This window comes from Streptomyces sp. NPDC002588, from assembly GCF_040295925.1.
Lineage (GTDB): Bacteria > Actinomycetota > Actinomycetes > Streptomycetales > Streptomycetaceae > Streptomyces.
In genome coordinates this window covers 114,086-171,756 of the sequence record NZ_JBEOWF010000002.1, presented here as the reverse complement: position 1 = coordinate 171,756, position 57,671 = coordinate 114,086, and the positions used below count along the sequence as shown (strand labels likewise).

The window sequence follows — 57,671 nt, the reverse complement described above, 5'->3', positions numbered from 1 at the left end:
GCCGCGCTCGCCACCGCGGGGACCGTCAAGGACGTCGGCCAGGCGGTGGTGGCCGCCCTGCGGGGGCCGCTGCGGGCCGACCGGATCGCGCTGGCCGAACTGGAGAACGACCGGCTCGTGGTGACCGTGCTCGACCCGCCCGAACCGGAGGCCTGGCCCGACCTGTGGCAGGCGGAGTGGCGCACCGAATGGCCCGACGCGTCCGTACGCGCCATGCCCACCCTCGCCACCGCGCTGCGCGAGGGCCGCGCCCGGATCTGGCCGGCCGGCGCCGGCGAACTGGAACCCGCCCTCGCCGAGGTCGGCCCCGGCGGCCTCGCCGTGCTCCCACTGCCCGCCGCCGGCCGGATGGCGGGCGCCTGTCTCATCGGCTGGGACAGCCCGCACGACTTCGGCCCCGACGAACGCGCCCTGCTCACCGCCTCCGCCGGCCTCGCCGGCCAGGCCCTGCTGCGCGCCCACGCCTTCGACGCCGAGCACGAACTCGTCGCCATGCTCCAGCGCCAGCTTCTCCCGCGCCGGCTGCCCGACCTGCCCGGCGGGGTAGCCGTCGCCCGCTATCTGCCGGCCACCGCGGGACTGGAGGTCGGCGGCGACTGGTACGACGTGATCCCGCTGCCCGATCACCATGTGGCCCTCGTGATCGGCGACGTCCAGGGTCACAGCGCGGCCGCCGCCACCCTGATGGGCCAGATGCGCACCGCGCTGCGCGCCTACGCCGCCGAGGGCCATCCACCGGACGTGGTCGTCGCCCACGCGAACCGGCTCCTGCTGGAACTCGAGACCGACCTCTTCGCCACCTGCTGCTACGTCGACCTCGACATGGAGTCCGGCACCGCCTGGTGCGTCCGCGCCGGACACCCGCCGCCCGTGCTGCGCCACCCCGACGGCGAGGCCGAGGTCGCCGAGGCCGACGGCGGCCCACCGCTCGGCGTGCTGGAGCGGACCGAGTTCCCGGTGATCCCGCTCAGGCTGGTCCCGGGCACGGTGATCGCGCTGACCACGGACGGGCTGGTGGAGTCCGCCGAACTGGACATCGACACCGGTCTGGACCGCCTTGCCCACGCACTGTCCCGCTCCGACCCCGCCCACCTCGGTCCGGCCGCCGACACACTCCTCGCGGGCGCGCACCGCGCCGACGACGTGGCGCTGCTCCTGATGCGCTACGACGGCATGGCCGTCATCCCGCTGCGCGAGGGCTGGACGGTCTGGCGGGTGCCCGAGGCCGCCCGGCAGGCCCGCCGCTTCACCCGCCGCAGCCTGCGCTCCTGGGGCGTGCCCCAGGACGCCATGGACACCGCCCTGCTCGTCGTGTCCGAGCTCGTCACCAACGCGCTGGTGCACACCGACGGCCCGGTCCGTCTCGACCTCACCCTGATCGCCGAACGGCTCCGCGTCGCCGTCACCGACGCCTCGCCCCGCACCCCCGTCAAACCCGCCCACCTGGGCTGGGAGTCGACCGGCGGGCGCGGCATCCTCCTCGTGGAGGCGATGTCCGACGCCTGGGGCACGCTGCCCGTCAGCGGCGGCAAACAGGTGTGGTGCGAGGTGCTGCTGCCCGCCTGAGCAGCGCGTGTGCCGACCGAGCAGAAGGGGTACCCGCGGTCCTTGGAACCCCGGGACCGGATCCGGGGCGCCATGAGAAAGGTGTTGAACCGTCGTGACCTCGCAGACCGAGGAGACCCCCCAGACCGAGGACGAACCCGCCGTCCGCCGTGCCGAGACCGGCTGGGCCCGCGCCCGCCGGATGCGCCGCGACGGGTGGGCCCGGCGAACCTGCCTGCCCGCCGTCGTTGCCCCCGGCGGCCCACCCGGGATGCGCTCCGGCCCCGACTGGAACATCGTCAGGGGTGAGGACTGAGACAGCGCGGGGGGCTTCGAGACCGGGAGTCCGTCTGTGAAACGCCACGAGTTCCTGCGCGAACTGCACAAGGTCGTCGGCAACCGCAACTACCTGGAGATCGGCGTCAACGACGGCCGCAGTCTGCGGCTGGCGCGGGTGCCCAGCATCGCCGTCGACCCCGCGTTCAAGGTGACCTCGGAGATCCGCTGCGACGTGCAGCTGGTGAAGGCCACCAGCGACGAGTTCTTCGCCCGCCCGGACCCGCTGGCGCACCTCAGAGGCGGCCGCAACCCCTGGCACAACCTGCGCCGCGGCCGCCACCCCCTGGGCCGCTGGCACCGCACCACCCTCGACCTGTCCTTCATCGACGGCATGCACCTGTTCGAGTACGCCCTGCGTGACTTCGTCAACGTGGAGCGGCACTCCGACTGGGCGAGCGTCGTCGTGTTCGACGACATGCTGCCGCGCAGCGTCGACGAGGCCGCCCGCGACCGTCATACGACCGCCTGGACCGGCGATGTCTACAAGCTGATCGAGATCCTCGACCGGCACCGGCCCGACCTCGTGACGGTCCTCGTCGACACCCGGCCCACCGGTCAGCTCCTCGTCTTCGGCGCCGACCCGCGCAACGAGGTGCTCCGCGAGAGCTACGACGACGTCGTCGCCGAGTTCCTGGTGCCCGACCCGCAGAAGGTCCCCGAGGCCGTTCTCGACCGGGTGCGCGCGGTGCCGCCGGAGGCGCTGCTCGAGGCGGGCTTCTGGCGCCCCCTGGCCCACGCCCGCAACCGTGGCCTGCCCCGCTCCCGGGGCTGGGCCCCGCTGCGCGACGCGCTGAGGCGGCTGACGGCAGGCTGCTGAGCGGCGGGCCCGGCCTCTCGGCCGGGCCCGTCCCTCACTCACCGCGGGGCCGGTCCCTCCCCAGCAGCCGGTGCAGTGCCCGTCGCATCCGGCGGGCGAGGCGGCGCATCCGGCGGGCCGCCCTCCGCAGTCCGCCGGGCCGGGGTGCCGCCACCGGGCGCACGCCGTCCACACCGACCCGCAGGGACACGGGCAGGGGGTGGAAGCGGGGCTCCCGTGCCTCCGGCGCGAGGCACAGCGCCGTACGCCAGGTCCGCCCCGTGAGCTCCTTCGTGGGCAGGACCGCCTCCAGGCGCCCGCCCGCCAGGAGCACGGCGGGCACGTCGTGAGTGCCCGTCCCGGTCAGCCGCAGCAGCACCTCCGTGCGCACGGGCACGTACAGGGGCAGGTCCGCGCCGATCCGGGGCCCGTCGACCGACACGTCCCCCGGCGTGAGCCGGCCGAGGCCCAGTCGGCTGCCCGCCCGGCCGACGTCCAGCGCGAGACTCGCGTGCCGGTCGGTCCAGTACGGCAGCACCACCCGGCCCGCGACGACCCCGGCGGGCGGGGCGGGCCGCTCGTGGCGGGGGGCCGGGCCGAGACACAGTTCCTTGGTCCAGCCACCGAGGCCCACCCGCACGTACGCGTCCCACAGACCGTCGCCCGGCAGCACCTCCCGCGCGGACGGGTCGACGGTCGCCGCCCCGCGCAGCACCAGCCGCACCCGGCTGCCGTCCCCGGCCGGAACCGTCTCGCGCACCACCTCCACCGGCTGGAAGTACTGCGCCGAGCTGGCCCGGTCGCGCAGCAGCAGATCCGGCCTGGCCCGGCCGAACCGGCCGACGGTGTCCTCGCCCAGCCAGCGCACGGCCTCGCCGACGTCGGCCGGCGGCCACCGCGGGGAGCCGCCGGCGGCCGGGAACGTCATGGGTCCGCCCTCGTGGGTGAGCTCGGCGGCGAAGGCGATCCGCAGCAGGCCGTCCCGCCATTCGACGCCCTCGGGGTCGACGGTGAGCGCGACGCCCGACTCCCACTCGGCGAACGCGACGACATCGTCGTAGCGCCCGTCGGTGACGAGCGCGGCGACCACCCGCTGGGTGGGCTGCAGCGGCGCCGCGACACCGGGCCCGAACCGCTCCACGACCACCCCGTGGATCTCGTCGAACAGCTGCCGGCGGTAGTCCTCCGGCTGGGTGAGGAAGCGCCGGCCGCGCAGCCGCTCGACCATCTCCACGCGCAGCCATCGCCGGAAGAGCCGGTCGCGCAGCGGGCCGGGCTCGGTGTACCGCTCGACGACGTCCAGGGCCTCCCGGAGGTTCTTGAAGTAGCCCACGGGGTCGAGGCGCTGGAAGCCGGCGTTCGAGGAGTCGCGGCGGCGGACGTGGTAGTAGCAGACGTAGTCGCTGAGCACCGACACGTTGTCGGCGCGGAGATAGGCCTCGGTGACGAAGACGTGGTCCTCCAGGCGCCGCCGCCCCTCGGGGAAGCGCAGCCCGGTGCGGTCCAGGAACTCCTTGCGGACCATCTTGTGCGGGGTGAGGCTGTCGATCAGCGGCGCGTTCTCGACGCTCGCCTTCGGCCGGTTGCGCCGGAACAGCTCCATCGGCACCCCGCGGCCCCTGCCCACCATCTTCCCGACGACGACGTCGGCGCCGTGGGCCACCCCGTACGCGTACATCCGTTCCAGGGCCTCGTCGCCGAGATGGTCGTCGTTGTCGACGAACATCACGTACTCGCCCCGGGCGAGGTCGATGCCGACGTTGCGGGGCCGGCCGGACCAGCCGGAGTTCTCCTGGTGGACGACCCGTACCCGGGGGTCCTCGGCCGCGAGGGCGTCGAGGCGTGCCGGAGTGGCATCGGTGGAGCCGTCGTCCACGAAGATCACTTCGTACTCGTCGGGCGGCAGCGACTGCCCGAGCAGCGAGGCGACGCAGTCCTCGATGTAGGGGCCGGGGTTGTAGACGGGGACGATGACGCTGACCTTGACCGGCATCGGGCTCCTGGCTCCCTCTGGTCCTGCCTGATCCCGCCGTCGGGCGGATGCGCGTGGCCCGATGCTAACTCCGCCGGCGGCAGGCCACCTGTCCTGTTCCCCAGCGTTCATCAGCCGTTGCCCGCCGTTCCGGGGGACTGAGGCGAGTCGTACCGCTTTCGGCCGAACGGGGGAGCGGCCCGCCGGACCGCCCCGGGACGGAACACGCCCTAGCCTGGTGGGGTGCGCCTGCTCCTCATGTCCGACACCCACCTGCCCAAGCGCGCCAAGACCCTCCCCGCGCCGCTGCTCGACGAGATCCCGCGCGCCGATGTGGTGATCCACGCGGGGGACTGGGTCGACACCGCCACCCTCGACCTGCTGGCGGACCGCAGCCGCCGGCTCATCGGTGTGTACGGCAACAACGACGGCCCCGACCTGCGCGCCCGGCTGCCCGAGGTGGCGTACGCCGACCTGGGCGGCCTGCGGTTCGGCGTCGTCCACGAGACCGGCCCGGCGCAGGGCCGCGAGGCCCGTTGCGCCGCCCGCTTCCCCGATCTCGACGTGCTCGTCTTCGGGCACAGCCACATCCCCTGGGACACCACGGCAGCGGGCGGACCGCGCCTGCTGAACCCCGGCTCACCGACCGATCGCCGGCGTCAGCCGCACTGCACCTATCTGACCGCCGCCGTCGAGGCCGGCCGCCTCACGGACGTCGTCCTGCACCGGCTGCCGGGCCGGGGCACCCCGTGAGAACCGGGCCGCGCCCGGCCTGAAGGTCGGAGGCGGCCCGGCGCTTGCGAGTGCGCGTATGTTCCACGGACCTCCTTCCCGCACGGGGATACGAGGGCCCTCACGGATGTGAGGGCATTGGACATGCATGCCTGCCCAATGGGGGGCGCGTACCCCGCCCCACTCCTCCCACACACCTATTCCGGCTGATTCCGTGCGGTGCGTCCGTGGATCGCGCCCGTCGTCACGGTGAGGGGTGCCCCGCTGCCGCCCCAGCGCAGCGCGACGATCTCGGCGGCCACCGACACGGCCACCTCCCCGGGCGTACGGGCGCCGAGGTCGAGGCCGACCGGTGAGCGCAGCCGCGCCAGCTCGGGCCCGGTCAGTCCGGCCTCGACGAGCCGCCGGCGCCGCTCGTCGTGGGTACGGCGGCTGCCCATCGCCCCGATGTACGCGGCGGGCCGGCGCAGGGCCTCCTGGAGGAGCGGAACGTCGAACTTGGGGTCGTGGGTGAGGACGCAGATCACCGTGCGCCCGTCGGTGTCCGTGCCGCGCAGATAACGGTGCGGCCAGTCCACGACGACCTCGACGCCCGGCGGGAACCGGCCGGCCGTCGCGAACACCGGCCGCGCGTCGCACACCGTCACCCGGTAGCCCAGGAAGTCGCCGACGCGGGCCACGGCGGCCGCGTAGTCGATCGCACCGAACACCAGCATGCGCGGCGGTGGAGCGAAGGAGTGCAGGAACACCGCCACCGCGTCCTCGCGGCGCTGCCCGCGCGGCCCGTAGTGCCGTACGCCCGAGGCGCCGAGGGCGAGTCCGCCGCGCGCGTCGGCCGTCACCGCCGCGTCCAGGCCGGGTGTGCCCAGGGTTCCTGCGACCCGGTCCGGCCGGACCGCGAGGGTGGCTCCGCGCGGTGCCGGGCCGTCGGTCACCGTGGCCGCGGTCACCGGCTCGCCCGCGGCGACCGAGGCGGCGACCTCGCCGAAGGCCGGGTCCAGTGCGGGCGTCACCGGCCGCACCAGCACGGTGATCTCGCCGCCGCAGGTCAGCCCGGCGGCGAAGGCGACGTCGTCGCTGTACCCGTAGGTCTCGAGCCGGGCCTCGCCGCTCGCCACGGCCTCCCGGGCGAGTTCGAACACCGCGCCCTCCACGCAGCCCCCGGACACGCTGCCCACGACCTCGTCGTCCGGCCCCACCGCCATCGCCGCCCCCGGCTCGCGCGGCGCGCTGCGGCTGACCGCGACCACGGTCGCGAGGCCGAACGGCACACCCGCGGCGTACCACGCGCCGAGCACCGGCAGAATCTCGCGCACCCTTGAACGTTAATCCGTTGCCGCGTCCCCCGCCGTTCTGCTGCACTGCGCGGGTACCACTTCCCACCAGAGCCAGGAGCAGAGATGCGCACACCGTTCATGTCCACCCCGAAGGAAGGAATGACCCCCGTTTCGAAGGACATGACGCTTCGTGCACCTGCTCAACCTCGGAATCCTCGCCCACGTCGACGCCGGTAAGACCAGCCTCACCGAGCGGCTGCTGCACGCCGCCGGGATCATCGACGAGATCGGCAGCGTCGACGCCGGCAGTACGCAGACCGACACTCTCGCGCTGGAGCGGCAGCGCGGCATCACCATCAAGTCCGCCGTCGTCTCCTTCCCGGTCGACGACGTCACCGTCAACCTCATCGACACCCCCGGCCACCCCGACTTCATCGCCGAGGTCGAGCGGGTGCTCGGCGTGCTCGACGGGGCCGTCCTCGTCGTGTCGGCCGTCGAGGGCGTCCAGGCGCAGACCAGGATCCTCCTGCGCACCCTGCGCCGGCTGGGCATCCCCACGCTCGTGTTCGTCAACAAGACCGACCGGCGCGGCGCCCGTGACACCGGCCTGCTGAGCGAGCTGGCCGAGCGGCTGTCGGCGCCGGTCGTCCCGATGGGCACGGTCACGGGCCTGGGCACCCGCGCGGCCGCCTTCCACGAAGGCACGGTCACGGCGGACGTCCTCGCCGAGCACGACGACGACCTGCTCGCCGCGTACGTCGAGGGCACCCTCACCCCCGGCCGGGTACGGGCCGCCCTGCGTGCCCTGACCGGGCGCGCCCTGGTCCACCCGGTGTACTTCGGTTCCGCCGCCACCGGCGCGGGCGTGCCCGAACTCGTCTCCGGGATCAAGGAGTTGCTGCCCGCCGCCGAGGGCGATCCCGAGGGCCCGCTGTCCGCGGCCGTCTTCAAGGTGGAACGCGGCCCGGCGGGCGAGAAGATCGCCTACGCCCGCGTGTTCTCCGGCACCCTGCGCACCCGCGACCGGGTGCCCCACGGAGACCGCGAGGGCAGGGTCACCGCGATCGGCGTCTTCGACCACGGCACCGACGTACGGCACGAGTCGGTGCCCGCCGGCCGTATCGCCCGCCTGTGGGGCCTCACCGACGTCCGCGTCGGCGACAGCCTCGGCGTCCCCCGCAAGGAGTACGGCCGCTTCTTCGCGCCGCCGACCCTGGAGACGGTCGTCGTGCCGGGCCCGGCCACCGACCGGCGCTCCCTCCACCTGGCCCTCACCCGGCTGGCCGAACAGGACCCGCTGATCGGCCTGCGCCACGACGAGGTCCGCCAGGAGACGTCGGTGTCGCTCTACGGCGAGGTGCAGAAGGAGGTCGTCCAGGCGACCCTCGCGGACGAGTACGGCCTCCAGGTCACGTTCCGCGAGACGACCCCTCTGTGCGTGGAGCGCCCGGCCGGCACCGGAGCGGCCGCCGAGTTCGTCAAGAAGGACGCCAATCCCTTCCTCGCCACCGTCGGCCTGCGCGTGGAGGCGAGGCCGCCCGGCACCGGAGTGACCTTCGGGCTGGGGGTGGAGCTCGGCGCGATGCCGTACGCGTTCTTCAAGGCGGTCGAGGACACCGTCCGCCGGACCCTCCGCCAGGGACTGCACGGCTGGGAGGTCACCGACTGCGCGGTCACCATGACCCACTGCGGCTACTGCCCCCGCCAGAGCCATGCCCACCAGGGCTTCGACAAGAGCATGTCCAGCACCGGTCACGACTTCCGCGGTCTGACGCCGCTGGTCCTGGTCGAGGCGTTGCGCCGGGCGGGCAGCCGGGTGCACGAGCCGATGCACCGCTTCCGCCTCGAGGCCCCGGCGGACACCCTGGGCGGGCTGCTGCCGGTACTGGCGGCCCGGCGCGCCGTTCCGCAGACGACGCAGACGCGGGGCGGGCGGTGTGTGCTGGAGGGAGTGGTGCCGGCCGCGCAGGTGCACGGTCTCGAACAGCGGATTCCCGGGCTGACCCGGGGCGAGGGGGAGTGGGAGAGCGCCTTCGACCACTACGCGCCCGTCGTCCACGGAGCGGTCCCGGAGCGGCCGCGGACGGACCACAACCCGCTCGACAGGAAGGTGTACCTGCTGAACGTGACGGGCCGGACGGGCGCCTGAGGCTGATCCGGACGCGAGAGGTGAACAATCCTCAACCTTACTGGTGAGTCAGAAGTATTGACGGTGTCCGGAAATCACCCGACTGTAGTGGACATGCCGAATATCCGGGCACGTCTGCTCGCTGTTCTGGTTGTCCTCATCGGACTCTGCGGCTTTCTGACGGCGGCGGGCACCTCGTCCGCCGCCGAGGCCACCGTCCCCGACTCCCTCTCCTTCGACGGCACGGCGCTCACCGTCTCGAACGGCCGCTTCATCGACGCGAACGGCCGTGAGGTCGTCCTGCGCGGCTACAACGTCTCCGGCGAGACCAAGCTCGACGAGAACCACGGCCTGCCCTTCGCCTCGGTCGCCGACGCCAAGAAGTCGGCGACGGCCCTGCGCGCCCTCGGCGGCGGCAACTCCGTGCGCTTCCTGCTCTCCTGGGCCTACGCCGAACCGGTCAAGGGCCAGGCCGACACCGCCTACCTCGCCGCCGCCACCGCGCAGATGCGCGCCTTCCTCGACGCCGGCATCCGCGTCTACCCCGACTTCCACCAGGACCTCTACTCCCGCCACCTGTTCAACTCGGGCAGCTGGTACACCGGCGACGGCGCCCCCGCGTGGGCGGTGGCACTGGGCGGCTACCCCGCGGAGTCCTGCGGCATCTGCCTCCTCTGGGGCCAGAACATCACCCAGAACGGCGCGGTGAAGGCCGCCCAGTACGACTTCTGGCACAACAACTACGGCCTCCAGGACTACTTCCTGGCCACCGCCCAGAAGACCATGGCGTACATCAAGACGAACCTCACCACCGAGGAGTTCACCGGCGTCCTGGGCTTCGACCCCTACAACGAGCCCTACGCCGGCACCTACGACTCCGGCCAGGCCAGCCGCACCTGGGAACGCGACCTGCTGTGGCCCTTCTATGTGAAGTTCCGGGCCCGGATGGACGCGGCCGGCTGGACCGACAAGCCCGCCTTCGTCGAGCCGAACCTCTTCTGGAACGGCAACGTCAGCAAGGAGGAGGGCGGCCTCCTCGACGCGGGCACGCTCGGCTCCCGCTACGTCTTCAACACCCACTTCTACGACCAGAAGGCCATCTCCGGCATCCTGATGTGGGGCAACGCCGAGGACGGCCAGTACGTGACCGACTTCGGCACCGTCCGGGACCGTGCGTCGGCGGCCGGGACGACGGCGATCGTCAGCGAGTTCGGCCATCCCCTGAACGGCAGCACCGCAGGCAAGGCGCCGACCGTGGTGAAGGCGATGTACCAGGCCCTGGACTCCCGGGTGAAGGGCGCCAACTGGTGGACCACCCCGTCCACTTCGGGCCCGGTCCTGTCCGGTTCGCAGTGGCAGTGGGACATCTACAACGGCCGCCACCACGAGCTGATGAACGGCAACGCCGACAAGGTGCTCACCACCGGTGACGCCTGGAACGACGAGGACCTCTCCGCCGTACGGCTCGACGACAGCGGTGTGGTGACGCTCCGTCAGGACGCCCGGCTCCTGGACCGCGTCTACCCGAGCGCCACCGCCGGCTCCACCGTCGCCTTCACCTACGAGGACCGCTCCCGCGACGGCTCCACCACCCTCACCTGGAACCCGGTGCCCAGCAGCCTGCCGAACGTGTCCTCGCTGGTCGGCTCCGGCCAGTACGGCGTGCTGGTGTGGCGCTCGGGCGGCGGCACGGCTCCGACCGAGCTGCATCTGCCCGCGTCCTTCCCGACCGCGTCCACCACGGTCGTCTCCGACCTGGGCACGGTGTACGGGCCGCCGGCGTACACGTCCTCGACGAAGATCGGCGCGGCCGTGGAACCGGGCGGGACGGGCAGCCGCCGTCTGCTGCTCAGCGCCCCGGACTCCGGCGTACTGCACTACGCACTGGTCACCAACGGCGCCACCTCGCCGTCCGCGACGCTGCTGGCCGCGGCCCGCAGCGAGCTGGCGGCATGGGTGGCCTCGAAGATCGGCTAGCGCCGGCCGCACGGGAAGGGGGCGGGTGCCCGGCACCCGCCCCCTTGTGTGCACCCGGCCTGGTCAGCTGCCGGTGCCGGTCCAGTCCGGGGCCACGTGGCCCAGCCGCACCCGCTGCGGGTGGTCGCCGACCGGGACCGAGAGGACCTTCTGGCCGGTGGCGAAGTCGATCACCGTGACCTGGTCGGCACCGCTCTCGGAGATCACGCAGTCCTTGCCGTCACCGCTGACCGTGGCCCAGTACGGCTTGGACGCGGTGACCAGCGGGCCCTCCTGGAGGGTGGCGCGGTCGACGACGGTCGCGTAGTCGTCCATCGTGCCCGCCACGCACAGCTTGGTGCCGTCCGGCTTCATCGAGAGGCCGTGATGGCGCGAGTCGTTGACGAACGTGGTGCGGTCGTCGCTGGTCGCCGAGTTCTTCGGCAGGGTCTTGGTGCGGGTGATGCGGTCGGTGGCGAGGTCGTACTCGAAGAAGCCGTTGAAGAACGACACCTGGAAGTACAGCTTGGACTCGTCCGGCGAGAAGACCGCCGGGCGCACGGCGTCCGAGTAGTCGGTGAGACCGATCGCGTCCAGCTTGTCCCGCATGTCGATGGTCTTGACCTGCTTGTACGTGGTCGCGTCGACGACGGTGATGTGCCGGTCGCCCTTCGTCCAGTCCAGCCACGGCGCGTCCAGATCGGTGTTCACGTCGCCGATCGCCATGTTGTAGATGTACTTGCCGTCCTTGGTGAAGATGTTCTCGTGCGGCTTGTCGCCGGTGGCGAACGAGCCGACCTGCTTGCCGGTGTCGATGTCGAGGACGTGCACGGTGTTCGCGGTCGACGCGGAGACCGCGACCCGGGTGCCGTCGGGGGAGACCGCCATGTGGTCGGATCGGTAACCCGACACGGGGAAACGCCAGTTGATGGCCCCGGTGGACAGGTTGATGGAGACCACGTCGGCGAAGCTGGGGCGGGAGACGACCACGGAGGAGCCGTCCGGCGTGGAGTACATGTCGTCCACGAACTGGTCGTGGCCCTCGCCGACGCCGTTGCGGATGGCCTGGAAGTAGATCCACTTGATCGGGTCGGCGTTGATCTCCGCCATCCGGGCGTCCTTGTCGGGGATCACGTTGATCCGGCCGACCTTGGCGAAGTCACCGGTGGACTTGATGACGTCTGCGGTGCCCTCCCAGTTGTTGCCGACGAACAGCACCTCGCGCAGCGAGGCGCCGGACGCCGCGGTGGCCGCGGTCGCGGGGGCGGTGACGGTCAGGACGAGGGCGGCGGCTACGGCGCAGAGGTGCCTGGTTCTGAAGGCAGCCATGAGAGCTCACTCCTCCGGAGTGGGGAACGGGTGCGGGGCAGGGCGGGCAGGGCAGGGCTGAGCGGCTCGACGGAGTCCCGAATCTGAACACGGTCACGTTCAGAATTGACTTACTGGAAAGTAAGGAAGGGATGCCCTTCGCCACAAGGGTCCGTGCACGACAAAATTGACGGCGGGGGAGCAGGGAGCGACGAGGGAGGGTGCAGTGACGGGCAGGCTCAGGGCGCCGACCGGGCGTTACGGCGGCAGGACCGCGGCCGAGCGGCAGGCGGAGCGGCGCGGACGGTTCCTGGACGCGGCACTCCGGCTGTTCGGCGGCACGCCCGGCTACCGCTGCACCACGGTCGCCGCGCTCAGCGAGGCCGCCGGCCTGTCGACCCGCCAGTTCTACGAGGAGTTCCACACCCTCGAGGACCTTCTCGCGGCGCTGCACCTCCAGGTCAACGACTGGGCGGAGGAAGCGGTCCTGGCCGCCTTCGAGGCAGCCCAGGGCCTGCCGCTGGCCGAACGGGTCACCGCGATCTTCCGCGCCTACGCCGGGAGCGTCACCGCCGATCCGCGCCGCATCCGCATCACCTTCGTCGAGATCGTGGGGGTCAGCCCCCGCCTGGAGGAACAGCGCCTGGCCCGCCGCGCCCGCTGGGTCGAACTGATCTGTGCCGAGGCGACGTCCGCCGCCGCCCGCGGTGAGGCGGCGCAGCGCGACTACCGCCTCGCGTCGACGGCCTTCATCGGCAGTGTCAACGGCCTCCTGCACGACTGGAGCGCGGGCTGGGTGGACGCCACGCTGGACGAGGTGGTCGACGAACTGGTCCGGCAGCTGCTGGGGATACTGCGGCCGCCGGGGTGGGAACCGGCCGGGAGGTAGCCGGCGCCGAGAAGCGACCGGTGTCCGTCAGCCGGCGGTCGCGGGCCCGAGCCCGTCCGGGAGATGAGCGGCGACGAGCGCGACCGCCTCCTCGGCCGTGTCGGTGTGTCCGATCGGCGCTGCGACGCGCAGCCGGTGGACCCGGAACCGGCCGTCGGACATGGGTGTGACGGCAGGCGCACGCACGTCGTACGGATACCGGGTCCGGCTGCCGAGGCACAGCGTGAAATGGCTGGTGAACGGGTAGAGCCGACGCGTCAGCGGGTGCGCGGCGGCCGCCTCGAGCAAGGGGACCACGCCCGGGTACGGTGCACCGGGCCTGAGGATCTCCTGCCGGTCACGGTGCCACTGCCAGACCAGCAGCAGCTGCCGCCACCGCACGTCGACCGCCTCGGCGGGCCCGCGGAGGTGCGCCGCGGCAAGATCCGGCAACTCCGGCTTGGGCGGCAGGGACCGGTGCCGCGCGGGGGTGGAGTTCTCGGTGTTCACCGTGCCAGTGTGCCGCGGGCCGGGCGGAAACGCTCACCCGAGCCGTCCGACCGTCTCCACCACCCGCCCCGTCCCGTCCTCCGACCGCACCCGAGCCCCCAACTCCCTTGCTCTCTTGCTGTATCGGGGATCGCGGATGGCCCCGACGAGGACCCCCGCCAGCCCTTCGGCGGTCAGCCGGCGCAGCGGCACCGTCCGGGGCGCCACCCCCAGGCGCACCAGGCGGTCCGCCCAGAAGCCCTCGTCGAACTGGATCGGCACCGGTACGGCCGGCACCCCCGCCCGTACGCCCGCCGCCGTGGTGCCCGCGCCGCAGTGGTGGACCACCGCCGCCGTCTCGGGGAAGAGCAGCGAGTGCGGGACCTCGTCGACGGTCAGCATGTCGTCGCCGTCGGCCGCGAGACCCGCCCAGCCGCGCTGGATCACCCCGCGCAGCCCGGCCAGTCGGAGCGCCCGTACGACCTCGGCGCTCAGCCGCCCGGGATCGGGCACCGTCGCGCTGCCCAGACCGACGTAGACCGGCGGCGGACCGGCGTCCAGGAAGTCCCGTAGCGCGGAGGGGAGCCGGGCCGTGCCGTCGTACGGCCACCAGTAGCCGGTGACGTCCAGACCGGCCCGCCAGTCCCGGGGGCGGGGCACCACCAGCGGGCTGAAGCCGTGCAGGACCGGACGCGGCGGGCGGTGGCCGCGGGCGGGCGGCAGGCCCAGCCGGGCGCGGAGTTCCGGCAGCGCCGGGGCGAAGACGCGGTCCACGGCCCACTCCACGCCGTGCCCGGCGAGACGGTTGCCGAGCGCGCCGAAGGTGCCGCCGCCCAGCATCGGCGGCGCGAACTCCCGGGTGGGGGCGATCGGCTGGAGCGGCAGGTCGAGCGCGGGCAGGCCGAGCCCCTCGGCGACGGTGTGGCCGAGCGGCGCCATGGACGCGGACAGCAGCAGCGCGTCGCTGGTCCGGGCCGCCGCCACCACGTCGTCGGTCATCCGTCCGACCAGCGCCCGCGCCATCCGCACCACCCGTGCCAGCTTCCCCGCCCCGGTCGCGCTGCGGTGCAGCCCGCGCCCGCGCGCCGACTCCAGCTCGGTCCTGGGATCGACCGGGAGGGGATGGAAGCCCACGCCCGACCCCGCCGCCAGGGGCGCGAACCGCTCGTGGGTGACCAGGGTGACCTCATGGCCCGCGCGCACCAGGGCGTGCCCCAGACCGGTGAAGGGGGCGACATCGCCCCGGGAGCCCGCCGTCATGATCGCCACTCGCACGACGGACAGTATGGCGGCGTCCAGGCCGGTGAGCGCGAAGGACGTTGCGAAAGCGGCCAGTTCACTCATGGGACCGGTCACACCACTTCCGTCACATCCGTTGACTTCACCGTGCCGCGGCTCTACTTTCAGCGCGCCAATACGTTCGGTTCGCCGACATCGGTTCGATATTTCGAATTCTGGAGCCGCTGCATGCTTCCCCCACCGCGCTCGAGCCTCCTGAGGCGCTGCAGATCCGCCGCCGTACGCCTGCTCGCCCTGGCGCTGACCGCGAGCGCCGCCCTGCTGTTCGCCACCGTCGCCCCCGCGCAGGCCGCGACGAGCCGTCAGATCTCGGTGTCCACCGCCCCGATGGGCTGGGCGTCCTGGAACAGCTTCGCCGCGAAGATCGACTACAGCGTCATCAAGAAGCAGGTCGACGCGTTCGTCGCGGCGGGCCTGCCGGCCGCCGGCTACCAGTACGTCAACATCGACGAGGGCTGGTGGCAGGGCACCCGGGACAGCGCGGGCAACATCACCGTCGACGAGTCCGAGTGGCCCGGCGGCATGAGCGCCATCGCCGACTACATCCACAGCAAGGGACTCAAGGCCGGCATCTACACCGACGCCGGCAAGGACGGCTGCGGCTACTACTACCCGACCGGCCGCCCCGCCGCCCCGGGCAGCGGCAGCGAGGGCCACTACGAGCAGGACATGACCCAGTTCTCCAAGTGGGGCTTCGACTTCGTGAAGGTCGACTGGTGCGGCGGTGACGCCGAGGGACTCGACGCGGCGACCACGTACACCGCGATCAGCGACGCGGTGGCGAAGGCGACGGCCACCACCGGCCGCCCGCTGACCCTGTCCATCTGCAACTGGGGCTACCAGAACACCTGGAACTGGGCGCCGGGTCTCGCCCCCATGTACCGGACCAGCACCGACATCATCTACTACGGCAACTCGCCCTCGATGACGAACCTGCTGTCCAACTTCGACCAGGGCCTGCACCCCACCGCCCAGCACACCGGCTACTACAACGACCCGGACATGCTGATGGTCGGCATGGACGGCTTCACCGCCGCCCAGAACCGCACCCACATGAACCTCTGGGCCATCTCCGGCGCCCCGCTGCTCGCCGGCAACGACCTCTCCACGATGACCACGGAGACCGCGAACATCCTCAAGAACCCCGAGGTCGTCGCCGTCGACCAGGACCCGCGCGGCCTCCAGGGCGTCAAGGTCGCCGAGGACACCAGCGGGCTGCAGGTCTACGGCAAGGTCCTGTCCGGCACCGGCAAGCGCGCCGTGGTGCTGCTCAACCGCACCTCGGCCGCCGCGAACATCACCGTCCGCTGGGCCGACCTGGGCCTGACGAACGCCTCCGCGACGGTCCGTGACCTGTGGTCCCGGTCCGACATCGGCTCGTACAGCACGAGCTACACCGCGAGCGTCCCGGCGGGCGGCTCGGTCATGCTGACCGTGACCGGCGGCACCGAGGCCTCGGGCAGCACCTACACCGGCACGTCGAGCTTCTCCGGCGTGGTCGCCGGCGCCACCGGCCTGAAGGTCGTCGACGTCGCCTACACCAACACGTCCTCGACGGCCCGGACCGCCACCCTCAAGGTCAACGGCCAGACCACGACCACGGTCTCCTTCCCGCCGACCGGCTCCAGCCAGGGCACGATCAGTCTGCTGGCGGGCCTGTCCAAGGGCTCGTCCAACACCCTGACCTTCACGAACGCCCCCACACTCGCCGACATCACGGTCAAACCGCTGCCGGGCGCGAACGGCAACCAGGTCGTCGGCACCCAGTCCGGCCGCTGCCTCGACATGTACAACAGCACCATCACCAACGGCACCCAGGCCGAGATCTGGGACTGCAACGGCGGCCAGAACCAGGCCTGGACGTACACCTCCCGCAAGGAACTCGTGGTCTACGGCAACAAGTGCCTGGACGCCTACAACCTCGGCACCACCAACGGCACCAAGGTCGTCATCTGGGACTGCAACGGCCAGAACAACCAGAAGTGGAACGTGAACAGCAACGGCACCATCACCAACGTCAACGCGGGGCTCTGCCTCGACGCGAACGGGGCGGGCACGGCCAACCGCACCCCGATGGTGCTGTGGTCGTGCAGCGGCGCCGACAACCAGAAGTGGACGCTGAACTGAGCTCGGGCTGATCAGAGCGCCCCGAGTCGCCGGGCGGCCCCCGCCACCGTCTGCTCCAGCGGTACGGAGGGGGCCGGGTCCAGGTCAGCCGGGAGGCGACCTGGACCCCGGCGAACCGGCCGGCCGCCTGCTACTCGTCCCATGCCTGGATGATCGTCTGCTCCGCGATCTTGCCGTTGCGCAGCGTGATCATCGAGTCGGCCAGGACCCGCACCCCGTCCGCGTACTCGCAGGACTCGCTGAAGGCGGCCCGGTCGCCCTGGACGATGCACATCTCCAGCTTGTGGCTCATGTCCCGGCTGTAGACGTCGTCGAGGAGTTCGGCGATCTCGTTCCTGCCGTGCAGGACCCGGGGATTGCTGGGCTGGGTGTTGTGGTCGACGACGCGCAGTTCAGCGTCGTCGGTGTAGAGCGACAGCAGTGTCGTCGGGGTCTTGTCCTCTATCCCCCTGCGCAGGGTGTCGCTGTCGAAGGCGGAGCGTGCCGCGGTGCCCATGGTGACCTCCTTGGGGGGCCGCGGACCGAGGGGCCGGTCCGCCGGGCCCTCACCTTCGAGCGTCCTCTCCCGCACGGGCCTCGGCAAACGCAGCGGGGTGTCGTCCTGACGGGTGAGCACGGACCCGCCCCCGTGTCCGCCGGGGCACCGCCGCCGTTGCGGAGTACATGATCTCCACTCGACGCATTGCCGCCGCAGCAGCTCTCGCCGCGGGGGTCGCCGGTTTCGCCGCCCCGCTCGCGCACGCGGCCGAGGCCGTGGACACCGGCAGGTTCAACCCGGTCACCACTCTGGACACGCTCACCACGAGCGGGATCCCGGCCGAACACCGCGCCGCCCTCCCGCCGGTGTCCGGGCAACTGGCCGAGCTGAACAAGGTGAGCGAGCTCAACAAACTGAACGAGCTGCACCAGCTCACCGATCTCGTCGCCCCCGTCACCGGGCTGCTGCCCGCCGTCCGGGCCTGACCGTCCGGCGGATCACTCCGCCGTCGCGAGGAACTGCGTCGCCGCCAGCTCGGCGTAGAGCGGATCGCCCGCCACCAGCTCCCGGTGCGTCCCCACGGCCCTGACCCGGCCCGCGTCCATGACCACGATCCGGTCCGCCGTCGTGACCGTCGACAGCCGGTGGGCGACGACCAGGACGGTGGTCGTACGGGCCACGTCCGCGACGGTGTCGCGCAGCGCCGCCTCGTTGACCGCGTCCAGCTGCGAGGTCGCCTCGTCGAGCAGCAGCAGCCGGGGATGCCGCAGCAGAGCACGGGCGATCGCCACCCGCTGCCGCTCCCCGCCGGACAGCTTGGTCCCGCGATGCCCGACCAGTGCGTCCAGCCCCCGCGGCAGCCGGGTGAGGAGATCCTCGAGGCGGGTCGTCTTCAGCACCCGCCGCACGGTGTCGTCGTCCGCCCCCGGATTGCCCAGCAACAGGTTGGCGCGGAGCGAACCGGACAGCACCGGCGCGTCCTGCTCGACGTATCCGATGGCGGACCGCAGCAGCGACAGGTCCCAGTCGGCGAGATCCCGGCCGTCGAGGGTGATCGTGCCCGACTCGGGGTCGTAGAACCGCTCGATCAGCGAGAACACCGTCGTCTTGCCCGCGCCGGACGGTCCGACGAACGCCGTCATGCCCCGCGCCGGCACGGCGAACGTCACCCCGTGGTGGACGTACGGCAGGTCGTCGGCGTACCGGAAGCGGACGTCGGCGAAGGCGAGCGCGGCCGGTTCGGCGGCGGGGGAGGGCAGCGGCGCCGCAGAGGCGGCCGGCTCGGCGGGCAGCCGCAGCGCCTCCTGGATCCGGCTCAGGGCGGCCGACCCCGTCTGGTACTGGGTGATCGCACCGACGATCTGCTGGATCGGCGCCATCAGATAGAAGACGTACAGCAGGAACGCCACCAGCGTGCCCACGCCGATCGCGCCCGTCGCGACCCGCGCGCCGCCCACGGCGAGCACGGTGATGAACGCGGTCTGCATCGCGAGGCCCGCCGTGTTCCCGGCCGCCGCCGACCACTTGGCGGCCCGCACACTCTGCCGCCAGGACTCCTCGGCGGCCGCGTGCAGCGTCTCCTCCTCACGGTGCTCGGCGCCCGACGCCTTCACCGTGCGCAGCGCTCCGAGGACCCGCTCCAGCGAGGCCCCCATCACGCCGACCGCGTCCTGTGCCCGGCGGCTCGCCCGGTTGATGCGCGGCACGATCACCCCGAGCACCGTGCCCGCGCCCAGGATCACGGCCAGCGTCACCCCCAGCAGCACCGGATCCACCAGGCCCATCATCACCACCGTCGCGACGAGCGTGAGCCCGCCGGTGCCCAGGCCGACCAGCGAGTCGGTGGTGACCTCGCGCAGCAGGGTCGTGTCGGAGGTGATCCGGGCCATCAGATCGCCCGGCTCGCTGCGGTCCACGGCCGCGATCCGCAGCCGCAGCAGATACGAGGACAGGGCCCGCCGCGCTCCGAGCACCACCGACTCCGCCGTACGCCTCAGCACATACGAACCCAGCGCGCCCACCGCCGAGTTGGCCAGAACCAGCCCCGTCAGGGCCAGTAACGCGCCGGTTATCGCGCGCTCGTGGGACAGGTCGTCGATCAACTTCCGTGCCACCAGCGGGAGCAGGAGGCCCGTCGCCCCGGTGACGAGCGACAGCACCGCCCCGGCCAGCAGGGCCCGGCGGTGCGGCCGTACATAGTCGAGCAGCAGCCGCCACGGGGGCCGGACACCGGCTGTCTCTGGGTCGCTCACGGGGCTCCTAGAAGGTCGGGCGGAGCCTTCAGGCTACGGCGCCCGACACCGGGCGCGGCGGGAAGGACGAGTTCCGGCAAAGCTCCCTCGTGCCCTTACCGATCAGTCACGCGTAGGGTCGGACCTGGGACGGATGACCACCGAAGAAAGGGGCAGCACCATGCCGCAGGAAGTACGCGGAGTGATCGCACCGGGGAAGGACGAGCCGGTACGGGTGGAGACGATCGTGATCCCCGACCCCGGTCCCGGGGAAGCCGTGGTGAAGATCCAGGCCTGCGGGGTCTGTCACACCGACCTGCACTACAAGCAGGGCGGCATCAACGACGAGTTCCCGTTCCTGCTCGGTCACGAGGCGGCGGGTGTCGTGGAGGCCGTGGGGGAGGGGGTCACGGACGTGGCGCCCGGTGACTTCGTGATCCTGAACTGGCGAGCGGTGTGCGGCCAGTGCCGGGCCTGTCTGCGGGGCCGCCCCTGGTACTGCTTCGACACGCACAACGCCAGGCAGAAGATGACCCTGACCGACGGCACCGAGCTCTCCCCGGCCCTCGGGATCGGCGCCTTCGCCGAGAAGACGCTGGTCGCGGCCGGTCAGTGCACCAAGGTCGACCCGTCGGTGTCGGCGGAGGTGGCCGGACTGCTGGGCTGTGGCGTGATGGCGGGCATCGGCGCCGCGATCAACACCGGCAACGTCGGACGCGGTGACTCGGTCGCCGTCATCGGCTGCGGCGGGGTCGGCGACGCGGCGATCGCGGGCGCAAGCCTGGCCGGCGCCGCGAAGATCATCGCCGTCGACATCGACGACCGCAAGCTGGAGACCGCCCGGAAGATGGGCGCCACGCACACCGTGAACTCCAAGGAGACGGATCCGATCGACGCGATCCGCGAGCTGACCGGCGGCTTCGGCGCCGACGTCGTCATCGAGGCGGTCGGCCGTCCGGAGACGTACAAGCAGGCCTTCTACGCCCGCGACCTCGCCGGCACGGTCGTCCTCGTCGGTGTCCCCACCCCCGAGATGAAGCTCGAACTCCCCCTCCTCGACGTCTTCGGGCGTGGCGGCGCGCTGAAGTCCTCCTGGTACGGAGACTGCCTGCCCTCCCGTGACTTCCCGATGCTGATCGACCTGCATCTCCAGGGCCGCCTGGATCTGGGCGCGTTCGTGACCGAGACCATCCAACTCGACGAGGTGGAGAAGGCGTTCGAGCGGATGCACCACGGCGACGTCCTGCGTTCGGTGGTGGTGCTGTGATGGCCGCGCGCATCGAACGCCTCGTCACCTCCGGTCAGTTCACCCTCGACGGCGGCACCTGGGACGTCGACAACAACGTCTGGATCGTCGGCGACGACCATGAGGCCATCGTCATCGACGCCGCCCACGACGCCCAGGCCATCGCCGCCGCCGTCGGCGACCGCAGACTGACCGCGATCGTGTGCACCCACGCCCACAACGACCACGTGAACGCGGCACCCGCCCTCGCCGAGCTGACGGGCGCGACCATCTGGCTGCACCCCGACGACCTGCCGCTGTGGAAGCTCACCCACCCGGGACGCGAGCCCGACGCCCACCTGGCCGACGGACAGGTCATCGAGGCCGCGGGCGCCGACCTGACCGTCCTGCACACCCCCGGGCACGCGCCCGGCGCGGTCTGCCTGTACGACCCCGGGCTCGGCGTGCTCTTCACCGGCGACACCCTGTTCCAGGGCGGCCCCGGAGCCACCGGCCGCTCCTACTCCCACTTTCCGACGATCATCACCTCGATCCGCGAGAAGCTGCTCTCCCTCCCGCCGGGGACGAAGGTGCTCACCGGCCACGGCGACGCCACGACGATCGGCGCGGAGGCACCGCACCTGGACGAGTGGATCGCACGCGGACACTGACGAAAGGCGACAGAAGATGTCCGGTTTCCCCGGCATCCTCGTGGTGACATCACTCGCGCAGTGATCCACTCGTCGGGGAAAATGGGAGGCCGGACATGCCGCGTCCGCTGGAAGGCAAGGTCGCGCTCGTCGCCGGAGCGACCCGAGGGGCCGGGCGGGGCATCGCCGTGGAACTCGGCGCGGCCGGCGCCACCGTCTACGTGACGGGACGCACCACCCGCGCCCACCGCTCCGAGTACGACCGGCCCGAGACCATCGAGGACACCGCCGTCCTGGTCACCGCGGCCGGCGGCCGGGGCATCGCCGTCCCCACCGACCACCTCGACCCCGCCCAGGTCCGCACCCTCGTCGACCGCGTCGACGCCGAGGAGGGCCGGCTCGACGTCCTCGTCAACGACATCTGGGGCGGCGACAAACTCTTCGAGTGGGACACCCCCGTCTGGGAGCACGACCTCGACAACGGGCTGCGGCTGCTCCGCCTCGCGGTCGAGTCCCACGCGATCACCAGCCACCACGCGCTCCCGCTCCTCCTGCGCCGGCCCGGCGGGCTGGTCGTCGAGATGACCGACGGCACCGCCGAGTACAACCGCGACACCTACCGCGTGAACTTCTTCTACGACCTCGCCAAGGCGTCCGTGCTGCGCATGGCCTTCGCGCTCGGCCACGAACTCGGCCCGCGCAGCGCCACCGCACTCGCGCTCACCCCCGGCTGGCTGCGCTCGGAGCTCATGCTCGACACCTTCGGCGTCACCGAGGACACCTGGCGCGAGGCCCTCGACCGCGTCCCCCACTTCGCCATCTCCGAGACACCCCGCTACGTCGGCCGGGCCGTCGCCGCCCTCGCCGCCGACCCCGACGTGGCCCGCTTCAACGGGCGGTCCCTCTCCAGCGGCGGCCTCGCCCCGGTGTACGGCTTCACGGACCTGGACGGCAGCCGCCCGGACGCCTGGCGCTACCTGGTCGAGGTCCAGGACGCCGGGAGGCCGGCCGACACGACGGGCTACCGCTGAGCCTCACGCGTCGGGGACCGGCCGGGTCGGCCAGCGCGCCGGGTGTCCCGGCGGCAGCGCGAGATCCTCGCGCACCGCGGTGTAGTACCCCTCGCGGCCGGCCCGCTGCCGCTCCAGGAGCGCCTGCCAGGCGACCGGATCGACCGTCCCGGCGCGCATGAAGCGTTCCATGTCCATCACCGCGGTCACCCACTCCCGCGCCCGGTCCACCACCTCCCGGCTGCCCAGCATGATCAGCGCCTCCCCGGCCGGGTCGCGGCCGTCGGTCGCCTCCGCGAGGAGCGGTTCCGCCTCCGCCGGGGACAGGGGGTGCGGGTGCGGGTCGTTGCCGAGATGGGAGGCGACACGGTAGGCCAGGTTCACCGATTTCTTCAGCGCCCGCGCGTAGTCGCCGTACACCGACAGCCGCCGCTCCTCCCACCGCGCCGCCTGTTCCCGCCGGAACCTGGCCCCGTCGCTGCGCACGACCGCGAGATACGAGCCGAGCGCACCGATCACGACACCGATGAGAGCGGGGAGTTGCTGCAGGAACGCGGACATGCCCGCACGATAACCGCCCCGATGTCCGCCGGGTTGTTTCACTGTTTGGTCACAGCATGAGCCGTACCACAACCGCTGTCCCCGCCCGCTGGTCTACGTTGTCGAAATCGCCGCAACCGCGTCAGGAAGAGGGCAACTCATGGGGGACATGCGCAGACGAGGGGCCGTCGCGCTCGGCGTCACGGGCCTGGTGGCGCCGCTGACGCTCGTACTGGGCGCCGCGCCGGCCCAGGCCGCGAGCTGTACCACGCAGGCCGGGCCGTACCAGAAGCAGGTGGAGAAGTTCCTCGGCCGGCCCGTCGACGGCAGGCAGTCCAGCGCCGACTGCAAGGCGATCCGGGCCTTCCAGACCAAGCACGGCATCACGCCCAACATCGGCTACGCGGGATCCGTCACCTGGGGCGTGATGGACCTCATGAACAAGCAGAAGGCGGTGGGCAACAACCCCAACCGGGATCACAAGTGCCCGACCAACAGGGGCCGGATAGCCTGTGTCAACCTCACCCTCCAGCTCAGCTGGATCCAGGACGGCAGCAGGCTCGTCTACGGCCCCGTCCCGGTCCGCACCGGCCGCAACGGGTACGAGACCCGGACCGGTCTGAAGAAGATCTACTGGCGTGACATCGACCACGTCTCGACGATCTACAACGTGTCCATGCCGTACAGCCAGTTCTTCGACGGCGGCCAGGCCTTCCACTCGGTGGGCCTCAGCATGTGGAACCCGCCGGGCTCCCACGGCTGCGTCAACATGACCACGGCCACCGCCAAGAAGTACTGGTCGCTGCTGAAGAACGGCGACGACGTCTTCGTGTACGGCCGTAAGCCGGGCACCTGACAGGTACCGGCCGGGCTGACGCGAGGGTGAAGTGCCCCGGTGCGGTCGACAGACGGACGTGATCAGCAACACGGCGTCTTATGTCTCGATTATCAGGAATTACTCACGCGGCCTTCACTTCGGGAGCCGTATGCTTCACGCCATGTCCACCACTGTTGAAACCGTTTCCGATCGCTCGGCTGACGAGGTCAACGAGGCGATCCGGGCCCTGTGGCTGCGGTCGGGCGGGACACTGAGCGTCGAGCAGCGTGAGGAGTACCAGCGGCTCGTCCTGGAGTGGGCCGCCGCGGCCCCGCATCCGCTGGACGCGGACTGACACTCGTCCGAGACCGAGGCAGGACCGAAGCGGGCACCCTGACCGGGTGCCCTTTTCGTTTGCCCTGCCGCCCCCCCGCCGGCCTCAGCCCCAGGTCGCCGAGTAGTACTCGCGATACGCCTTGCGGTCCTGTTCGGCGCGGAAGTAGCGGGTGGCGACGAGGGCGACCAGACTGCCGCCGATCACCAGCAGACCGGGACCGATGTTGTTCGGGTCGGTGAGACGGGAGGCGAGGGTCGCGCCGCCGCCCCCCAGGCCGGTCACCGGAGTGGTCGAGCCGGGCGAGGTCGTCCCCGGGGCGATCGCCGCCTGAGTGGGCGACCCGGACGGCTGGGGAGCACCGGACGCGGCGTCGGACGGCGCGGACACGATGAGCGTCACACCCAGCTGGGCCAGCGCCCGCGTCACCGGCTGGAAGAAGGTCGTGCCGCCCGTCGTGCAGTCGCCGCTGCCGCCCGAGGTGATGCCGAGCGCGACGCCCTCCGAGAACATCGGGCCGCCGCTGTCGCCGGGTTCGGCGCACACGTTCGTCTCGATGAGCCCGCTGACCGTGCCCTCCGGGTAGTTGACGGTCGCGTCGAGCCCGGTGACCTGTCCGTCCTTCAGTCCGGTGGTGCTGCCGCTGCGGAACACCCGCTCCCCGACGGCCGCGTCACCGGTGCCCGTGATGCGCACCCCGTTGCCGTCACCGATGGCCACGATGTCGGCGCCGCTGCCCGCCTTGCCGCTCGCGTACTGCACCAGCGAGAAGTCGTTGACGGGGAAGCTCTGGTTGACCGTCTGGCCCACCTGCTGCTTGGCCGTGCTGTCGGCGAACCAGGTCGACCCGTTCGGGCCGCAGTGCCCGGCGGTCAGGATGAAGTCGTTGGTCCCGTTCGTCACGTTGAATCCCGCCGAACAGCGCCCGGTGGTCGACAGGATCGGCTGGGCGCCGTTGAGCCGGGTGGTGAACTTGCCGGCGGTTCGCTCCATGTGCACGAAGCTGCCGATGCCGGTCGCCGTCTTCGTCAACTGCGCCCAGTCGGAGGCCGAAACGGTGCTGTCGGCCTGTACGACGACCTGGTTCGTCCGGTAGTCCATCACCCAGGCCGTGCCGGGCACCTTGGGCGCCGCCCGCAGCGTCGAGGTGGCCGCCTTGAGCTCGTTCATGCTGTGACCCACGAGCTTCGCCTCGGCGCCCGCCTCACGCACCGCCGTGGCCGTGTTCTCGTCGGTGACCGCGACGACCGGACGTCCGTCGGTACCGATCCAGGTGCCCGCCGTGCGCGCCGTGCCGAACTTCTTGACCAGGGCCGCCCCGGGGTTGGTGACGACGGACTCCGGTTCGGCGCGTGGTGCCGCCGAGGTGCCGGGCGTCTCACTCGCCATGGCCGCCTGGGTGACCATGGCTCCTCCCAGGAGAAGTCCGCCGACGGCCGCCAGCCGTGTCGCTCGCCGGACGATCCGTCGTCGTACGTGCCTCATCCTTGGCTCCCGAAACCGAACGCGCGGCGTCAACACCGCGGGGCCCTCCGGTCGTCGAGTGCCCTCATCCCCATACGTGCCGCACCCCGGCCGCGTTCACCCCGAGAGTGATCACATCGGCATCGAAAGAGCGGATCAGCGCTTTCGCGCCACTCCGCCGAACATCGCCACCTCCGGCGGCTCCGTCATGCCGATCTGTCCCACCGACGGACGCCAGCGCGAACAGGACACGACGCCCGGCTCCAGCAGTTCCAGGCCGTCGAAGAAGCGGGCCACGTCCTCGGGGGAGCGCTGGGTCAGTTTCGGCGTGCCGTGCTCGTTCCAGAACCTCACGGCCTCGTCCACGTCCGGCATCGCCGGGCTGGTGATGGTGTGCGACAACACCAGATGGCTGCCCGACGGCAGCCGGTCGAGCAGACGCCGTACCAGCCCGTAGGGGTCCTCGTCGGGGCCGATGAAGATGACCACGCCCAGCAGCATCAATGCCACCGGCTGGTCGAGGTCCAGCGTCTTCGCGGCGTGTTCGAGGATCGAGTCGGTGTTGCGCAGGTCCTCGTCGAGATAGTCGGTGCGGCCCTCGGGTGTGCTGGTGAGCAGGGCCCGGGCGTGCGCCAGGACCAGCGGGTCGTTGTCGACGTAGACGATCCGGGCGTCCGGGGCGAGGTGCTGGGCCACCTCGTGGGTGTTGTCCGCGGTCGGCAGCCCGGTGCCGATGTCCAGGAACTGCCGGATGCCCGCCTCGGTCACCAGGTGCCGCACGGCACGGCCCAGGAACAGCCGGTCGGCACGGGCGTACTCGCCGATGTCCGGGTGCAACTCCCGGATCCGGTCACCGGCCGTCCGGTCGACCTCGTAGTTGTCCTTGCCGCCCAGCCAGTAGTTCCAGATGCGGGCGGTGTGCGGCTGGGTGATGTCGATACGGCGGTGCGGCGGCGCTGCGGCCGGGTCGACGGTCGGCGCGTTCTCGGTCACGGATTCAACTCCTGGGCCGGAAAGGAGAGCAGGATGAAGGCGGCATAGTCCGAAAGTAAATGTAGACCCCCGCGGACTCGGTCAACGAGCAATCCGGACAGCCGAGTTGACCTCGCCCGGGGATCCCTCCGCACTCCCTTCCCCTGAGTCCCCCTCACCTCCCGGCTCACGAGCGCGGCCGGACCACTCGGCCGTGGAGGTCGCCTGCCCGGACGCCCAAGGGCGGCGGCACGGCCGCGTCCTTTCGACCTGGGTACGCGGGGCCGGGACGACACCGGCTGCATACGGCGGTTGCGGCCCGACCACGAGCTGAGGCTCCCGAGGTGGTGAGGCGTGACGGTGCCTAGACTGCACCCATGGACGACAACGCGCTCGACCGGCTGGCTGCGGGCAAGTACCTGCTGATCACCAGCTATCGCAAGAACGGCACCGGCGTCGCCACTCCGGTCTGGGTGGTGCGCGACGGCGAGACGCTCGGGGTCTGGTCGGCCGCCGACGCCTGGAAGGTGAAGCGCATCCGGGCCCGCGGCGACGTCCTCGTCGGCCCCTGCGACGTGCGCGGCAACCCGACCGGCGAGCAGATCCCGGCCACCGCGGAGATCTGCGACGCGGCTGCCACCGCCCGCTACCGCACCCTGCTCGCCCGCAAGTACGGCATCGCCGGCCGGCTCGTCCTCCTCGGCAGCCGACTGCGGCGAGGCGCGGACGGGACCGTGGGGATCCGCGTCACGCTGTGAGAACGGAGGGGGGCACGGACCGCCGCACGGTCCATGCCCCCCGGCGTGGGCGTCGTGCTACGGCGCGTCCACGACCGTGCCGACCACCGGCGGGACGTCCGGCAGCGGGTTGCCCCAGTCGTCGGTCACGGCCAGACGCACCGACTCCTCAGGCTCGGCCACCTGGTCCTTCACCGTCGGGATGCCGAACTCGGCACCGGTGGACCCGGCCGGAACATCCGGCCCGGTGTACACGGCCAGCTGCGACAGCGGGAGCTCCGGGTCCGGCGACGCACCCGAGATCTCGGACAGCCACTGCGGGTCCACGTCCTTGGTGGACAGCTCGGCCCCCTCGGTGACCGGAATGATCTGGACCGGGAACCACATGCTCTCCTCGGCGGGCGCCGACAGCGAGATCCGCCAGGTCAGCGTCCCGCCCTCGGTCACCCGGTCGGTGACCGGCGTCAGGGTCGCCTCCGGCGCGGGGTCGTCGTTCTGCTCCGTGACGCCGCCCCGGTAGGCGCCGACGACCGCGCCGCGCACGGCCTTCACGAGGAGGTCGTCGCTCTTGTCGTAGCCGTAGAGCTTGTCGCCCTTCACCTCGACCGGCACGTCGATCGGGGTGGCGCCGGGACGGACGCTCACGACCTTCTCCCTGGCCGTGCCGGTCTCCGGGTCGACGACGTAGAAACGGACCTTGCCGCTGCCGTGCCCGGACACCTTGACCGGGATGTGGTAGGTGCGGGTGCCGGAGTCGCCCTCCTTGACCGTCATCCGGCCGATGTCGACGCGCGGCAGCGCCGCCGCCTTCACCGCCGGCAGGCCGGGAGCCCAGCCCCAGGCGTCCATGAACCAGGCATGTCCGGATCCCGAACGCGGCGTCAGCTCGAGGGACTTGACGTGCCTGAGGTCAAGTCCGGCGCGGGTGGCCGCGGTCAGCGGGAGCCTCAGCTCCCGGGCCCAGTAGGAGGAGGTGCGCGCGGAACCCGGCAGACCGTCGATCTTGGCCTGGCCGAGCTTCGCGCGGCGGCCGGCGGAGTCGGTGACGGTCACGTCCAGCTTGGTGCCGGTGGTGTTCGGCGGCACGAACACCCGCAGCGCCAGGTTCTTCGCGCCGGAGAGGGAGACGGAACCCGGGTAGGTGAACTTCGTCGGTGTGCCCGGCGCGGACCACTTCATCGCGACCGCGCGCTTGCCGGTGTCCCGCTCCAGGTCCCACCACTGGAAGTGCGGGGACATCCCGAGGGTGGTGGCGTCGTCCAGACACGCCTTCGCCGGGTCGGGGTCCGACCAGCACACCCGGCCGCCGGTCACCTTCACCCCGTCGTCGAGCAGGAACCCGCCGGTGCGGCGGCCCCCGACGGCGTGCGTCAGGACGCGGGCCGGGTCGGCGGAGGGGGCGCGGGTGCCGGAACCGTCGAGGAGCGGGCGCACCCGGTCGTCACCGGCGACGAACAGCCGTGCCGCGGCGGCGATGTAGGTCGAGCCGACCTTGTGCTGCTGGTCGGCGGTCAGACGGGTCGGGGCGCCGACGGAGCAGACCGGGTCCGGATTGTCCGAGTCTTCCCAGAAGTCGTCGGAGGAGGGAGCAACGGCCTTGCCCGGCGTCCACTCCGTGTTGAAGAAGTTGTGGTTCGCGCCGACCACGTAGACCGCGCTGTGCAGGGCGGCGCCCTTGCTCACCCCGCGCGTCCCGTCGACGAAGGTCTCGCCCTCGAGGTCCGCGACGTCGCCGTCGCAGCCGGGCAGGAGGGACACGGACGGCACGTCGGCGACCGGATTCTGGCCGAAGATCGTCGGTCCGATGTCGACCGTGCCGGCGATCTTCCAGCGGACCGGGCCGCGGTAGCCGTCCTGATCGGCCGGCGCCGGGTACAGGCTGTCCATCGCGGCCCGGTTGACGCCCTCGCCGCCGCGTGAGTGGCCGACGAGCAGGACCTTGGAGAGGTCCGCCTTGGGCGCGCTGCGCACCGCGGCCGGGGCGGTGCCCGGGTGGGCGGCCCAGTTCGCCCACTCGGCGAGATGCCGGCGCACCAGCGAGGAGCGGGCCTGCGCGCCGCCGTCGTCGACGTCCCCGTCCTGGGCGTTGATGCCGTTGGCGGAGATGGAGACGGTGACGTAGCCCTGCGAGGCGAGGAGCTTCTGGTCCTGCAGATAGCCGTTGTAGCTGGGGATGGGCTTCAGGCCCGCCGGGCACGGCCAGTTGCCGGTCGCCTCGTCGGTGCTGCCCGGCTTGTAGCAGGTGTAGTGACGGCCGTGCAGGAACAGTGCGAGCGGCCGCTTGCCGGTGGCGCCCTTGGGCGCGACGACGACGGCCTGCATCTCGATCTTCTCCGGATACCCGGGCAGCTTCACGGAGTCGAGGCGGTACTCACCGCTGACCGTGCGGTACGAGCCCGGCTTGCCGGGGTCCACGGAGTTCGCCGCCGGCGCGGCCGGGGGCCGGGCCGCGGTCAGCGGACTCCGGTCCCTGTCACCGGAGTTGCCGGCGGCAGCGTCCAGCCGGCGCCCGCCCGCCAGGACCTGGAGGTCCTCGAGGGAGGTGGCCCGGTCCAGGGCGAGCCGGAAGGTACGGCCGTCCGAGGACTCCTCGGGTACGCCGAGCAGTCTGCCGTCGGCGTGGAACTCGACCCGGGCGTCCCCCATGGGCACCGTCCGCTCCGACCGCCAGACCAGCTGACGGCCGGCACCCGCCCCGGTGACCTGCCAGCCGGGTGGCAGCCCGCCGCCGGAAGCCTCCGTCGTCGCCCCGGGCGGCTGCTGAGCCTGCGCCAGTCCAGGCGATGCCGCCAGTGCCGCGAGCACGGCCACGGCGGTGACACCTATTCGCCGGGCATGGATCAAGGGGCCCCTCCTCACACTTCGAACGCGGGCGCCCCGTCCGTACCGGGAGCACCTCACGTCACGAAGGAAGCGATGCGGGGCCTGTGGGTTGCCTGTGATGGAGGAATCCGCCCGCGGAGGGCAGAAATCCGGTCACCCGGCGGACTTCAGCGGTGCCAGCCCCGGTACGGCTCGTCGACCAACTGGAAGACGGGCTCGCCCCGTACCGGGTCCTTGACCGTGGAGAGGCGGACACGGTCGCCGCTGTGGATGGCGATGAGCGGGCCCATGACCCGGCCGCGTACGACGAAACCCTCCGCCATCTCGACCAGCGACACATTGCGCGCGGAGGGCGTGTTGCGGTTGACCACCGTGGAGTGCCGCACCGTTCCCGTGCCCTCGCTGCGTTCCGTACGGAGGTCGCTGCCCTGGCACACGGGACACAGCAGCCGGTGGTACATGGCGGTGCCGCACCAGGTGCAGCGCTGGAAGAGGATCGCCTCGCCGTCGGTCCGCGTGCGGTCGAGCAGACCCGCCGAGGGGCCGGCCGCCTGCTGAACGGCGCTTCCTGAGTAGTGGTACACGCTGGTCAACTCCCTGCCCCAGGCCCGGACTTCTGCCGTGCGCGGGACGCGCACGGACGTGCGCGGTTCACCGTGCCACCGTGCACGGCCCCAGCGTATGGCACTCAGTGCCAGGCGTAAAGGTACTGCGTACCCCCAATATGGAACGACTTCAGTGCCGCCCGAGGGCCGTCTCGATCTCCTGCACCACCCGCCACAGGGGCGCCCCGCGCCGCGAGACCACCACGACGACGTCCTCGGCGTCCTCGGCGTCCTCGGAATCCTCGGCGCCCACCGGCTGCCCGGCGGCGGCCGGGGCCGGTGAGGACGGCGGGGCCGGCGCGCCGAAGGCCGCCTGTACGTACCGCAGCGCGTGGTCGACCGTCGCGCTCGCGTCGCCCTGGCCGTCCGAACGCAGCCAGGACCGCAGGGCGTTGTTGTGTGCGGCGACCACGGCCGAGGCGATCACGTCGGCCCGCAGGCTGCCGTCGGAGCGGCCGGCGAAACGGCCCCGCAGATACGCGGCGAGGGCGCGTTCGTAGCGCCACACCACCGACAGCTCGTACGCGCGCAGCCCCGGCACCTTCTTGGTGAGCCGGTAGCGCTGCACGGAGAAGGAGGGGTTCTCGGCGTACATCGACAGCACCAGCCGGGCGGCGTCGCACACCCGGGCCACCGGCTCGGCGTCCGCCTCGCTGTCCGCGAGGAAGGCGGTCATGTCGGCCAGGCACCGCTCGTGGTCGGGGAAGACCACGTCCTCCTTGGAGGGGAAGTAGCGGAAGAAGGACCGCCGGCCGACGCCCGCGAGGTTCACGATGTCGTCGACGGTGGTCTGTTCGTAGCCCCGTTCCAGGAACAGCTGGAAGGCCGCCGCCACCAGGGCGTCCCGCATGGGCGGCTTGGCCTCCGCCTTGTCAGTGGCGCTCATGGACGGGAACGTAACACCTGAGTGCCCCTTGTGGCACTCAGTTCCCTCCAGTCAGGGAACCGAGTGCCTTGCACGGCGTGTCGAGGTCAGAGCCGCTCGGCGGCCTCGACCACGTTGGTCAGGAGCATCGCCCGGGTCATCGGGCCGACCCCGCCGATCGGCGGGGCGAACGAGCCCGCGACGTCGCCGACGTCCGGGTGGACGTCACCGAGCACGCCCTCGACCGTGCGGGTCAGTCCCACGGACAGGACCGTCGCGCCGGGCTTGATCCACTCGGGCCGCACCAGGTGCGCCACGCCGGCCGCGGCCACCACCACGTCCGCCTCGCGCGCGTGCGCGGCCGCGTCCTGTGTCGCCTCGTGGCACAGGGTCACCGTGGCGTGCTCGGTGGAGCGGGTCAGCATCAGGCCCAGCGGGCGGCCCACGGTCACCCCGCAGCCGATGACGCAGAACTGCTGCCCGGTGATCTCCACGTGGTTGCGGCGCAGCAGGTCGATGATGCCGCGCGGGGTGCAGGGCAGCGGGCCCGGGATGCCCAGCACCAGCCGGCCCAGGTTCGTCGGGTGCAGGCCGTCGGCGTCCTTGACCGGGTCGATCAGTTCCAGCACGGCGTGCGTGTCGATGTGGGCGGGCAGCGGCAGCTGCACGATGAAGCCCGTGCACGCCGGGTCGGCGTTCAGCCGCAGCACCGCGGCCTCCACGTCGGTCTGCGAGGCGTCGGCGGGCAGCTCCACCCGGATCGACGCGATGCCGACCTGCGCGCAGTCCCGGTGCTTGCCGCCCACGTAGGACCGGCTGCCCGCGTCGTCGCCGACGAGGACCGTGCCGAGCCCGGGGGTGATGCCGCGCTCCTTCAACGCCTGGACACGGAGGGCGAGTTCGCTCTTGATGTCGGCCGCGGCGGCCTTGCCGTCGAGAAGTGTTGCGGTGGTCACGGGAGTCGTCGAGCCCTTCGGGAGAAAAACGCGGGAGACAGCGGGAGGGAAACGCGGGAGAAAAACGACGGTCCTGTCATCCTACGACCCCTCCGTCCCCCTCCCCGCAGGAGTACCGCCCACCCCGACGTAACCTTTCAGCGCCGCAGCCCCCCGAGGAGTCCCAGGAGACCCCGTGCCGTCCGCCCGCCCCCGCCTCCTCTACGTCACGGACCTGGCCTACCCGGCGCGGGGCCGGCGCTACGGCGACGAGGACGTCCTCCTCGCCTCCCGGCTGCGCGCCGACTTCGACCTGGCCCTGTGCCATCCGCTGGACGCGGCGGCCCTGATGGACGCCTTCGACGCCGTCGTCGTCCGCAACAGCGGGCCCGTCCTCGGCTACCGGCGCGAGTACGACGCCTTCCGCGACCGCGCCCTGCGCGACGGCGTGCGCGTCTACAACCCGCTCACCGGCCGCGGCGACATGGCGGGCAAGCAGTACCTCCTCGACCTGAGCGCCGAGGGCTTCCCGGTCATCCCCACCGTCGACCGTCCGGCGGACCTGCACCGCCTTCCCCGGGCCGACCGGTACGTCGTCAAGCCCAAGGCGGGCGCCGACTCCATAGGACTGCGGATCGCCGGCCCAGGCGAGCTGCCCGCCCTGGCCGACGGCACGGTCCTCGTCCAGCCGTGCGTCGACTTCGCCTACGAGGTCTCCTTCTACTTCGTCGACGACGACTTCCAGTACGCCCTGTACGCCCCGGACCCCGAGCGCCGCTGGCGGCTGGAGCCGTACGGACCCACCGCGGCGGACCTGGAGTTCGCCCGCCGCTTCGTCGACTGGAACGGCCTGGCGTACGGCATCCAGCGCGTCGACGCCTGCCGGGCCCCCGACGGCGCACTGCTGCTGGTGGAGCTGGAGGACCTCAACCCGTACCTCTCCCTGGACGCCCTCGACGACGCCGGACGGGATGCCTTCGTGGCCGCGACCAGGCGTTCCCTGCGCCGCTTCCTCGCCGGCTGAACCCGGCCGCCCCCGCGCCCGTATCTCTCCCGGGGGACACGGAACGGAGGGAGACCACGGTGCCGACACCGGCCGAACCCGAGGAGTCGCAGGAACGGCGGGTCGTCGAACCCATCCGGGTCCTGCGGCCTCGCAACACCGACGCGCTGGCGGAACTGTTCCGCGAGATGACCGAGCTGACCGGGGAGCCCGTCGGCTACGAGGCGATCTCCCTGCCGGCCGGGGGCGGCGAGGCGGAGACGGAGCAGCTGCCGCCGGTGGGCCCCGACGCCGTCCGGGACGAGGAACGGACGGCCGAGCACCACGGCGGGCCGGCCTCGGCGGCCGACTGGGACTGGGACCGGGACCGGGCGGGTGAGCCGGACGGGTCGGGTGCCGGGACCTCGGCGGGAACCGGCGAGCACGCGGCTGCGGGGGAGCCGGGCGGCGACGAGCAGGACAGGTTCGGTACCGGCACCGGCAGGGCCGGCGGTGGTGTCGGTCGGCCCGCAGGGGTGCGGGGGCAGGCTTCCCCGGCGTTCCGTCCCGCGCGCGGCCGGCGGACGCACGGGGCGTCTTCGGAGCAGGGGCAGGGGCAGGGCTCGCGGGACTGGGCCGGTGCCGCGGTGCCTGGCCGTGCCGAGCGGACGAGGCGGTCCGCGGACGGGACCCGTTCCGGTGCCGGGCTGCGGCGGGCCGCCGTCACGGTCGGTGTGTGTGCCGCCGCCCTGGTCGGTTTCGCCGGCGCGCTCCTGCTGCCGGGCCGGGGCGAGGAGGCGGCCGCGCAGACGTCCCCGCCGAGCCCCACCCCGACGGCCACCATCTCGCCGTCCGCGGCCGGCTCCGCCGACCCCGACGGCGCCGGCACCCTCCGCGAGGGCGACAGCGGCCCCGAGGTGACCGACCTCCAGAAGCGTCTGCTGCGCATCCCGGACGTGTACAAGGACGGCGCCACGGACGGCCGCTACACCACTGTCCTCACCGAGGCCGTCGCCCGCTTCCAGCTCTGGTACGGCATCCGCGGTGACGAGGACGGCGTCTACGGCGACGACACCCGCCAGGCGCTGGAGTCGCGCACCGGGTGAGACCGGCGCGGACATGCCTCACAAAGGAGCGGACCGGGCGAATGCAGAAGGGCCCTGGCTCTCGTCGTCCGGGACGCGGATGTCCAGCACGCACACGTCGTCCCGGCCCTCCGGCTCCAACAGCGTGCTGAGCAGGCGCTCCAGGGGGGCCGGGCCGTCCGGGCCGGGCAGTGCGGCGGCCCGGGCGAGCCGCTCCAGACCCCGGTCGATGCGCTCCGTGGGCCGCTCGACCAGCCCGTCCGTGTACAGCAGCAGCCGGTCACCCGGTGCGAGACGGCACTCGGCCTCCTCGTAGCGCGGGGTTTCGCTGGCGCCGAGCAGCATCCCGTGGGGCCGCTCGAGATAGCGTGCCTCGCCCTCGCGCACCAGCAGCGGCGGCAGATGGCCGGCCTGGGCCCACACGATCCGCCGCTCGCCCGGGTGGTAGCGGGCCAGGGCCATGGTCGCCGTGCCGTGCGGGTCGCGGGAGTGCAGCAGCAGCGCGTTGAGCCGGACGAGCGCCCCGGTCAGCGAGGAGCCGGTGATGATCATGCCTTTGGCGGTGAACCGCAGCAGCGCCATCGAGGCGACCGCGTCCATGCCGTGCCCGGCGACGTCACCCACCACGAACAGGGCGTCCCCGTCGGGCAGTTCGATGGCGCTGAACCAGTCTCCGCCCACGTTGAGCCCCGACTGCGCGGGCAGATAGGCGATGTCGACGCGCAGTCCGGCCAGCCGCGTCGGCTGTTTGGGCAGCGGCAGCAGCGCGTCCTGGAGCCGGGCGGCCATCGTCCGCTCGGCCTGCAGCACGCCGTGCTGGGTGAGCATCGCCCGCTCGCTGGCGACCAGGGCCAGTTCGGCGCTGCGCTGCGCGGTGACGTCCTGGACGAAGCCGTGCACCTCCACGGGGTGGCCCTCGGCGTCCGCCACGGTCTCGGCGACCGCCCGCAGATGGCGGATGCCGTCCCGGGCCGCGATCCGGAACGGCACGTCGCAGGGCAGTCCGTCCCGTACCAGCTCCCCGATGGCGCGGGCCAGCGCCGGCACGTCCTCGGGCAGGGCGAGCCGTGGCATGCCGTTCAGCGGGACGGGGCCGTCCGCGGGATCGCGGTCGAGGAGGGCGAAGACCTGGGAGGACCAGTTGCCCTCGCCGGTGGTCAGACGCCAGGTGGCCCAGCCCAGCCTGCCCAGCCGCTGCACCTCGGCCAGCCGCTGTTCCTGCCGGTCCGAGGGGTCGTGCAGGACCCAGCTGACGACGAGCCCGTCGCCCAGCCGCGCCGCCCGCGCCGAGTACGTGGACAGTTCGCCGACCCCGCAGACCAGCCGCTGCCGGGCGAAGGGCTCGCTCTCGTACGGCTCGTCGTCCGCCAGTGCCCGCAGGCACCCCTGCCACAGCGGCTCGTTCGCCACCCCGGGCCAGCACTCGAGGAAGCGGAGCCCGACCAGTTCGCGGCCGGAGCGGCCGAACGCGTCGGACGTCCCGGCGGTCGCGGCGTCGATCCGGAAGTCCTCGACGACCCCCGAAGGGCCGGTGGCCACCGGGGTGAGCAGGACCGCGGACACCGGGAGCCGGTCGAACACCGTCTGCACGGCGTTCGCGGCGGCGTCCACGGTGGGTTCGCGCCGCAGGCCGAACATGCGCAACGGGCCCGTGCTGAGACGCGCCACCGCCAGCAGATGCTCCCGGACCGGGGGTGTGAAGATCTCCTCGCGGCGGCGCAGGACGCCGAGCGCGACCTCGGCCGACTCGCCGGTGACGACGGGCAGCCAGGCGCGCGAGCGCCACTGCTCGGGCGGGTCCCCGATCAGCAGGTACCGCTTCCGGTCCGCCTCGAGGTCCTCCAGCCAGCGCGGCGACCCGGTGGCGAGGGCGTCCAGCGCGGCGACGCCGGCCAGTGGCGGCACCCGGCTCCACTGCCGGGCCACCGCATCGTCGACCCCGGCGTGCCCGATCAGTTCGAGGCCGCCGCCGGACAGGCGTGCGTAGATCATCACCGCGTCGGCGCCCACGTCCGCGGAGAGCCGGTCCAGCAGACAGCGGGCCAGGTCCTGCGGGGTGCCGACGCGGACGAGCGCCTGGGCCAAGCGGCTCAGGGCGGCCGGGCCGAGCTCGTCCGTGGCCGGTGGCGGTGTGCCGGGGAGGGCGGTGTCGGCCGGGGGCGGCGGCTGGGGGGCCGTCGGCGGAGCGAGCGAGCCGAGGGTGATCCAGCACTCCTCCAGGAGCGTGTGCCGGGCCGACCGCGCCCGCTCCTGCAACTCCTCCTGCGCGGTGTCCGGGGAGCAGCCGAGCCGCGCCATCACCGCGCCCTTGGCCCGCTCCAGCACGGCCGAGGTGGCCGCGAGGTCCTGAAGCCGGTCCAGTTCCGCGCGCTGGCGTGCCACGACCCGGGTCAGGGCGGCCAGGTCGGGTACCTCACCGGACCCCATGGGCGGCGCGGGTTCGCTCGTCACGCTTTGAGCATCGCACAGGGAGGTGGAATCGAACGTGGTCTTGCGGCAACGCCCCCGGCAGGGGTGATCCCGAAGCGGACCGTGCCGTTCAGCGGCCGGAGTTGCTGTCCACCAGGGCCTGGCTGACCGCGCGGACGCTGCGGGCGATGTGCTGCAGCTGCATGAGTTCGGCCGCGTACAGCTTGATGGTGTGCTCGATGACCGATTCCGGCAGACCCAGCCGGGGCAGGTCGGCGCGGGCGGTCTGCAGGGCGGTGCGGGCCACCCGGATCTCCTGCTGGACCTGGATCGACGCGTGGCGGGCGAGCAGCACCGGGTGCCGGAGCAGGACCGGGTAGCTCGCGTAGCGCGCGGGCACCAGTTCGCGCAGCCACTTCGCGGCCGAGCGTTCCCAGTCGTAGCTGCCGGGGTTCTTGACCTGGCACGGCCAGTCCGGGCTGATGCGCGTCGTCGTCGTCAGAGTCATGGTCATCGCTTCCGGGTGTATGGCGTCGGGCGGGTGGTCCGACGTTTTGTGGGGCGGCCCCGGTCTAGGGGATGACCGGGGCCGCCACGGGCACTCGCGCGTGCGATGCCCCGAGCACCCTCGGCGCCGACGTGGGTAGGGGACGACGGCTTCGGGTGCCCGTACAGGAGCCCTTCGCGGGCGGGTGCGACCGTGAGCAGTATTTATATATGCCGTCCGCTTTGCAAGGAGCATGAAAACATTCATGCGTGATTTGCCCGGAAGGATCCCTCTGCGTATTTCCGGGGAGGGGGGTGTCGTCCAATCCGGTGCGCGGGCCGGTCGTTCAGGTGTCATTCACGCAGGAAGAACTGGTGCTGCTCGGCGATCTGCTCGTACTCCTCCAGCCTGGCCTGGGTGCGCTCGGGGCCCGCGTCGGTCATGGCCTGGAGCAGCGCGGCGGCCATCACGCCGGGTGCGGCGTAGGAGTCGAACACCAGCCGGGAGCCGGTGCCGGTGGCGAAGGTGACGTCGGCCCCGTCCGCCACGGGGCCCAGCGCCAGGTCGGTGATCAGCGCCACCTTCAGACCGGCGCTGCGCGCGACCCGTACGGCGGTCAGGGTCTCGTGCGCGTGCCGGGGCATCGAGAACGCCAGCACCCAGGTGCCGCCCGCCTCACGGGACTGCAGCAGCGCGTCGTAGGCGACGCTGCCGCCCCGGGTCACCAGCCGTACGTCGGGGTGGACGCGGCGGGCGGCATAGGCGAAGTACTCGGCGAGCGAGGCGGAGATCCTGAGGCCCAGGATGGTCAGCGGTGTCGACTGGGACAGCTGCCGGCCGACGTCGATGACCCGGTCGGGGTCGGCGAAGTCGCGCCGCAGGTTCTCCAGGTTCTCGATCTCCGCCTCGACCGCGGCCTGCAGTTCGTTGCTCCGGTGCACCTCGGCCGGAACCGGGCCGGGCGACAGTGTGCCGAGCGCGATCGACTGCAGTCTCTCGCGCAGGGCGGGGTAGCCGCTGAAGCCGACGGCGGCGGCGAACCGGGTCACGGAGGGCTGGCTGACCCCGACCCGGTCGGCGAGGTCGGTGATCGACAGGAACGCCGCCTCGGTGATGTGTTCGATCAGATACTGGGCGATGCGCCGTTGCCCCGGGGAAAGATGCGGTCCGTCGAAGAGAGCCCGCAGCCGGGAGGTCGGGGACACCTCCGCCTCCGGATCCGTCTTTCCCGAGGTGATCGCGGATGCCTGTGCGCGTGCCTGCTGAGGCGATGGCACCGGTGCGCCTCCTTTGTCTCCCACGCAGCTCAACATAGCTCACGGAATGTGCGGCACACGGTGCCCGAAGACCCGCCCACCGCACACCCTCCGTGAGTTACCGTCGGTAAATCGTGATCGAGTGCCCGACCTCGCCGACCTCGCGAGCGGAGTCGATCAGCTGGGCCAGCCGCCCGCTCGCCTTGGCGACGGCGGAGTCCGACACCACGAGCACCCCGTGCACCTCGCGCAGGGGCACCCGGCGGGGATCGGACGCCCGGATGCCGTAGTACTCGGGCACACCGCTGCCCTTGTAGACCAGCCACACCGTCCGGCCCGCGTACCGCTCGCGCAGCCGGTCCGCGAGCCGTCCGAGGTCCTGGCCCCAGTCCACGTTGGAGTCGTGCAGCCGCAGATGCGTCTTCGCCGGACCGCCGAAGGCCTCGTTCGAGTACGGCAGGTAGTACGGGAACGTCCGCAGCGAGCTGACCGCGACGAACGCCACCAGCGCCCAGGTCGCCGCCGACCGCCGGCGCCACCCGGTCGCGAGGACGCATCCGGCGGCCACCGCCAGGAACATCGGCAGGAAGACCACGTACCGGGTGCCGAAGTTCCGCGACCCGGTCATGGCCGAGGCCAGCAGTACCGCGCTCGGGACCAGCAGGTACGGCGCCGCCGGACGCAGCCGCCGCACCGCCACCAGGGCGACGGCCCCGGCGGCCCACAGCGCGAGCATGCCGAGCGGGGTCTTCACCAGCAGTGCGACCGGCAGGTAGTACCAGCGCGAGCCGTCGTACACGTCCCCGAACAGAAAGCCCTGCCACGGGTCGTTCTCCAGCCCGAACTGGATCCGCATGCCGTCCCGGTACGCCTCAGGGAAGGGCAGCACCTGCACCAGCAGCCCGCGCAGCCCGTGCAGCACCGGTACCGGGAAGTCGGTGTGGTGCGGATCCCAGCGCAGGCGGGGGTCGACGACGAGATACGCCGCCCATACGACGGCCACGGCGGCCAGCGCGACCACACCCGCCGCGAGCAGGGCCCGGCGCGCCCGTCGGATGCCCACCGACCAGGCGGCCAGCGCGAGCAGCACGGGTACGGCGGGCAGCATGCTCATCTTGGTGGCGAGCGCGGCCCCGAGGGCGGCTCCCGCGAGCGGCAGGTACAGCCGCGTCCGGCCGCCGCGGGCCCGCCACAGCAGCCACACCGACGTCAGCACGAAGCCGGCCGCCGGCACGTCCAGCGTCGCCAGCGAACCGTGCGCGATCACATCGGGGGAGAGGGCGTACAGGGCGAGCGCGGCCAGGGCGGGGACGGGCCCCGCGAGGTCGCGGGCGAAGGCGAACACCACCAGGCCGAACAGCAGCGTCAGCACGATCACCGGCAGCCTGGCCCAGAACATCAGCCGCCAGGGGTCGTTGCCGGACTCGTAGAGCAGATGCCGGCCCGCCTCGGTCTGGTCGCCGGTGAAAGCGGCGTCGACGTGGGGGTCGGCGAGGGCCACGCCGACGGCGATGACCAGCTTCCCGAGCGGCGGATGCTCGGCGTTGTAGTGGATCCGGTGCTCGTGCAGATAGTCGGCGGCCGCGACGACGTACACCGGTTCGTCGATGGTCGGCGTCTGCTGCACCGCCGAGGTCACCATCCCGACCGCCATCTGGGCGAACAGGAGGACCGCCAGGAGCGGCACGAGCCATCTGCGCCGGGCGGGCGGGCGCGCCGCCGCCGTCTCGGGAGCCGGCTCGAGGACCGTGTGCTGTGCGCTCGCCATCATCCGCCCCGCGGTGACACCCGCCGGGCGGTGGCGGGAGGGGTCCGCAGCGGCCACCAGGCCACTGTGCACCAGCTCCCGCCACCAGGCGCGTCACCGCTTCAGGAGTCGTACCGACAGACCATCCGCCGTGTAGACAGGTACGGCCCGCAGCTGGTCGGAGTTCAGCTCCACCTTGTCGAACTGGCCGCGCAGCCTCGCGTCGATCACCGGGACGGTGGTCCCGGCGACCGCGGGCTGCTTGTCGTCGAGGCGAAGCGACAGCACCGAGCCCTGGCCGAGGGTGACCCGGCCGGACACGGTCAGCACGGCGCCGTGGCCGCGGCGCAGCGGCAGGTCCAGCGTCGCGTCCTTCGTCTGCGTCCAGCTGCCGCGCACCCGCACCGGCAGCTCCGCTCGCACGGTGCCGCCGGTGAGCCGTACGTCGCCCCGGCCGAGGGCGTCCGCGTGGGCGGCGACCAGCGTGCCCGCCTCCACCACGGTGGCGCCGTGGTAGTCGTTGTGCCCGCTCAGGGTCAGTGTGCCGGAGCCGAGCTTGGTCAGGCCGCCGTCCCCGTCGATGTCGTTGCGCCAGGCGTCGGCGGCGTGGAAGCCGCCCTTCGCCGCGTCCAGGGTGACCGTCACGTCCGACTCGAACGAGGCGTAGCCGTCGGCGGCGGCGAACAGGTTGAGGCGGCCCCACTGTTCGAAGCCGTCCAGCAGCACGTACCCCGACTCCAGCGCGGTGGAGCGCAGCACCGCGCGGCGCTGCTCGGCGGTCAGGTACGGCTGACGGGTCTCCAGCAGCACCTCCGCGCCCTTGGGCACGGTCAGCGGCGTCTTTCGGCCCTCGCGCCTCAGGATGTAGGTGAAGCGCGGCTCGTTGGCCCGCCGGTTCGCCTCGCGGTCGGCGTATGCGTCGCCCGCGTCGGAGTGGGCGTAGGCGAAGAGGGTGTCGGCCGTGGTGCCGGTCTGCTCGGTGAAGTAGGCCAGGGCCTGGGCGCGCGCGGCCGCCTTGAGGTCGGCGTTGGCCGGGTCGGCGAGGGTGGCCGCGGCGAGGGCGGTGGCCATGACACGGCCGCCGATGACGTCCACCGTGTTGTGCATGCCGGCCACGATCCGGGTGTGGCTGAGCTCCAGGGCGCGGGTCACCAGCTCCTGGAACCGCTCGGGCACCGCGTACGCGAACGCCAGCGAGGCCAGGTGGAAGGCGTTGGTGTGGCCGCTCGGGAAGCCGCCGTCGTCCGTGGCGGAGGTGCCGCGCTGACGGAGCAGCTGCGGGACGACGACCACCTTCGAGTCGTACACCGGGAAGCCGAGCGCGTCGGTCCTCCCGGTGTCGACGACCTCGCTGTTCTCGTTCATGCGCCACGGCCGCGGGTACTGGAAGGCGTACTTGCCCGGGTTGCCCGAGGCGTAGGGGCCGCGCACGGTGTCGACGAGCTTGGCGACCTGGCCGAGGTCCGAGGTGTACGAGCCGGCGCCGATCGCGGATCCGGCGGGCGCCCCGGCGGGCACCGCGTCGCTGATCGTCGTCGCGGGCGTGGTGTCGGGCGCGCTGGTGATCGAGGTGACCGCCTTGGCGCCGGCCTTGTACAGGTCCGTCAGCGGGCCCAGGCCGGCGATCATCGCGTAGCTCTGGTGCTGACGGTCGTAGACGAACGCCTCCCGGCCCTGGGCCTCGGTGCGCTTGCGGGTGGTGTCGATGCAGTAGCGCATGTTGGCGCGCAGGATCTCCGGCCGCAGCGGGGTGCCGGTGTTCCAGGCCGAGCCGGTCTTCCACACCTGGGCGAAGCCGCCGAGTATCCGCACCACGGCGTTGGTCTCGGGCGTGAGGTTCGTCGTGAGGTTCGTCTTGTAGTCGTCGACGAACGGCAGGGGGTTCGTGACCGCCTTGGCGTCCGCGGCCCCGAGCCACGAGACCAGCGTCGGGGCGGCGACCACGGCCGCCGAGCCCCCGAGGGAGACCTGCAGGAAGCGCCTTCTGTTCACGACGGGTGACGGCATGGGTGTGCCTCTCTTGAGTTCTTCGGCGGTGCGGCCTGGGGGAGGAGCTGCGATCAGGCGCGGCCCGTAGGTCTTCTGACGGCGTGTGAGCCGGATGAAGCGTACGAGCGAACGATGTGTGAGCCGGATGATGCGTACGAGCGAAGATCTACGGCCGGGTTGTGTCTCTGCCGCGATGACCCGGCGACCGGAGCATGTCTCCCGCGTGAACGGGCGGCGTGTGCCGCACGGGAGGGAATGTGCTTCACAGAAGAGAGCGCGCGAGTGCCACCGCGCCCTCGACCGGGGGAACCGTCAGCCGCCGCGGCTGCGACGCGGGCAGTGCCTCGGCGAGCGCGGTGGTGAACGCCTCGTACAGCGAGGGCTGCCCCAGTACCGTGCCGCCCGCCACGACCACGTCGTCGGTCGCGACCCCGCGGGCGGCGAGCCGGACCACCAGCGCGGCGAGGGCCGCGCCGGCCTCGGCGATCACGGCACGGGCGGGCGCGGAGCCGTCGGCTGCGGCCGCGAACACGACGGGGGCGTGCCGGCCCCAGTCGGCGGAGACGTCCGAGGCGCTCTCCAGGGCCGCGCCGAGCGCCGGGACCTCGGGGACCCCGAACGCGGCGACGAGCCCGGCCGCGAGCGCGTCAGGCTTCTCCCCGCGGTCGTGGGCGGCCCATACGGCCCGGGCCGCCTCCCGGACGAGACCGGCGGCGCCGCCCTCGTCGCCGAGGACCGCGCCCCAGCCGCCCACCTGCACGGGGGCGCCGTCGGGGAGCACCCCCACCGCGACCGAGCCGGTGCCGGCCACGAGTCCGACGCCCTCGTCCAGCCCGGCCGCGGGCACGAGAAGCTCGGCGTCGCCCACGATGTGCGAGGGAACGCCGAGCAGTTCCTGAAGGGCGACCCGGATCTCCGCGCACTGGCGGGGGGTCTCGCAGGCGTGCGCTCCCACCGCGAGTGCGGACGGGTACGCGCCGGAGGGCAGCGCCGTGCGGACGAGGTCGGCCAGCCAGCGCGCGGCGGCGGCCGGGTCGTGCGGCCGCCATCCGCTGCTGGCACGGACGTGGTCGGCCACGACGTCGTCGCCCGCGCGGGCGACGAGATGCGTCTTGGTGCCACCCACGTCGACGCCGACCACGAGGGGACACGGAGGGGGAGAGTCCTGCACGGATCCTCTTTCGTCGTTGCGCTTGGGGCCCGGCCTGAATCCGGGCCCCGACTGCGACGGCGGGCGAACCGTGAAAGGGGAGGAGAGCGGAATTTCGGTGCACTGGTGAACTAGGGAAGCCCCGGGACGGGCCTCTGGTGAGGCACGGCAGGCGAGTACCGTGAAGTTCGTTAGGAAGTTAACTAACGAAGTACAGTGCGTCAAGAGTAATCGCGCACTCGACCGCCGCGAAGCCCGTCCGGGCCGCCGCGGGGCGGGACCGCGCGACGTCGGTCCATCCCATCGCCGCACCCGCCGAGCCGATCGAGCGGGCGCGCGGCCCGGTACCCGTGTGGGGGAAACTGTGGAACACGACGTGGCGGAAGTCCCCCGCCTGACGGAGAGCGCCAGCGCGGTGTTCGCCGTGCTGGCCCAGGCGGGCAGAGCGACCCGGCCGCAGCTCGCGAGCCTGGCCGGGCTGTCCAAGCCGACGGTGTCCTCCGCCGTCGCCGAACTGGAGGGCGTCCGGCTCGCCGCCCACTCCGGCACCGCCTCCAGCGGAACCGGCCGCTCTGCCGCCGTGTACCGCCTCGGCCCGGCCGCCGGTACCGTGCTCGCCGTCGACCTCGGCCCCGCCGTCACCCGGGTCAGGGGGTGCGCGCTGGACGGCGCCCTGCTCGCGGAGGCCACCGCCTCCCGCGAGGACGCCGCCGACGCCGTGCGCGAGGCGCTCGGCGCGCTGCCCGCCGGGGTGCCGCTGCGCACCATCGTCGTCGCCGTCGGTGACGTCACCCGGGAGGGCACCGGGGTGCGCCCCGCGACCGCCAAGGCCGGGCCGGTGTTCGACGCGGTGGCCGTCGCACTGCCCCCGGCCGTGCCGGTCCACCTCGAGAACAACGTCAACTGTGCCGCGCTCGCCGAACTGCACGAGGGCGCGGCTCGGGGCCGCCGTACCTTCGGCTACCTGCGCATCGGTGTCGGTATCGGTCTCGGCGTCGTCATCGGCGGACAGGTGCTGCGCGGGGCCAACGGCGCTGCCGGTGAGGTGGCCCGGCTGCCCTACCCCTGGGACGACGGCCTGGAGCCGCGCCACGAGGCTCTGGAGGAGCATGTCGGGGCCCGCTCCCTGCTGCGGCGGGCGGCGACGGCCTGGCAGGACGCGGACGGCCCGTGCCCCACGAGCACCGAGCACCTCTTCGCCCTCGCGCTGGAGGGCCGCGTCACGGCCCGCGCGATGGTCGCCCGGCACGCCGCCGACGTGGGCCGGCTCGCCGCCGCCGTCACCGCCGTACTGGATCCCGGACTGATCGTGCTGGGCGGCAGCACCGGCTCGGATCCGCAGCTCCTGCCCGGTGTGCGGGCCGAACTGGAACGTTTGAGCTGGCCCACCGAGGTGGTCAGCAGCACACTCGGTGATCTCGGCACCGTGGTGGGGGCCGCACGGCTCGCGGTCGCCCGAGGAGTCCAAACCGTGACCGAGGCAGCGCATGCGAAGGATTGACGGCCTCCGACTCGGTCTGCCAATGTCCGGACAAGCGCTTTCTAAGCCGGTCGGGACACCGGCTTGGGCCGAGCGTCCCGCCCGTACTCGACGTACGGCAACCGCACCAGGGCATGCTTGTGCGGCGACGGCCACAGCGGCCGGGGACCCTCGCCCGTCAGGATGACGCGGCCGGGCGAGGCCGCGCCCTCGGAAAGCGAACCCTCTTCCAAAATGCACCAGTGCCGCCTCGGTCGGCGCCGTGCTCCGTCCCCTACGACGAAATGGGATCGAAGATGACCACTGTGGGTGTGCGGCGCTCCCGCCGACTCGGCCGCGGCGGTATGCGCCGCCTGGTTCCCCTCGCAGCCGTGGCCTCGGCAGGTGCCATGCTGCTCTCCGCCTGCGGGTCGGGGTCCGACTCGGGCGGTACCTCCAAGTCGCTGACGTTCTGGATCTCCACGGTTCCGGGGCAGGACGCGGGCTGGAAGAAGCTGGTGGCGCAGTACAAGAAGGAAGCCGGCGTCTCCGTCAAGCTCGTCAACATCCCCTACGACGGCTACACGACGAAGCTGCACAACGCCGCGCAGGCGAACTCTCTGCCCGACGTGGCGGCCGTCCCGGCGCTGGACCCGATCTGGTCGAGCAAGCTGATCGACCTCAGTTCCATCGCCAACAACAAGAGCAACAACATCAACGCCAACTTCCTCGCCAAGGACTCGTCCGGGAAGGTGCTGGCCATCCCCTCGGACGTCACCGCGTCCGGCCTGTACATCAACGAGACGCTGTTCAAGAAGGCCGGTGTCTCCTTCCCGGCCTCGCCCCAGGGGACCTGGACCTGGACCGACTTCATCAAGGCGGCGGACAAGGTCCGGGAGAAGACCGGCGCCAAGTACTCCCTGACGTTCGACCAGTCGCCGTCCCGGCTGCGCGCCATGGTGTACGAGCTCGGCGGGAAGTACGTCCACGCGGACTCCTCCGGCAAGTTCTCGGCGGACGCCGCGACCAAGAAGGCCGTGAACTACTTCGTCGGACTGAACGACGACAAGACCATGCCGAAGTCGGTGTGGACCAGCGGCGCCGACCCGGCGGCGATGTTCCAGAGCGGTGACGTGGTCGCCTACTGGTCCGGCGTGTGGCAGGTCGCCGCCTTCTCGGAGAGCATCAAGAAGTTCGACTGGGCGAGCGTCCCGACTCCCGCCGAGCCGGTCCAGGCCAGCGACGTCAACAGCGGCGGCCTGATGGTGGGATTCAACAACAACGGTGCCGCGGCCACCGCCGCGCAGAAGTTCATGACCTGGCTGTACGAGCCCGACCACTACACCGAGCTGTGTGCGGCGTCCGGGTTCCTGCCCGTCGAGAGCGGTCTGAGCCCGAAGTACCCCTTCAAGTCGGAGGCGGCGCAGGCGGCGTTCAAGCTCTACAACGAGGAGATCCCGCTCTACGCCCCGATCTCCGGCTACTTCAACACCGCGCAGACGAACTGGGTGCTGAAGGGCAAGAGCCTCACCGAGGACCCGACCAAGACGGAACTCGGCAAGGCGATCAACGGCCAGCAGTCGGCCGACAAGGCCCTGCAGAACATCGTGGACGGCTACAACCAGCAGGTCGGCGGCTGAGCTCAGGCCGGGAGGCCCGGGCGGCGGGATCGAAACTCCGCCGCCCGGCCTCGGGCGACACGTGATGCCGGGCTCAGGGAGTGAGCCCACAGGAACCCATTCCACCAGCACGGAGTCAGGAAGATGACAAAACGCGCCTCGGACGTGTCCGCCGTGTCCGCGAGTCCGCCCAGGAGACACAACAGATACACCATCGCGCCGCTCGTCCTCATCGCGGCCAATGTTGTGCTCTTCGCGCTGTTCTTCGTCTGGCCGGCGGTGATCGGGCTCGTCTACTCCTTCACGAACTACACGGGTGTGGGGACGTTCCAGTTCACCGGACTGGACAACTACCACAACCTGTTCGGGGACTCCACCTTCTACGACGCGCTGACCCGCACGCTGCTGTACGCCGTGCTCTTCGTACCGCTGAACTTCGCGCTCTCGCTGCTCGCCGCCAACCTGGTGGTGAACAAGAACGCCAAGGGCGCGTCGGTCGCCCGCGTCATCTTCTTCATCCCATGGCTTCTGTCACCCATCGTCGTGGGCGTCCTGTGGCGGTGGCTGTTCGGCGAGAACTTCGGACTGGTCAACTACGTCATCGAGAAGCTCGGCGGCGGTGCCGTGCCGTGGCAGTCGAACGCGGACCTGTCGCTGCTGGTGGTGGTGTTCGCGGCATCCTGGGCCTGGACGGGCTTCACGATGCTGCTGTTCATCGCGGCGATCAAGAACGTACCGGTGTCGTACTACGAGGCGGCCTCGCTCGACGGCGCCGGCCCATGGCGGCAGTTCATCAGCATCACGCTGCCGAGCATCGCGCCCACCTCGTTCATCGTCATCCTGCTCAACACGATCAACGCGATGAAGGAATACCCGGTGTTCGTCGCCCTCAACAACGGCGGACCCGGCACGTCGAACAACCTGCTTGTCCAGTACATCTATGAGACCGGCTTCAAACGGGGCCAGATCGGCTACGCGAGCGCCGCGTCATTCGTGCTCATGCTCATCCTGATGGCCGTCGCGATCATCCAGCTGATCGTCAACCGGCGGGTGGAGAACCGATGACAACCACAGACATGCCACGCCCGGCCGACGCCGGCCTCGGACGGGCCGTTTCCAAGAAGCGGCCCCGCGGTGCGAGCAGCGGTGGGATCCGGCGGGCGGTGCCCGCGACGACACTGCTGTGGATCATGGCGTGCCTGTACGGGCTGCCGGTGCTGTGGTTCATCCTCAGCTCCCTCAAGCCGGCCAGCGACCTGTTCTCCTATCCGCTGACGGTGGTTCCGCACAACCCCACCCTGTCGGGTTACCTGACGGCGTGGCGCAGTGCCAACTTCTCCCAGTACTTCGTCAACACGGCCACCGTGTGCGTGATCACGACGATCCTCACGGTGGGAGTCAGCTGCTGCACCGGGTACGCGCTGGCCAAGTACGACAACAAGTGGCTCAAGGTCTTCTTCATCTGCATCCTGGCCACCACGATGCTGCCGTCCGAGGTCATGCTCGCCCCGGAGTTCCTGGTGGTCCGCAACCTCGGCCTCTACAACTCGTTCGCCGGTATCATCCTCCCGGCCGTGCTCACCGCGACCGGATGCTTCATGTTCCGCCAGTTCTTCCTGACGGTTCCCGACGAACTCGTGGAGGCGGCACGCATCGACGGCGCCCGCGAACTGTCGATCTTCCTGCGGATCATGGTGCCGCTCTCCCGGCCCATCATGCTGACGCTCGCCATCCTGTCCTTCCAGTGGCGGTGGAACGACTACATCTGGCCCCTTCTGATGCTCAACGACCCCAACAAGTTCACCGTGCAGATCGGCATCCAGAGCATCGTCGGCGCGCAGAACATCAACTGGTCGGTACTGCTCGGCGCATCGGTCATCTCCATGATCCCTCTGATCGTGATCTTCCTGGTCTTCCAGCGCTACGTCATGGGCGCCGACATCAACGCCGGACTGAAGGACTGACCTTGCCCACCCCGCTCGACCACGAGTTCGTCCGGTCGGCGGCCCGCGCCGCCGACCGCCTGGCCACCCCGTCGGCGGCCGGCCCCGACGAGGAACCCGCCGGTGTGCCCCACCGCGCTCTGGCCCGCCGGGTGAAGACCCTGGTCGCGGCGTACCGTTCCCCGGACTCGGCACTGCACGGCAGCGGGCGGGCCGTCGCCGCCGCGATGACCCACCTCCGCGCCCTGCGGGCCGCACAGACCACCACCGGACTCTTCGCCGGCGGCGACAACGTGCAGTCACCGCCGGACTCCGCGTTCACCGTCAACGACGTGTGCGACGCGCACGTCCTCGCCGCCGGCGCCGGGCCGGAACTGCACGACGTCACGGCCGCGCTCGCCGAGATCGCCGGCGCCGCCTCCGGCAGTCTCCTGACCGGTGGCGTGCACACCCCGAACCACCGCTGGGAGCTGTGCGCGGCGCTGGCCCGGCTGCACCGGTCGTTCCCGGACGGCCGGCTGCTCGACCGGGTCGAGGAGTGGCTCGCCGAGGGCGTCGACATCGACGCCGAGGGCCTGTACTCGGAACGGAGCGCCAACTACGCGGCCCACGTGTCCAACCCGTCGCTGCTGCTGCTGGCCGACGTGCTCGGCCGCGCCGACCTGCTGGACGCCGTCGAACGCAACCTCGCCACGACCCTGGACCTCATCAGGCCGGACGCAACGGTGGAGACCGTCCACTCGCGACGCCAGGACCAGAACCACCCGTTCCCGCTGGCGCCCTACCTGCCGCACTACCGGCTGCTCGCGATCCTCACCGGCCGGGGCGACTTCAGCCGGGCGGCCCGGCTGGCGGCCGCTTCCGGCATCGACGACCCCGACCTGCTCGCCCAGACCCTCCTCACCCCCCGCCTGTGCCACGAGCTGCCGGCTCCGGCCGCGGAGACCCTGCCCTGCGACCGGTACCTCACCACCGCGCGCCTCGCCGCACACGCCTCCACCACCGCGCACACCGTGGTCTACGGCGGCTCCGACGTGCCCGAGCACCGGCGCATCCGCTCGGGCCTCGCCTGCAATCCCACGTTCTTTCGCCTGTTCGCCGGCGACGCCGTCCTCGACGCGGTCCGGCTCTCGCGGGGATTCTTCGACATGGGCCCGTTCCGCGCCGCCGCCGTGCAACGGCTCACCGACAGCCGGTACCTGCTCACCGAAACCCTGTCGGCCGCCTACTACCAGCCGCTCCCACCGGGCCGGCGCCGGGACGGCGGCGGCTACCTGATGGCGGACGAGGGACGCTTCTCGGCCGCGATGTCCTTCCCGGACCGGCCCCGGGACGAGGTCTCCCAGACGACCCGCGTCGAGGCGGACCTCCGGGAGGACGGTGCCGACCTGCGGATCGACATCGGCGGACCGAGCGTGCCCTGGGCCCTCGAACTGACCTTCCGGCCGGGCGGGGTGCCGGAAGGCGCCGTACCGATCGGCGACGGACGCTGGTGCCTGACGACCGGGCCGATGACCTACCGGGTCGGCGACGACGAGATCCGGGTCGAGGTCGGCGTCCAGGCCGGCGAACCGCTTGCCGGGCCGGAACGCAGCGACGTGATGCGGTACGACCCCGGCCAGGACCACACCGTGGTGGGCGGCACCGACGCGACGACCGGGAACCGCGTCTACGTCGGTGGACAGGGCCCGCACACACTCACCGTCGCGCTGCGTGCCCGCCGGCCCGCATCTGCCGGGTGACCCGGACGACCCAGGCCATGGCCACCTCAGGCATGAAGGACTGATCCAGTGCGCCTCCCGCACCCTCCCGTGCACCTCCTCCACCAGCGTGGCCCGCTCCACGACCTGCCCGACACCCCCGAGGCCCACGACGCCGTCCTCGCCGACGTCACCGAACAGGCCCTGGCCCGGCTGACGCCGGAGGGCAACCTCGAACACCCCGACTGCCTCGACGACGTCGGCGACACCTCCCTCGGCATCACCTCCCTGCTCGCCCTGGCCTGGCAGCGCGGCAAGGACCCCCGGCTGCCGGAGGCGGTCCGCCGCAGCCTCGCCTTCCATCTGCGCGAGCGGGTCCACCGGGACGACAACCCCGGCTACCCCAACCTCAGGGTGCGCGACTCGGGCCTGCCCCACGCCCGCTACGTCCTGGCGGCCGGCGCCCACCCCATCGGCGACTGGCCGAGCACGGTATGGGCGCTGCTCCAGGCCGTGAACATCCTCGACACGGCCGACGGTCTGGTCGACGACGAGCAGCGGACCGAACTCCTCGAAGTGGCCCGCGGCTACTGGAGCTGGCTGACCGAGGCCACCTTCTTCAACCCGCAGGAGGCGGGCAACCAGGCCATCGGCTGTGTGGTCGGCGGCCTGATGCTGGCCCGCCACCTGCCCTCCGGCGAGGCGGAGCGGGTCCGCTCGCGCGCGCTGGAGCTCTACGACGGGAAGATCCGCGCCCACCGGGTCGCCGACCGGGGCGCCCTGCTGCCCCCCGAACACGGCGGCGCCTACGACAACAACTACGGCCCGATCTCCCTGTCCTTCCTCGCCCAGGCCCACCGCGTCAGCGGCGAGCCCGTCTTCGCCGAGGACGGGGACGCCCTCGCCCGCTACATCGACGCCCGCCTGACGAACGGCGGCTTCGACAACGGCGGCCCCCGCTACAGCGAGCAGCACTCCGCCTTCGAGTCGGTGCTCGGGCTGCGCTACTTCGGCGCCCGGATCGGCTCCGACCTGGGCCGCTACCGGGGCGACAGCCGCTGGGCCCGGCACGCGGTGAAGGAGGACGGCGGGGTCGACGGCCACTTCGCCTGGATGCTGGTCTGGCAGATCCAGGACACCACCCCCTGGCACCGGACGCCGTCCACGACGGCCTCGCGACACCAACTGCGCTCCGGCACGGTCTCGGTCGCCTTCGACGACCGGATGACCCCGGCCGTTCTCGAGGCGGCCGGCACCTACCACCTGCCCGCCGCCGTGAACCGCCGGCACGGCTTCGGACCCGTCACCGACGGCTTCCTGCTGTGCCGCCCGATGGGCGAGGTCCGCGTCCGCGACGTCCGTACCGGGGGCCTGTCCGCCAAGCTGGTCACCAAGCCGGTGGTCGGCCGCGACCACGTCCTGCGCCATGTGCGCTCCCTGTACGTCACCGACGGCACGGTCCTCTGGACGACCGTCGCCGTCGAACGCCTCGCCGGCACGCCGTACCTGCTGGCCGGGCTGCCGTACGCCGAGGACGACGGCGACCGGGTCCGCCGCACCGCGACGGGGGCCGTCTCCTCGGCGGGCACCCTGCGCCTGACGCATCCCGCGGCACAGGGCCCGGACCACTTCGACGCCCGTGCCGAACTCACCCAGGAGCAGGCGGCGTTCGCGCTCGCGGAGGATCCGCGCGGCTACGGCGACCCGGACCGGGGATGGGCGCACCTGGTGAGTTCGAGCGCACTGGAGGCCGGCCCGGTGCCGGACGCGCCGGACGACCTCCATGTGTTCGCGGTGGCGTACGGCACCGAGGAGCCGTTCACCGTGTCCGTGACGCGGGGCGAGGACGGGCTGACCGTACGCACGGACGCCTTCACCGCCGTACTCGGACCGGACGACGCGCACGCCGAGCCGGAGCTGACGGTGCGCGCGGTCGGCGCCTGACGGACCGTGGACGCCGTGCGTGAGACGGCTCGTACCGGCTCGGGCCGTCCGGACCCGCATGGAGTGGACGAGGTCGTGGCCGGTCCGACCCCGGGGCCCGGGTCAGACGGGTATCCGTACCACCAGGTCCGCCCGCCCCCGGGTCGCGGCCACCAGCTCGGCGTTGCGCTGGTCGCTCCGCTCCACCCAGGCCACCGCCTCCGCGTGCCCCTTGCCGAACTCCACGTGCCGCCCGACCAGCCGGCGCACGCGCTCCTCCTCGTCGGTCTCGCAGAACCACACCTCGTCCAACTCGGCCCGCACCCGCGTCCAAGCACCCGTGCCGAGCAGCAGATAGTTCCCCTCCGTGACGACCAGCCGGGCCGTCGGCTCCACCGGCACCGCCCCCGCGATCGGCTGCTCCAGCACCCGTTCGAAGCCGGGCGCGTACACCACGTCGTCGGTGTCGTCCCGCAGCCGGTGCAGCAGCGCCGCGTACCCTGGCGTGTCGAAGGTGTCCGGCGCGCCCTTGCGGTCGCGGCGGCCGAGCCGGTCGAGCTCGACGTCGGCGAGGTGGAAGCCGTCCATCGGGACGTGCGCGACCCAGGGTTCACCGGTGCCGTTCAGCTCCCGCACCAGCCGCTCGGCGAGGGTCGTCTTGCCCGCCCCTGGACTGCCCGCGATGCCGAGCAGCGCGCGCCGCCGCCCGTCCCCGGCGAGGGAACGGGCCCGGCGCAACAGATCGTCGAAAGTGAGCACACAGCAGAGTGTCGCAGTCTCCTGGAAGGAGACCCCACCCGGATCCGTACCGAAAGGAGGGCGACCGTGTCCGACGACGAGACGCAGATCCGCACCCTGATCACCCGCTGGGCCGACGCCGTCCACCGCGGCGACCTCGACACCGTCCTCGCGGGACACGCGGAGGACCTGGTGATGTACGACGTGCCGGCACCGCACGAGGGCATCCGGGGCCTGGCCGCCTACCGCGCCTGCTGGCCGCCGTTCTTCGCCTGGCAGGCCTCCGGCGCCCGCTTCGACATCGACACCCTCGACGTCACGGCGGGACACGACGTCGCCTACGCCCACGCCCTGCTGCGCTGCGGCACCCCGCGGGAGCTCGCCGAGGACCCCACCCTGCGGCTGCGTCTCACCTTCGGCCTGCGCAAGGAGGGCGGCCGCTGGCTGATCGCGCACGAGCACCACTCCTTCCCCCACGACTGACTGCGGGACTGTGGTGGGTGCCACACAGTTGCGGGGGCCGTTCCCGGGGAACCGGACCCTGTATGACGACGACGCTCGGGCTCCCCGACACCATCCAGGCCTGCCTCTTCGACCTCGACGGGGTGGTCACCCGGACGGCCGTGGTGCACGCGGCCGCCTGGAAGGAGACCTTCGACGCGTTCCTGCGCGAACGCGAGGGGGCGGGGTTCCGGCCGTTCGACCAGGGCGACGACTACGACGAGTACGTCGACGGCCGCCCGCGCGCGGACGGCGTGCGCACCTTCCTCGCCTCCCGGGACATCCACCTGCCCGAAGGAGCCCCCGACGACCCGCCCGACGCGCCGACCGTCCACGGTCTCGGCAACCGCAAGAACGAACTGCTCCTGGAGAAGATCCGCACCCAGGGCGTCGAGGCCTACGACGGCACCCTGCGCTACATCGAGGCGGTACGCGCGCGTGGGCTGCGCACGGCGATCGTCTCCTCCAGCGCCAACACCCGGGACGTGCTGCGGTCGATCGGCGCCGAGGACCTCTTCGACGTCCGGATCGACGGCGTCGTCGCGGCGGAGCGGGGACTGCCGGGCAAGCCGCACCCCGACACCTTCCTGGCCGCCGCCCGCGATCTCGGGGTCGATCCGGCGCGGGCGGCCGTCTTCGAGGACGCGCTCGCCGGGATGGACGCCGGGCGCGCCGGGAACTTCGGGTACGTCGTGGGCGTTGACCGCGTCGGACAGACCGAGGCCCTGTACGCGCACGGCGCGGACGTCGTCGTGAACGGCCTCGAGGACCTGTGAGGGCGGGGAGGGCGGGCGTGATCACTCAGCGGTCGTACACCGTGGAGCCGTGGTGCGTGCGCGAGACGGCGCTGGGTCTGGACGTCCTCGCGCAGAGCGAGTCGGTGTTCGCGCTGTCCAACGGACACATCGGCTGGCGCGGCAACCTCGACGAGGGCGAGCCGCACGGCCTGCCCGGCTCCTACCTCAACGGCGTCCACGAAGTACACCCCCTGCCGTACGCGGAGGCGGGGTACGGCTATCCGGAGTCCGGCCAGACCGTCATCAACGTCACCAACGGCAAGATCCTCAGGCTGCTCGTCGACGACGAGCCGTTCGACCTGCGCTACGGCCGCCTCGTCGCCCATGAGCGGGTGCTCGACCTGCGGCGGGGCGTGCTGGAGCGCACCTGCGAGTGGACCTCGCCCGCCGGGTCCACGGTCCGGGTCCGCTCGACCCGGCTGGTCTCCCTCACCCAGCGGGCCGTCGCCGCCGTCGCCTACGAGGTGGAGGCCGTCGGCAGCCGCTCCCGCGTGGTGATCCAGTCCGAGCTGGTCGCCAACGAGAGCCTGCCCGACCTCGACGGCGACCCGCGCGCGGCACGCACCCTGAAGTCGCCGCTGGAGCCGGAGGAGGACGTCGCCGTCGGCAACCGGCTGCGCCTGGTGCACCGGACGAAGCGCAGCGGTCTCAGGGTGGCCGTCGCCGCCGACCACACCGTCACCGGACCCGAACGGACCACCGTCGCCGGCGAGAGCAATGTGGACGTGGCCCGCCTGACCGTCACCTCCGTCCTGGAACCGGGCGAGAAGCTGCGGGTGGAGAAGCTCGTCGCGCACGGCTGGTCCGGCGCCCGCTCGCGGCCCGCGATGAGCGACCAGGTGGAGGCCGCGCTCGCCGCCGCCGGACACAGCGGCTGGCAGGGCCTGCTCGACGACCAGCGGGACTGCCTCGACGACTTCTGGGCCCGCGCGGACGTCGAGGTCGACGGCGACGAGGAGATCCAGCAGGCCGTCCGCTTCGCGCTGTTCCACGTCTACCAGGCCGGCGCGCGCGCCGAGCAGCGCGCCATCCCCGCCAAGGGGCTCACCGGCTCCGGTTACGACGGCCACGCCTTCTGGGACACCGAGACCTTCGTCCTGCCCCTGCTCACCTACACCGCGCCCGACGCCGTCGCCGAGGCCCTGCGCTGGCGGCAGAACACCCTCCCCGCCGCCCGTGAGCGGGCCATCCAGCTGGGCCTGCGCGGCGCGGCGTTCCCCTGGCGGACCATCGAGGGCTCGGAGGGCTCCGCGTACTGGCCGGCCGGCACCGCCGCCTTCCATGTCAACGCCGACATCGCCGACGCGGTCGTCCGGTACGTCGCGGCGACCGGGGACGCCGACTTCGAGTCGAGCACCGGCGTCGAACTGCTGGTGGAGACCGCCAGGCTGTGGCGCTCGCTCGGCCACCACGACACGCACGGCACCTTCCACATAGACGGCGTCACCGGCCCCGACGAGTACAGCGCGGTCGCCGACGACAACACGTACACCAACCTGATGGCCCGCGCGAACCTCCTCGCCGCCGCCGACACGGTCGAACGCCATCCGGGGGAGGCCGCCCGGCTCGGCGTCGACGAGGAGGAGAGCGCCGCCTGGCGGGACGCCGCAGAGGCGATGCACATCCCCTTCAACCACGAACTCGGCGTGCACGAACAGCACGCGGGCTTCACCCGCTACCAGCACTGGGACTTCGCCGGCACCCGCCCCGACCAGTACCCCCTGCTGCTGCACTTCCCGTACTTCGACCTCTACCGCAAACAGGTCGTCAAACAGGCCGACCTGATCCTCGCCATGTACACCTGCGACGGTCACTTCGACGACGAACAACTCGCCCGCAACTTCGCCTATTACGAGCCCCTCACCGTCCGCGACTCCTCGCTGTCCGCCTGCTGCCAGGCCGTGATCGCCGCACAGGCCGGCCATCTGCGGCTGGCCTACGACTACACGGCAGAGGCCGCGCTGATGGACCTCGCCGACCTGGAGCACAACACCCGCGACGGCCTGCACATCGCGTCCCTGGCGGGCACCTGGACGGCTCTGGTCGCCGGGTTCGGCGGACTGCGCCGCGACGGCGCGAGCCTGCGTTTCGCCCCCCGCCTCCCGGAGCGCTTCAGCCGTCTCGCCTTCAGCGTCCAGCTCCTCGGCCGCCGGCTGCGCGTCGAGATAGGTCCCGAGAAGGCCGCCTACACCCTGCTGTCCGGCGAGCCCCTGACGATCAGCCACCACGGCGCGGCGCTCACCGTCAACGGGGACGGACCGGTGGTGCGGGAGGTACCGCGCCTGCCGGTGCGCGAGGCGCCCGCGCAGCCCCTGCACCGGGGTCCGAACACCCGCTGAGCCGTACACGTGTTTCCCGGCCGCCGGGCGCAGGTAGGTAGGGGATGCAGGTTGACCGCGGCGGGTGAGGGGGAGTGGCATGGCGGCAGGCAGTGGGCAGGAAGGCCGGCTCGCGGAGGAGTTCTTCACGCCGGGCGGCTCGTCGTTCAGCGAGTTCCTGGCGGCGCACCGCCCCGAACTGCTCCCGACGCGCCCGCCGTTCCAGGACGGCGTCCGGGCCGCCCCGGACGCCTTCCCGCACGGCACGACGGTCCTCGCCCTCGCCTTCCGCGACGGCGTTCTGCTCGCCGGCGACCGCCGGGCCACCATGGGCAACCTCATCGCCCAGCGCGATCTGGAGAAGGTGCACCCGGCGGACGACCACACCGCCGTCGCCTTCGCCGGCACGGTGGGACTCGCCCTGGACATGGTGAAGCTGTTCCAGCTCGAGCTCACCCACTTCGAGAAGGTCGAGGGCACCCCGATGACCCTCGCCGCCAAGGCCCGCCGGCTCGCCACGATGATCCGGCAGAACCTCGGCCAGGCCATGCAGGGCCTCGCCGTCGTCCCCCTCCTCGCGGGCTACGACGTCACCGCCCGGCAGGGCGCCAGGGGCCGTATCTTCAGTTTCGACGTGGCCGGCGGGCTGTACGAGAAGGCGCCCTTCCACGCCGAGGGCTCCGGCTCCCCGTACGCCCACGGCGCGCTGAAGAAGCTGTACCGCGCGGACATGACCCGCCGGGACGCGGCCCTCGCCGCGCTCCAGGCCCTCTACGACGCCGCGGACGACGACTCGGCCACCGGCGGGCCCGACATCGGCCGCCGGATCTTCCCGATCGTCTCGGTCATCACCGAGGAGGGCTTCGAACGGCTGCCGGAGCAGGAGACGGAGCGACTCAGCCGGGAGATGGTCGAACAGCGCAGCAGGAGGCCGGACGGCCCGCACGCCGCGCCCTGAGCGCCTCAGACCCGCAGCCCCGCCTCCTTCCGCCACCGCAGGATCTGTTGCGCGGGATCCCCGGTGTACGACCAGGGGGTGCGGGTGG

At 72.1% G+C, this 57,671-nt stretch carries 49 protein-coding genes (2 of these 49 running past the window's edge); 27 read left to right on the top strand and 22 right to left on the bottom strand.

What is annotated here, in order from left to right:
• From ABT057_RS03440 to ABT057_RS03430, 3 genes are all read left to right on the top strand, one after another.
• On the top strand, positions 1-1,566 hold the 3' portion of the coding sequence (locus tag ABT057_RS03440) for a SpoIIE family protein phosphatase (protein WP_502973762.1). Its footprint begins 882 nt before the window's first position; 1,566 of the gene's 2,448 nt are visible here — the last part of the coding sequence; the start codon falls outside the window, past its left edge; its stop codon occupies positions 1,564-1,566.
• Between the two features lie 94 nt (positions 1,567-1,660).
• The gene (locus ABT057_RS03435) at positions 1,661-1,861 is read left to right on the top strand and encodes a hypothetical protein (protein WP_352340733.1); all 201 of its coding nucleotides are present in this window, start codon (positions 1,661-1,663) and stop codon (positions 1,859-1,861) included.
• Positions 1,862-1,897: 36 nt separating this feature from the next.
• The gene (locus ABT057_RS03430) at positions 1,898-2,701 is read left to right on the top strand and encodes an O-methyltransferase (protein WP_352340732.1); all 804 of its coding nucleotides are present in this window, start codon (positions 1,898-1,900) and stop codon (positions 2,699-2,701) included.
• 34 nt (positions 2,702-2,735) lie between these two features.
• Here the strand turns inward: ABT057_RS03430 and ABT057_RS03425 are convergent, their stop codons facing one another.
• On the bottom strand, positions 2,736-4,673 hold the full coding sequence (locus tag ABT057_RS03425) for a glycosyltransferase family 2 protein (RefSeq protein WP_352340731.1): 1,938 nt from the start codon (positions 4,671-4,673) through the stop codon (positions 2,736-2,738).
• 222 nt (positions 4,674-4,895) lie between these two features.
• Here ABT057_RS03425 and ABT057_RS03420 point away from each other — a divergent pair, with 222 nt between their 5' ends.
• Positions 4,896-5,405 carry a metallophosphoesterase family protein gene (locus ABT057_RS03420; protein WP_352340730.1) on the top strand — a complete coding sequence of 170 codons (510 nt, stop codon included), beginning with the start codon at positions 4,896-4,898 and terminating at the stop codon, positions 5,403-5,405.
• Positions 5,406-5,581: 176 nt separating this feature from the next.
• Here ABT057_RS03420 and ABT057_RS03415 read toward each other — a convergent pair whose 3' ends face one another.
• Complete coding sequence (locus ABT057_RS03415; RefSeq protein WP_352340729.1) at positions 5,582-6,700, bottom strand: XdhC family protein; 1,119 nt, start codon at positions 6,698-6,700, stop codon at positions 5,582-5,584.
• Between the two features lie 151 nt (positions 6,701-6,851).
• On the opposite strand from ABT057_RS03415, the gene ABT057_RS03410 reads away from it, so the two are divergent.
• Together ABT057_RS03410 and ABT057_RS03405 are read left to right on the top strand one after the other, a co-directional pair.
• Positions 6,852-8,810 (top strand): GTP-binding protein, encoded by a 1,959-nt coding sequence (locus ABT057_RS03410; RefSeq protein ID WP_352340728.1) that lies wholly within the window; start codon positions 6,852-6,854, stop codon positions 8,808-8,810.
• Between the two features lie 93 nt (positions 8,811-8,903).
• On the top strand, positions 8,904-10,766 hold the full coding sequence (locus ABT057_RS03405; RefSeq protein ID WP_352340727.1) for a glycoside hydrolase family 5 protein: 1,863 nt from the start codon (positions 8,904-8,906) through the stop codon (positions 10,764-10,766).
• A gap of 63 nt (positions 10,767-10,829) precedes the next feature.
• Here ABT057_RS03405 and ABT057_RS03400 read toward each other — a convergent pair whose 3' ends face one another.
• Positions 10,830-12,074 carry a YncE family protein gene (locus ABT057_RS03400; RefSeq protein ID WP_352340726.1) on the bottom strand — a complete coding sequence of 415 codons (1,245 nt, stop codon included), beginning with the start codon at positions 12,072-12,074 and terminating at the stop codon, positions 10,830-10,832.
• 205 nt (positions 12,075-12,279) lie between these two features.
• Between ABT057_RS03400 and ABT057_RS03395 the strand changes: the two genes are divergently transcribed.
• Positions 12,280-12,942: a TetR/AcrR family transcriptional regulator gene (locus ABT057_RS03395; RefSeq protein WP_352340725.1), complete on the top strand. Its 663-nt coding sequence runs from the start codon at positions 12,280-12,282 to the stop codon at positions 12,940-12,942.
• Between the two features lie 27 nt (positions 12,943-12,969).
• On the opposite strand, the gene ABT057_RS03390 is transcribed toward ABT057_RS03395, so the two are convergent.
• Both ABT057_RS03390 and ABT057_RS03385 read right to left on the bottom strand, forming a co-directional pair.
• Positions 12,970-13,431: a DUF6193 family natural product biosynthesis protein gene (locus ABT057_RS03390; protein ID WP_352340724.1), complete on the bottom strand. Its 462-nt coding sequence runs from the start codon at positions 13,429-13,431 to the stop codon at positions 12,970-12,972.
• 33 nt (positions 13,432-13,464) lie between these two features.
• A complete protein-coding gene (locus ABT057_RS03385) occupies positions 13,465-14,670 on the bottom strand; it encodes a glycosyltransferase (RefSeq protein ID WP_352340970.1) in 1,206 nt (401 codons plus the stop codon).
• A gap of 207 nt (positions 14,671-14,877) precedes the next feature.
• On the opposite strand from ABT057_RS03385, the gene ABT057_RS03380 reads away from it, so the two are divergent.
• Positions 14,878-16,836 (top strand): ricin-type beta-trefoil lectin domain protein, encoded by a 1,959-nt coding sequence (locus ABT057_RS03380; RefSeq protein ID WP_352340723.1) that lies wholly within the window; start codon positions 14,878-14,880, stop codon positions 16,834-16,836.
• A 130-nt stretch (positions 16,837-16,966) separates the two neighbouring features.
• On the opposite strand, the gene ABT057_RS03375 is transcribed toward ABT057_RS03380, so the two are convergent.
• Positions 16,967-17,332, bottom strand: coding sequence for a nuclear transport factor 2 family protein (locus ABT057_RS03375; protein WP_352340722.1), 366 nt, complete (start codon positions 17,330-17,332; stop codon positions 16,967-16,969).
• Positions 17,333-17,499: 167 nt separating this feature from the next.
• On the opposite strand from ABT057_RS03375, the gene ABT057_RS03370 reads away from it, so the two are divergent.
• A complete protein-coding gene (locus ABT057_RS03370; protein WP_352340721.1) occupies positions 17,500-17,799 on the top strand; it encodes a hypothetical protein in 300 nt (99 codons plus the stop codon).
• Positions 17,800-17,811: 12 nt separating this feature from the next.
• On the opposite strand, the gene ABT057_RS03365 is transcribed toward ABT057_RS03370, so the two are convergent.
• Positions 17,812-19,566, bottom strand: coding sequence for an ABC transporter ATP-binding protein (locus ABT057_RS03365; protein ID WP_352340720.1), 1,755 nt, complete (start codon positions 19,564-19,566; stop codon positions 17,812-17,814).
• A gap of 160 nt (positions 19,567-19,726) precedes the next feature.
• Here ABT057_RS03365 and ABT057_RS03360 point away from each other — a divergent pair, with 160 nt between their 5' ends.
• The 3 genes from ABT057_RS03360 (at position 19,727) to ABT057_RS03350 (ending at position 22,451) form a co-directional block, all read left to right on the top strand.
• Positions 19,727-20,812, top strand: coding sequence for an S-(hydroxymethyl)mycothiol dehydrogenase (locus ABT057_RS03360; RefSeq protein WP_352340719.1), 1,086 nt, complete (start codon positions 19,727-19,729; stop codon positions 20,810-20,812).
• A complete protein-coding gene (locus ABT057_RS03355) occupies positions 20,812-21,441 on the top strand; it encodes an MBL fold metallo-hydrolase (protein ID WP_352340718.1) in 630 nt (209 codons plus the stop codon). The genes ABT057_RS03360 and ABT057_RS03355 overlap by 1 nt, the downstream gene beginning before the upstream one ends.
• Positions 21,442-21,536: 95 nt before the next feature.
• Entirely contained in the window at positions 21,537-22,451 is a 915-nt protein-coding gene (locus tag ABT057_RS03350; RefSeq protein WP_352340717.1) for an SDR family oxidoreductase, read from the top strand.
• 3 nt (positions 22,452-22,454) lie between these two features.
• Here the strand turns inward: ABT057_RS03350 and ABT057_RS03345 are convergent, their stop codons facing one another.
• On the bottom strand, positions 22,455-22,991 hold the full coding sequence (locus ABT057_RS03345) for a hypothetical protein (RefSeq protein WP_352340716.1): 537 nt from the start codon (positions 22,989-22,991) through the stop codon (positions 22,455-22,457).
• A gap of 139 nt (positions 22,992-23,130) precedes the next feature.
• Between ABT057_RS03345 and ABT057_RS03340 the strand changes: the two genes are divergently transcribed.
• Both ABT057_RS03340 and ABT057_RS03335 read left to right on the top strand, forming a co-directional pair.
• Positions 23,131-23,826 (top strand): L,D-transpeptidase family protein, encoded by a 696-nt coding sequence (locus ABT057_RS03340; RefSeq protein ID WP_352340715.1) that lies wholly within the window; start codon positions 23,131-23,133, stop codon positions 23,824-23,826.
• Positions 23,827-23,956: 130 nt separating this feature from the next.
• Complete coding sequence (locus ABT057_RS03335; RefSeq protein WP_352340714.1) at positions 23,957-24,142, top strand: hypothetical protein; 186 nt, start codon at positions 23,957-23,959, stop codon at positions 24,140-24,142.
• Positions 24,143-24,226: 84 nt separating this feature from the next.
• Here the strand turns inward: ABT057_RS03335 and ABT057_RS03330 are convergent, their stop codons facing one another.
• The gene (locus ABT057_RS03330) at positions 24,227-25,606 is read right to left on the bottom strand and encodes a S1 family peptidase (protein ID WP_352340713.1); all 1,380 of its coding nucleotides are present in this window, start codon (positions 25,604-25,606) and stop codon (positions 24,227-24,229) included.
• A 135-nt stretch (positions 25,607-25,741) separates the two neighbouring features.
• Entirely contained in the window at positions 25,742-26,578 is an 837-nt protein-coding gene (locus ABT057_RS03325; protein ID WP_352340712.1) for an SAM-dependent methyltransferase, read from the bottom strand.
• A 356-nt stretch (positions 26,579-26,934) separates the two neighbouring features.
• Between ABT057_RS03325 and ABT057_RS03320 the strand changes: the two genes are divergently transcribed.
• Positions 26,935-27,315 (top strand): PPOX class F420-dependent oxidoreductase, encoded by a 381-nt coding sequence (locus ABT057_RS03320; RefSeq protein WP_352340711.1) that lies wholly within the window; start codon positions 26,935-26,937, stop codon positions 27,313-27,315.
• Between the two features lie 57 nt (positions 27,316-27,372).
• Here the strand turns inward: ABT057_RS03320 and ABT057_RS03315 are convergent, their stop codons facing one another.
• The 4 genes from ABT057_RS03315 to ABT057_RS03300 form a co-directional block, all read right to left on the bottom strand.
• On the bottom strand, positions 27,373-30,138 hold the full coding sequence (locus ABT057_RS03315) for an alpha/beta hydrolase family protein (RefSeq protein WP_352340710.1): 2,766 nt from the start codon (positions 30,136-30,138) through the stop codon (positions 27,373-27,375).
• A 146-nt stretch (positions 30,139-30,284) separates the two neighbouring features.
• Complete coding sequence (locus tag ABT057_RS03310; protein WP_352340709.1) at positions 30,285-30,701, bottom strand: Zn-ribbon domain-containing OB-fold protein; 417 nt, start codon at positions 30,699-30,701, stop codon at positions 30,285-30,287.
• Positions 30,702-30,852: 151 nt separating this feature from the next.
• A complete protein-coding gene (locus tag ABT057_RS03305; protein ID WP_352340969.1) occupies positions 30,853-31,572 on the bottom strand; it encodes a TetR family transcriptional regulator in 720 nt (239 codons plus the stop codon).
• 122 nt (positions 31,573-31,694) lie between these two features.
• Complete coding sequence (locus ABT057_RS03300; RefSeq protein ID WP_352340708.1) at positions 31,695-32,543, bottom strand: bifunctional methylenetetrahydrofolate dehydrogenase/methenyltetrahydrofolate cyclohydrolase; 849 nt, start codon at positions 32,541-32,543, stop codon at positions 31,695-31,697.
• Between the two features lie 175 nt (positions 32,544-32,718).
• On the opposite strand from ABT057_RS03300, the gene ABT057_RS03295 reads away from it, so the two are divergent.
• The gene (locus ABT057_RS03295; RefSeq protein WP_352340707.1) at positions 32,719-33,546 is read left to right on the top strand and encodes an ATP-grasp domain-containing protein; all 828 of its coding nucleotides are present in this window, start codon (positions 32,719-32,721) and stop codon (positions 33,544-33,546) included.
• A 59-nt stretch (positions 33,547-33,605) separates the two neighbouring features.
• The gene (locus ABT057_RS03290; protein WP_352340706.1) at positions 33,606-34,610 is read left to right on the top strand and encodes a peptidoglycan-binding protein; all 1,005 of its coding nucleotides are present in this window, start codon (positions 33,606-33,608) and stop codon (positions 34,608-34,610) included.
• A gap of 18 nt (positions 34,611-34,628) precedes the next feature.
• On the opposite strand, the gene ABT057_RS03285 is transcribed toward ABT057_RS03290, so the two are convergent.
• From ABT057_RS03285 to ABT057_RS03260, 6 genes are all read right to left on the bottom strand, one after another.
• The gene (locus tag ABT057_RS03285) at positions 34,629-37,016 is read right to left on the bottom strand and encodes a SpoIIE family protein phosphatase (RefSeq protein WP_352340968.1); all 2,388 of its coding nucleotides are present in this window, start codon (positions 37,014-37,016) and stop codon (positions 34,629-34,631) included.
• Positions 37,017-37,128: 112 nt separating this feature from the next.
• Positions 37,129-37,512, bottom strand: a complete 384-nt coding sequence (locus tag ABT057_RS03280; RefSeq protein ID WP_352340705.1) for a hypothetical protein — start codon at positions 37,510-37,512, stop codon at positions 37,129-37,131.
• 326 nt (positions 37,513-37,838) lie between these two features.
• Positions 37,839-38,762 (bottom strand): MurR/RpiR family transcriptional regulator, encoded by a 924-nt coding sequence (locus ABT057_RS03275; protein WP_352340704.1) that lies wholly within the window; start codon positions 38,760-38,762, stop codon positions 37,839-37,841.
• A gap of 97 nt (positions 38,763-38,859) precedes the next feature.
• A complete protein-coding gene (locus tag ABT057_RS03270; RefSeq protein WP_352340967.1) occupies positions 38,860-40,512 on the bottom strand; it encodes a phospholipid carrier-dependent glycosyltransferase in 1,653 nt (550 codons plus the stop codon).
• A gap of 90 nt (positions 40,513-40,602) precedes the next feature.
• Positions 40,603-42,495 (bottom strand): phosphatase PAP2 family protein, encoded by a 1,893-nt coding sequence (locus ABT057_RS03265; protein ID WP_352340703.1) that lies wholly within the window; start codon positions 42,493-42,495, stop codon positions 40,603-40,605.
• A gap of 244 nt (positions 42,496-42,739) precedes the next feature.
• Entirely contained in the window at positions 42,740-43,648 is a 909-nt protein-coding gene (locus tag ABT057_RS03260) for an N-acetylglucosamine kinase (RefSeq protein ID WP_352340702.1), read from the bottom strand.
• A 355-nt stretch (positions 43,649-44,003) separates the two neighbouring features.
• Here ABT057_RS03260 and ABT057_RS03255 point away from each other — a divergent pair, with 355 nt between their 5' ends.
• The 6 genes from ABT057_RS03255 to ABT057_RS03230 all read left to right on the top strand — a co-directional run bounded on the left by ABT057_RS03255 (position 44,004) and on the right by ABT057_RS03230 (position 52,292).
• Positions 44,004-45,128 (top strand): ROK family protein, encoded by a 1,125-nt coding sequence (locus ABT057_RS03255; RefSeq protein WP_352340701.1) that lies wholly within the window; start codon positions 44,004-44,006, stop codon positions 45,126-45,128.
• Positions 45,129-45,403: 275 nt separating this feature from the next.
• Positions 45,404-46,726, top strand: a complete 1,323-nt coding sequence (locus ABT057_RS03250; RefSeq protein WP_352340700.1) for an extracellular solute-binding protein — start codon at positions 45,404-45,406, stop codon at positions 46,724-46,726.
• Positions 46,727-46,849: 123 nt separating this feature from the next.
• A complete protein-coding gene (locus ABT057_RS03245) occupies positions 46,850-47,770 on the top strand; it encodes a carbohydrate ABC transporter permease (protein ID WP_352340699.1) in 921 nt (306 codons plus the stop codon).
• Positions 47,767-48,669, top strand: coding sequence for a carbohydrate ABC transporter permease (locus ABT057_RS03240; protein WP_352340698.1), 903 nt, complete (start codon positions 47,767-47,769; stop codon positions 48,667-48,669). Before ABT057_RS03245 ends, ABT057_RS03240 begins: the two co-directional genes overlap by 4 nt.
• Positions 48,670-48,671: 2 nt before the next feature.
• Positions 48,672-50,390 carry a hypothetical protein gene (locus ABT057_RS03235; protein WP_352340697.1) on the top strand — a complete coding sequence of 573 codons (1,719 nt, stop codon included), beginning with the start codon at positions 48,672-48,674 and terminating at the stop codon, positions 50,388-50,390.
• Positions 50,391-50,459: 69 nt separating this feature from the next.
• Positions 50,460-52,292: a hypothetical protein gene (locus tag ABT057_RS03230; protein ID WP_352340966.1), complete on the top strand. Its 1,833-nt coding sequence runs from the start codon at positions 50,460-50,462 to the stop codon at positions 52,290-52,292.
• 102 nt (positions 52,293-52,394) lie between these two features.
• Here the strand turns inward: ABT057_RS03230 and ABT057_RS03225 are convergent, their stop codons facing one another.
• Complete coding sequence (locus tag ABT057_RS03225; protein WP_352340696.1) at positions 52,395-53,030, bottom strand: nucleoside/nucleotide kinase family protein; 636 nt, start codon at positions 53,028-53,030, stop codon at positions 52,395-52,397.
• A gap of 66 nt (positions 53,031-53,096) precedes the next feature.
• On the opposite strand from ABT057_RS03225, the gene ABT057_RS03220 reads away from it, so the two are divergent.
• The 4 genes from ABT057_RS03220 (at position 53,097) to prcB (ending at position 57,583) form a co-directional block, all read left to right on the top strand.
• A complete protein-coding gene (locus ABT057_RS03220) occupies positions 53,097-53,492 on the top strand; it encodes a YybH family protein (protein ID WP_352340695.1) in 396 nt (131 codons plus the stop codon).
• Positions 53,493-53,554: 62 nt separating this feature from the next.
• Complete coding sequence (locus tag ABT057_RS03215) at positions 53,555-54,286, top strand: beta-phosphoglucomutase family hydrolase (protein WP_352340694.1); 732 nt, start codon at positions 53,555-53,557, stop codon at positions 54,284-54,286.
• A gap of 17 nt (positions 54,287-54,303) precedes the next feature.
• Complete coding sequence (locus ABT057_RS03210; RefSeq protein ID WP_352340693.1) at positions 54,304-56,646, top strand: glycoside hydrolase family 65 protein; 2,343 nt, start codon at positions 54,304-54,306, stop codon at positions 56,644-56,646.
• Between the two features lie 79 nt (positions 56,647-56,725).
• Positions 56,726-57,583, top strand: coding sequence for a proteasome subunit beta (gene prcB / locus ABT057_RS03205; RefSeq protein ID WP_352340692.1), 858 nt, complete (start codon positions 56,726-56,728; stop codon positions 57,581-57,583).
• A gap of 5 nt (positions 57,584-57,588) precedes the next feature.
• On the opposite strand, the gene ABT057_RS03200 is transcribed toward prcB, so the two are convergent.
• Positions 57,589-57,671: the 3' end of a hypothetical protein gene (locus tag ABT057_RS03200; protein ID WP_352340691.1), read on the bottom strand. The gene runs 877 nt beyond the window's last position; 83 of the gene's 960 nt are visible here — the last part of the coding sequence; the start codon falls outside the window, past its right edge; the stop codon is at positions 57,589-57,591.

Excerpts from the sequence above, each read along its gene's own strand:
- ABT057_RS03320 (WP_352340711.1), top strand. The coding sequence starts at position 26,935 with ATGGACGACAACGCGCTCGACCGGCTGGCTGCGGGCAAGTACCTGCTG.
- ABT057_RS03245 (WP_352340699.1), top strand. The coding sequence starts at position 46,850 with ATGACAAAACGCGCCTCGGACGTGTCCGCCGTGTCCGCGAGTCCGCCC.
- ABT057_RS03370 (WP_352340721.1), top strand. The coding sequence starts at position 17,500 with ATGATCTCCACTCGACGCATTGCCGCCGCAGCAGCTCTCGCCGCGGGG.
- ABT057_RS03215 (WP_352340694.1), top strand. The coding sequence starts at position 53,555 with ATGACGACGACGCTCGGGCTCCCCGACACCATCCAGGCCTGCCTCTTC.
- ABT057_RS03355 (WP_352340718.1), top strand. The coding sequence starts at position 20,812 with ATGGCCGCGCGCATCGAACGCCTCGTCACCTCCGGTCAGTTCACCCTC.
- ABT057_RS03425 (WP_352340731.1), bottom strand. The coding sequence starts at position 4,673 with ATGCCGGTCAAGGTCAGCGTCATCGTCCCCGTCTACAACCCCGGCCCC.
- ABT057_RS03345 (WP_352340716.1), bottom strand. The coding sequence starts at position 22,991 with ATGTCCGCGTTCCTGCAGCAACTCCCCGCTCTCATCGGTGTCGTGATC.
- prcB (WP_352340692.1), top strand. The coding sequence starts at position 56,726 with ATGGCGGCAGGCAGTGGGCAGGAAGGCCGGCTCGCGGAGGAGTTCTTC.
- ABT057_RS03265 (WP_352340703.1), bottom strand. The coding sequence starts at position 42,495 with ATGCCGTCACCCGTCGTGAACAGAAGGCGCTTCCTGCAGGTCTCCCTC.
- ABT057_RS03330 (WP_352340713.1), bottom strand. The coding sequence starts at position 25,606 with ATGAGGCACGTACGACGACGGATCGTCCGGCGAGCGACACGGCTGGCG.
- ABT057_RS03285 (WP_352340968.1), bottom strand. The coding sequence starts at position 37,016 with ATGGGGTCCGGTGAGGTACCCGACCTGGCCGCCCTGACCCGGGTCGTG.
- ABT057_RS03340 (WP_352340715.1), top strand. The coding sequence starts at position 23,131 with ATGGGGGACATGCGCAGACGAGGGGCCGTCGCGCTCGGCGTCACGGGC.
- ABT057_RS03280 (WP_352340705.1), bottom strand. The coding sequence starts at position 37,512 with ATGACCATGACTCTGACGACGACGACGCGCATCAGCCCGGACTGGCCG.
- ABT057_RS03380 (WP_352340723.1), top strand. The coding sequence starts at position 14,878 with ATGCTTCCCCCACCGCGCTCGAGCCTCCTGAGGCGCTGCAGATCCGCC.
- ABT057_RS03350 (WP_352340717.1), top strand. The coding sequence starts at position 21,537 with ATGCCGCGTCCGCTGGAAGGCAAGGTCGCGCTCGTCGCCGGAGCGACC.
- ABT057_RS03375 (WP_352340722.1), bottom strand. The coding sequence starts at position 17,332 with ATGGGCACCGCGGCACGCTCCGCCTTCGACAGCGACACCCTGCGCAGG.
- ABT057_RS03385 (WP_352340970.1), bottom strand. The coding sequence starts at position 14,670 with ATGACGGCGGGCTCCCGGGGCGATGTCGCCCCCTTCACCGGTCTGGGG.
- ABT057_RS03400 (WP_352340726.1), bottom strand. The coding sequence starts at position 12,074 with ATGGCTGCCTTCAGAACCAGGCACCTCTGCGCCGTAGCCGCCGCCCTC.
- ABT057_RS03250 (WP_352340700.1), top strand. The coding sequence starts at position 45,404 with ATGACCACTGTGGGTGTGCGGCGCTCCCGCCGACTCGGCCGCGGCGGT.
- ABT057_RS03240 (WP_352340698.1), top strand. The coding sequence starts at position 47,767 with ATGACAACCACAGACATGCCACGCCCGGCCGACGCCGGCCTCGGACGG.
- ABT057_RS03305 (WP_352340969.1), bottom strand. The coding sequence starts at position 31,572 with ATGCGGGACGCCCTGGTGGCGGCGGCCTTCCAGCTGTTCCTGGAACGG.
- ABT057_RS03270 (WP_352340967.1), bottom strand. The coding sequence starts at position 40,512 with ATGATGGCGAGCGCACAGCACACGGTCCTCGAGCCGGCTCCCGAGACG.
- ABT057_RS03335 (WP_352340714.1), top strand. The coding sequence starts at position 23,957 with ATGCTTCACGCCATGTCCACCACTGTTGAAACCGTTTCCGATCGCTCG.
- ABT057_RS03405 (WP_352340727.1), top strand. The coding sequence starts at position 8,904 with ATGCCGAATATCCGGGCACGTCTGCTCGCTGTTCTGGTTGTCCTCATC.
- ABT057_RS03360 (WP_352340719.1), top strand. The coding sequence starts at position 19,727 with ATGCCGCAGGAAGTACGCGGAGTGATCGCACCGGGGAAGGACGAGCCG.